The sequence below is a fragment of the Streptomyces sp. RK9 genome (genome assembly GCF_045070545.1).
GTDB lineage: Bacteria > Actinomycetota > Actinomycetes > Streptomycetales > Streptomycetaceae > Streptomyces > Streptomyces alboflavus.
Genome location: NZ_CP173703.1, coordinates 4,593,409 through 4,650,166, shown reverse-complemented (window position 1 = coordinate 4,650,166; position 56,758 = coordinate 4,593,409). Strand labels below are relative to the sequence as shown.

At 71.3% G+C, this 56,758-nt stretch carries 46 protein-coding genes, 5 pseudogenes and 1 riboswitch (2 of these 52 running past the window's edge); of the genes and pseudogenes, 25 read left to right on the top strand and 26 right to left on the bottom strand.

Annotation, left to right across the window (positions count from 1 at the left end; genetic code table 11):
* Window positions 1-683, bottom strand: partial view of a GMC oxidoreductase gene (locus AB6L24_RS19110; RefSeq protein WP_405656693.1) — the start only. The gene continues 934 nt to the left of window position 1, outside the view; 683 of the gene's 1,617 nt are visible here — the first part of the coding sequence; its start codon is at window positions 681-683; its stop codon lies off the left edge, out of view.
* A 109-nt stretch (window positions 684-792) separates the two neighbouring features.
* Window positions 793-1,215: a Rid family hydrolase gene (locus AB6L24_RS19105; RefSeq protein ID WP_405656690.1), complete on the bottom strand. Its 423-nt coding sequence runs from the start codon at window positions 1,213-1,215 to the stop codon at window positions 793-795.
* Between the two features lie 92 nt (window positions 1,216-1,307).
* Between AB6L24_RS19105 and AB6L24_RS19100 the strand changes: the two genes are divergently transcribed.
* The gene (locus AB6L24_RS19100) at window positions 1,308-1,820 is read left to right on the top strand and encodes a MarR family transcriptional regulator (RefSeq protein ID WP_341948883.1); all 513 of its coding nucleotides are present in this window, start codon (window positions 1,308-1,310) and stop codon (window positions 1,818-1,820) included.
* Window positions 1,821-1,824: 4 nt separating this feature from the next.
* Here AB6L24_RS19100 and AB6L24_RS19095 read toward each other — a convergent pair whose 3' ends face one another.
* Complete coding sequence (locus AB6L24_RS19095; protein WP_405656689.1) at window positions 1,825-2,238, bottom strand: hypothetical protein; 414 nt, start codon at window positions 2,236-2,238, stop codon at window positions 1,825-1,827.
* Window positions 2,239-2,447: 209 nt separating this feature from the next.
* On the opposite strand from AB6L24_RS19095, the gene AB6L24_RS19090 reads away from it, so the two are divergent.
* From AB6L24_RS19090 to AB6L24_RS19080, 3 genes are read left to right on the top strand one after another with little or no spacing between them, the layout of a single operon-like run.
* Entirely contained in the window at window positions 2,448-3,185 is a 738-nt protein-coding gene (locus AB6L24_RS19090) for a TetR/AcrR family transcriptional regulator (RefSeq protein WP_405656687.1), read from the top strand.
* A gap of 48 nt (window positions 3,186-3,233) precedes the next feature.
* Window positions 3,234-4,196, top strand: coding sequence for an ATP-binding cassette domain-containing protein (locus AB6L24_RS19085; RefSeq protein ID WP_405656686.1), 963 nt, complete (start codon window positions 3,234-3,236; stop codon window positions 4,194-4,196).
* Window positions 4,193-4,984, top strand: a complete 792-nt coding sequence (locus AB6L24_RS19080) for an ABC transporter permease (RefSeq protein WP_405656685.1) — start codon at window positions 4,193-4,195, stop codon at window positions 4,982-4,984. The genes AB6L24_RS19085 and AB6L24_RS19080 overlap by 4 nt, the downstream gene beginning before the upstream one ends.
* Here the strand turns inward: AB6L24_RS19080 and AB6L24_RS19075 are convergent.
* The 4 genes and pseudogenes from AB6L24_RS19075 to AB6L24_RS19060 form a co-directional block, all read right to left on the bottom strand.
* Window positions 4,905-8,175, bottom strand: a pseudogene (locus AB6L24_RS19075) (ATP-binding protein). The gene AB6L24_RS19080 and the pseudogene AB6L24_RS19075 overlap by 80 nt on opposite strands.
* A gap of 78 nt (window positions 8,176-8,253) precedes the next feature.
* Window positions 8,254-9,399, bottom strand: coding sequence for a bifunctional 2-methylcitrate synthase/citrate synthase (locus AB6L24_RS19070; protein ID WP_405656683.1), 1,146 nt, complete (start codon window positions 9,397-9,399; stop codon window positions 8,254-8,256).
* A gap of 48 nt (window positions 9,400-9,447) precedes the next feature.
* Window positions 9,448-10,353 carry a methylisocitrate lyase gene (gene prpB / locus AB6L24_RS19065; protein WP_405656682.1) on the bottom strand — a complete coding sequence of 302 codons (906 nt, stop codon included), beginning with the start codon at window positions 10,351-10,353 and terminating at the stop codon, window positions 9,448-9,450.
* Window positions 10,353-11,870, bottom strand: coding sequence for an MmgE/PrpD family protein (locus AB6L24_RS19060; RefSeq protein WP_405656680.1), 1,518 nt, complete (start codon window positions 11,868-11,870; stop codon window positions 10,353-10,355). The genes prpB and AB6L24_RS19060 overlap by 1 nt, the downstream gene beginning before the upstream one ends.
* Before the next feature lie 222 nt (window positions 11,871-12,092).
* Between AB6L24_RS19060 and AB6L24_RS19055 the strand changes: the two genes are divergently transcribed.
* Window positions 12,093-13,532 carry a short-chain fatty acyl-CoA regulator family protein gene (locus AB6L24_RS19055; protein WP_405656677.1) on the top strand — a complete coding sequence of 480 codons (1,440 nt, stop codon included), beginning with the start codon at window positions 12,093-12,095 and terminating at the stop codon, window positions 13,530-13,532.
* Window positions 13,533-13,536: 4 nt separating this feature from the next.
* Here AB6L24_RS19055 and AB6L24_RS19050 read toward each other — a convergent pair whose 3' ends face one another.
* Entirely contained in the window at window positions 13,537-14,955 is a 1,419-nt protein-coding gene (locus tag AB6L24_RS19050; RefSeq protein ID WP_405656676.1) for a short-chain fatty acyl-CoA regulator family protein, read from the bottom strand.
* A gap of 379 nt (window positions 14,956-15,334) precedes the next feature.
* Here AB6L24_RS19050 and aceA point away from each other — a divergent pair, with 379 nt between their 5' ends.
* From aceA to cpt, 4 genes are all read left to right on the top strand, one after another.
* Window positions 15,335-16,621, top strand: a complete 1,287-nt coding sequence (aceA, locus tag AB6L24_RS19045) for an isocitrate lyase (RefSeq protein WP_405656675.1) — start codon at window positions 15,335-15,337, stop codon at window positions 16,619-16,621.
* A gap of 110 nt (window positions 16,622-16,731) precedes the next feature.
* Window positions 16,732-16,950: riboswitch (cobalamin riboswitch) on the top strand.
* Window positions 16,951-17,110: 160 nt separating this feature from the next.
* Entirely contained in the window at window positions 17,111-19,429 is a 2,319-nt protein-coding gene (metE, locus tag AB6L24_RS19040; protein WP_405656674.1) for a 5-methyltetrahydropteroyltriglutamate--homocysteine S-methyltransferase, read from the top strand.
* 121 nt (window positions 19,430-19,550) lie between these two features.
* Window positions 19,551-20,021 (top strand): NUDIX hydrolase, encoded by a 471-nt coding sequence (locus AB6L24_RS19035; protein ID WP_405656673.1) that lies wholly within the window; start codon window positions 19,551-19,553, stop codon window positions 20,019-20,021.
* 52 nt (window positions 20,022-20,073) lie between these two features.
* Window positions 20,074-20,610: a chloramphenicol phosphotransferase CPT gene (cpt, locus tag AB6L24_RS19030; protein ID WP_405656670.1), complete on the top strand. Its 537-nt coding sequence runs from the start codon at window positions 20,074-20,076 to the stop codon at window positions 20,608-20,610.
* Here cpt and AB6L24_RS19025 read toward each other — a convergent pair.
* Window positions 20,600-21,646 carry a GlxA family transcriptional regulator gene (locus AB6L24_RS19025; protein ID WP_405656667.1) on the bottom strand — a complete coding sequence of 349 codons (1,047 nt, stop codon included), beginning with the start codon at window positions 21,644-21,646 and terminating at the stop codon, window positions 20,600-20,602. The two genes, cpt and AB6L24_RS19025, sit on opposite strands and share 11 nt — an antisense overlap.
* A 144-nt stretch (window positions 21,647-21,790) precedes the next feature.
* Here AB6L24_RS19025 and AB6L24_RS19020 point away from each other — a divergent pair, with 144 nt between their 5' ends.
* The 4 genes from AB6L24_RS19020 to AB6L24_RS19005 all read left to right on the top strand — a co-directional run bounded on the left by AB6L24_RS19020 (window position 21,791) and on the right by AB6L24_RS19005 (window position 26,007).
* A complete protein-coding gene (locus AB6L24_RS19020; protein ID WP_405656665.1) occupies window positions 21,791-22,633 on the top strand; it encodes a dienelactone hydrolase family protein in 843 nt (280 codons plus the stop codon).
* Window positions 22,634-22,717: 84 nt separating this feature from the next.
* A complete protein-coding gene (locus tag AB6L24_RS19015) occupies window positions 22,718-23,134 on the top strand; it encodes a DUF6463 family protein (protein ID WP_405656663.1) in 417 nt (138 codons plus the stop codon).
* A gap of 133 nt (window positions 23,135-23,267) precedes the next feature.
* On the top strand, window positions 23,268-24,902 hold the full coding sequence (locus AB6L24_RS19010) for a serine/threonine-protein kinase (RefSeq protein ID WP_405656661.1): 1,635 nt from the start codon (window positions 23,268-23,270) through the stop codon (window positions 24,900-24,902).
* A gap of 43 nt (window positions 24,903-24,945) precedes the next feature.
* Window positions 24,946-26,007 (top strand): alpha/beta hydrolase, encoded by a 1,062-nt coding sequence (locus AB6L24_RS19005; RefSeq protein ID WP_405656659.1) that lies wholly within the window; start codon window positions 24,946-24,948, stop codon window positions 26,005-26,007.
* Here AB6L24_RS19005 and AB6L24_RS19000 read toward each other — a convergent pair.
* Window positions 26,004-26,771 (bottom strand): hypothetical protein, encoded by a 768-nt coding sequence (locus AB6L24_RS19000; RefSeq protein WP_405656657.1) that lies wholly within the window; start codon window positions 26,769-26,771, stop codon window positions 26,004-26,006. The two genes, AB6L24_RS19005 and AB6L24_RS19000, sit on opposite strands and share 4 nt — an antisense overlap.
* A 313-nt stretch (window positions 26,772-27,084) precedes the next feature.
* Between AB6L24_RS19000 and AB6L24_RS18995 the strand changes: the two genes are divergently transcribed.
* The gene (locus tag AB6L24_RS18995) at window positions 27,085-27,696 is read left to right on the top strand and encodes a dihydrofolate reductase family protein (protein ID WP_380849021.1); all 612 of its coding nucleotides are present in this window, start codon (window positions 27,085-27,087) and stop codon (window positions 27,694-27,696) included.
* A gap of 25 nt (window positions 27,697-27,721) precedes the next feature.
* On the opposite strand, the gene AB6L24_RS18990 is transcribed toward AB6L24_RS18995, so the two are convergent.
* The 5 genes and pseudogenes from AB6L24_RS18990 to AB6L24_RS18970 all read right to left on the bottom strand — a co-directional run bounded on the left by AB6L24_RS18990 (window position 27,722) and on the right by AB6L24_RS18970 (window position 32,528).
* Window positions 27,722-28,990 carry an alpha/beta hydrolase gene (locus AB6L24_RS18990; protein WP_405656656.1) on the bottom strand — a complete coding sequence of 423 codons (1,269 nt, stop codon included), beginning with the start codon at window positions 28,988-28,990 and terminating at the stop codon, window positions 27,722-27,724.
* An 86-nt stretch (window positions 28,991-29,076) separates the two neighbouring features.
* Window positions 29,077-29,681: pseudogene (locus tag AB6L24_RS18985) on the bottom strand (DinB family protein).
* Between the two features lie 36 nt (window positions 29,682-29,717).
* Complete coding sequence (locus AB6L24_RS18980; RefSeq protein ID WP_405656654.1) at window positions 29,718-30,257, bottom strand: DUF1707 domain-containing protein; 540 nt, start codon at window positions 30,255-30,257, stop codon at window positions 29,718-29,720.
* A gap of 100 nt (window positions 30,258-30,357) precedes the next feature.
* Complete coding sequence (locus AB6L24_RS18975) at window positions 30,358-31,380, bottom strand: YncE family protein (protein ID WP_405656653.1); 1,023 nt, start codon at window positions 31,378-31,380, stop codon at window positions 30,358-30,360.
* An 80-nt stretch (window positions 31,381-31,460) separates the two neighbouring features.
* A complete protein-coding gene (locus AB6L24_RS18970; RefSeq protein ID WP_405657226.1) occupies window positions 31,461-32,528 on the bottom strand; it encodes an aldo/keto reductase in 1,068 nt (355 codons plus the stop codon).
* Between the two features lie 188 nt (window positions 32,529-32,716).
* Between AB6L24_RS18970 and AB6L24_RS18965 the strand changes: the two genes are divergently transcribed.
* Window positions 32,717-33,409, top strand: coding sequence for a M15 family metallopeptidase (locus tag AB6L24_RS18965; protein WP_405656652.1), 693 nt, complete (start codon window positions 32,717-32,719; stop codon window positions 33,407-33,409).
* 154 nt (window positions 33,410-33,563) lie between these two features.
* Here the strand turns inward: AB6L24_RS18965 and AB6L24_RS18960 are convergent, their stop codons facing one another.
* The 6 genes from AB6L24_RS18960 to AB6L24_RS18935 form a co-directional block, all read right to left on the bottom strand.
* Window positions 33,564-34,805 (bottom strand): glycosyltransferase, encoded by a 1,242-nt coding sequence (locus tag AB6L24_RS18960; protein WP_405656649.1) that lies wholly within the window; start codon window positions 34,803-34,805, stop codon window positions 33,564-33,566.
* Between the two features lie 42 nt (window positions 34,806-34,847).
* On the bottom strand, window positions 34,848-36,191 hold the full coding sequence (locus tag AB6L24_RS18955; RefSeq protein WP_405657225.1) for an ATP-binding protein: 1,344 nt from the start codon (window positions 36,189-36,191) through the stop codon (window positions 34,848-34,850).
* Window positions 36,191-36,889: a response regulator transcription factor gene (locus AB6L24_RS18950; RefSeq protein ID WP_405656647.1), complete on the bottom strand. Its 699-nt coding sequence runs from the start codon at window positions 36,887-36,889 to the stop codon at window positions 36,191-36,193. The genes AB6L24_RS18955 and AB6L24_RS18950 overlap by 1 nt, the downstream gene beginning before the upstream one ends.
* A gap of 46 nt (window positions 36,890-36,935) precedes the next feature.
* Window positions 36,936-38,462 carry an alpha/beta fold hydrolase gene (locus AB6L24_RS18945; RefSeq protein WP_405656646.1) on the bottom strand — a complete coding sequence of 509 codons (1,527 nt, stop codon included), beginning with the start codon at window positions 38,460-38,462 and terminating at the stop codon, window positions 36,936-36,938.
* A 128-nt stretch (window positions 38,463-38,590) separates the two neighbouring features.
* Complete coding sequence (locus AB6L24_RS18940; protein ID WP_405656645.1) at window positions 38,591-39,562, bottom strand: immunity 49 family protein; 972 nt, start codon at window positions 39,560-39,562, stop codon at window positions 38,591-38,593.
* Between the two features lie 107 nt (window positions 39,563-39,669).
* Window positions 39,670-40,452 (bottom strand): thioesterase family protein, encoded by a 783-nt coding sequence (locus AB6L24_RS18935; RefSeq protein WP_405656642.1) that lies wholly within the window; start codon window positions 40,450-40,452, stop codon window positions 39,670-39,672.
* A gap of 266 nt (window positions 40,453-40,718) precedes the next feature.
* On the opposite strand from AB6L24_RS18935, the gene AB6L24_RS18930 reads away from it, so the two are divergent.
* The gene (locus tag AB6L24_RS18930) at window positions 40,719-41,600 is read left to right on the top strand and encodes a barstar family protein (protein ID WP_405656641.1); all 882 of its coding nucleotides are present in this window, start codon (window positions 40,719-40,721) and stop codon (window positions 41,598-41,600) included.
* Between the two features lie 37 nt (window positions 41,601-41,637).
* On the opposite strand, the gene AB6L24_RS18925 is transcribed toward AB6L24_RS18930, so the two are convergent.
* Entirely contained in the window at window positions 41,638-42,372 is a 735-nt protein-coding gene (locus AB6L24_RS18925; protein ID WP_405656640.1) for a hypothetical protein, read from the bottom strand.
* 245 nt (window positions 42,373-42,617) lie between these two features.
* Entirely contained in the window at window positions 42,618-44,126 is a 1,509-nt protein-coding gene (locus AB6L24_RS18920; protein ID WP_405656639.1) for a DEAD/DEAH box helicase, read from the bottom strand.
* Between the two features lie 639 nt (window positions 44,127-44,765).
* Between AB6L24_RS18920 and AB6L24_RS18915 the strand changes: the two genes are divergently transcribed.
* The 8 genes and pseudogenes from AB6L24_RS18915 to AB6L24_RS18880 all read left to right on the top strand — a co-directional run.
* Window positions 44,766-44,915 (top strand): hypothetical protein, encoded by a 150-nt coding sequence (locus AB6L24_RS18915; protein ID WP_405656637.1) that lies wholly within the window; start codon window positions 44,766-44,768, stop codon window positions 44,913-44,915.
* Window positions 44,912-46,360, top strand: coding sequence for a type IV secretory system conjugative DNA transfer family protein (locus tag AB6L24_RS18910; RefSeq protein WP_405656634.1), 1,449 nt, complete (start codon window positions 44,912-44,914; stop codon window positions 46,358-46,360). The genes AB6L24_RS18915 and AB6L24_RS18910 overlap by 4 nt, the downstream gene beginning before the upstream one ends.
* 416 nt (window positions 46,361-46,776) lie before the next feature.
* Window positions 46,777-47,599: pseudogene (locus AB6L24_RS18905) on the top strand (IS5 family transposase).
* A 364-nt stretch (window positions 47,600-47,963) separates the two neighbouring features.
* A pseudogene (locus tag AB6L24_RS18900) lies at window positions 47,964-48,592 on the top strand (IS5 family transposase).
* A gap of 767 nt (window positions 48,593-49,359) precedes the next feature.
* The gene (locus AB6L24_RS18895) at window positions 49,360-51,543 is read left to right on the top strand and encodes a hypothetical protein (protein WP_405656633.1); all 2,184 of its coding nucleotides are present in this window, start codon (window positions 49,360-49,362) and stop codon (window positions 51,541-51,543) included.
* Between the two features lie 98 nt (window positions 51,544-51,641).
* On the top strand, window positions 51,642-52,187 hold the full coding sequence (locus tag AB6L24_RS18890) for a hypothetical protein (RefSeq protein ID WP_405656632.1): 546 nt from the start codon (window positions 51,642-51,644) through the stop codon (window positions 52,185-52,187).
* Window positions 52,188-52,198: 11 nt separating this feature from the next.
* Window positions 52,199-52,375: a hypothetical protein gene (locus tag AB6L24_RS18885; protein ID WP_405656630.1), complete on the top strand. Its 177-nt coding sequence runs from the start codon at window positions 52,199-52,201 to the stop codon at window positions 52,373-52,375.
* Between the two features lie 177 nt (window positions 52,376-52,552).
* A pseudogene (locus AB6L24_RS18880) lies at window positions 52,553-52,713 on the top strand (ATP-binding protein); the annotation flags it as partial.
* Window positions 52,714-53,242: 529 nt separating this feature from the next.
* Here AB6L24_RS18880 and AB6L24_RS18875 read toward each other — a convergent pair.
* Entirely contained in the window at window positions 53,243-54,418 is a 1,176-nt protein-coding gene (locus tag AB6L24_RS18875) for an MFS transporter (RefSeq protein ID WP_405656629.1), read from the bottom strand.
* Window positions 54,419-54,560: 142 nt separating this feature from the next.
* On the opposite strand from AB6L24_RS18875, the gene AB6L24_RS18870 reads away from it, so the two are divergent.
* Window positions 54,561-55,019, top strand: coding sequence for a winged helix-turn-helix transcriptional regulator (locus AB6L24_RS18870; RefSeq protein ID WP_405656627.1), 459 nt, complete (start codon window positions 54,561-54,563; stop codon window positions 55,017-55,019).
* 63 nt (window positions 55,020-55,082) lie between these two features.
* Here the strand turns inward: AB6L24_RS18870 and AB6L24_RS18865 are convergent, their stop codons facing one another.
* Complete coding sequence (locus AB6L24_RS18865) at window positions 55,083-55,727, bottom strand: hypothetical protein (RefSeq protein ID WP_405656626.1); 645 nt, start codon at window positions 55,725-55,727, stop codon at window positions 55,083-55,085.
* 165 nt (window positions 55,728-55,892) lie between these two features.
* Window positions 55,893-56,758 carry the 3' portion of an ATP-binding protein gene (locus AB6L24_RS18860; protein ID WP_405656624.1) on the bottom strand. It continues 382 nt past the right edge of the window, so 866 of the gene's 1,248 nt are visible here — the last part of the coding sequence; its start codon lies off the right edge, out of view; it ends in the stop codon at window positions 55,893-55,895.

Sequence of the window (56,758 nt, the reverse complement as noted above, 5' to 3'; positions counted from 1 at the left end):
TCGGGCACGAACACGAACGGGAAGCCGGAGCGCTGGGCGTGCTTGCGGCCGACGCGGGCGTACTTGTAGCACTCGGCCGTCTCGAACCAGGCCGGGTCGATGACGCTCACGCCGAGTCCCGCGTTGGCGCGCGGGTAGTACGTGCCGTACATCTCCCCCGCGTCGACCGAGGGCAGGACCGCGGCGAAGTTCTCGCGCTTCGGCGTGACCGCCATGCCGCCGTTGACCAGGGAACCGCCGCCCACGCCACGGCCCTGGTAGACGATGATGCCGCCGAACTCCTCGGCGTCCAGGATGCCGGTGTGGCGCGGGACGTCCCGGTCGATGGGGAAGCCGAGGAAGTTGCTCAGCGGCTGCTTGGTCCTGGTGCGCAGCCAGTAGGAACGGGCGTCCGGGCTCGTGGTGTTGGCGAAGACCTTGCCGTCGGACCCGGGGGTGTCCCAGGCCATGCCCATCTCCAGCATGTGCACGTCGACGCCCGCCTCGGCGAGCCGCAGGGCGGCCACGGCGCCGCCGTACCCCGTGCCGATCACCACGGCGGGGACACCGGCGCCGTCGACCGCCCGGGCCGCAGGGGCCTGCGCGGTGAGCGCCGCGGTACCCAAAATAGAACTCGTTCCAACAATGAATCTTCGACGTGACAGACCATCAGATGCCTTGCCACGTAAGGAGTTACCACTCATGTAATCTTCCTCACTCTTGGCTGAATCAGAACGAGTTCTACTGCTGGCCGCATGGGAAGTCACGACATACCTAAAAGTAACTTCTGTCCGATCTTGCGCGTTTCTTCGCTCAGTCGCCGCGCCCGACGACCGCGGTGACGCGGATCTCGACCCGCATCTTCGGCGCCGCGAGCACCGGCACGCCGATCTCGGTCCAGATCGGCGCACGGTCACCCATGCGCGCGCGGAACTGCTCGACCATCACGCGGGTGTGGGTATCGCCGACCTCCTCGGTCGATTCGGGTACGTGGTACGAGTTCACGGCTATGACGTCCCGCCAGGTGGCCCCGGCCTCGGCGAGGGTGCGCTCGACGTTCTCGAAGGCCTGGACGATCTCGTCCTCGAGGACCTCGGGGAACGTCCAGTCGTCGCCCCATCCGCCCTGACCTGAGGTCTCGACCCGGTCGCCGATGCGGACCGCCTGGTGGTAGTGCCTGGTGGCGAGCATCGTCTCGCCGTATCCGGGGGTCGCGAAGAACTCGGGCTCGCTCATGGTGATCCCTCTCGTTTCACTTCATCCTTGAAGTGAAAGTACCACGCATTCACTTCACGTGTGAAGTGAATACCGTTCGGTATCGTGCGCACATGACCACTCGCGCGAACCCGGACCCCGGCAAGGACGCCACCGACGGCGCCGCTGACGACGCGCTGTGGCTGTCCGCGCCGGAGAAGGAGGCCTGGACCGGCCTCATCTCCCTGGCCCTGCTGCTCCCGGGGCGCCTTGAATCGCCGCTGCAACAGGAGGCAGGCCTCACCCTGTTCGAGTACCTGACCCTCAGTCATGTCTCGGAGGCCCCCGAGCGCCGCCTCCGGATGAGCGAGCTGGCCTATCTCGCCAACGGCTCTCTGTCACGCCTGTCCAATGTCGTCAAGCGGTTCGAGAAGCGTGGCTGGATGGAGCGGTGGCCCGACCCCGACGACGGCCGCTACACCATCGCCGCATTGACAGACGCCGGGTACGACGTGGTCGTCGCCGCCGCACCCACCCATGTCCGGTCGGTACGCCGGCTGGTGCTCGACCAGCTCAGCGCCGCCGACCAGCAGGCGCTCGCCCGGATCGCCGAGAAGCTGCGCGTGCGCCCGGCCGACCTGGCGTAGGGCGTCACCGCGTCGCGGGCCGCGCGGAGCGGGCGCGGCGCAGGGCGAGGACGAGCGCGGCACCGGCCGCGACGATCAGAACCACGAAGCCGGGGTGAATGTCCTTCGACAGGCTCTGCGCGCCGTCGGGCCGCACCAGCCAGATCGTGAGCGGGATCGCGAAGGAGACGGCCAGGAGGGCGGCGGCGGCGCGGACCGCCCGGTCGCGGACGCGAGCGAAGGCGCCGACCAGAGCAATGACGACCGGCACGCCCGAGATCAGGGCGAACTGCCCCAGGACCATGATCGGGACCGCCCAGGCGGAGATGGTCACGGCCCGCGGAATGCGGTGGCCGGTCCCCGCGGGTACATCGGTGGGGGTGGTGGACACGGCGGAAGTGGCGGAAGCGGTGGAAGTGGGCGTGGTGGTGGCCGACATGGCGTTCCCCTTGTGTACGGGTGGCTGGGTGGGCGGAGTCGAAGCGCGTGCACCGTCCGAACCATGCCGCGCCGCCCGGCAATTAGTGGCTTTGCCGTTCGTTATAAGTTCTAACTGTCGTGAGTGACCCTCGTCAATAGTTCAGTGATAGCCTCTAACTAGTTCTTGAAGTCATCGCAGCGGTGTGGGGCGAAAGAGGTAGCTGGGCCATGGCGGACACGGGCACGAAGACCCCGCGCGAGCGGTACCGCACCCAGGTGCGGACCGAGATCAAGGCTCATGCCTGGGAGCAGATCGCCTCGGCGGGGGCGTCCGCGCTCTCCCTCAACGCCATCGCCAAGCAGATGGGGATGAGCGGGCCCGCGCTGTACCGGTACTACGCGAGCCGCGACGAGCTGATCACCGAACTCATCAAGGACGGCTACCGCAGCCTCGCCGACACCTTCCACACGGCCGCCGCCTCCGGAGCCGACCTCGCCGCGCTCGCGTACGCCCTGCGCGGCTGGGCGCTGGCCGACCCCCAGCGGTACTTCCTCCTCTACGGCACCCCCGTCCCCGGCTATCACGCGCCCGACGACACCACCGCCATCTCGTCCGAGATCATGGCGACGCTGCTCGACGCCTGCGCCGCGCTCCCCGCACCTCCGTCGCCGGATCCGGCGTCGACGCCGGAACAGCCCTCCGACCAGCCGTCGGAACATCCCGCGGACAGCCCGGCGGCCGCCTTCGCCGCCCACCTCGCGGACCACCGCCAGTGGGCGGGCGACCACCCCGCCCCGCCCGCGGTCCTCCACCGCGCGCTGGCCTTCTGGACCCGTCTCCACGGCGTCCTGTCCCTCGAACTCGCCGGGCACTTCACGGGGATGAGCTTCGACGCGGAGCAGTTCTACGCGGCCGAGCTCGACGGCCTGCTCGCCGACGGCAACGGGCTGCACGCCGCGCGCTGAAACCCTTCTGAAACCGCGCTGAATGCGGCCTGCCGCAGCCTCTGCGGCATGACGACAACGACATCCCGTCCCCTCGCCATCGCGGCCGAGGGGCTGCGCAAGGCGTACGGGGACAAGACGGTCCTCGACGGCATCGACCTGGCGGTGCCGACCGGCACCGTCTTCTCCCTGCTCGGCCCGAACGGCGCGGGCAAGACCACCGCCGTCAAGATCCTCTCCACCCTCGTCACCGCGGACGCCGGTGACCTGCGCGTCGGCGGCCACGACCTGGCCGTCGACCCGCAGGCGGTACGGGCCGCGATCGGCGTCACCGGGCAGTTCTCCGCCGTCGACGGGCTGATCACCGGCGAGGAGAACATGCTCCTCGTCGCCGACCTGCACCACCTCTCCCGCCGCGAGGGCCGCCGCACCACCGCCGCGCTCCTCGAACGCTTCGACCTGGTGGCGGCCGCGAAGAAGCCCGCCGTCACCTACTCCGGCGGCATGCGGCGCCGCCTCGACATCGCCATGACGCTGGTCGGGGACCCGCGGATCATCTTCCTCGACGAGCCGACCACCGGTCTCGACCCGCGCAGCCGCCACACCATGTGGGGCGTCATCCGCGAGCTGGTGGCCGGCGGCGTCACCGTCTTCCTCACCACCCAGTACCTGGAGGAGGCCGACGAACTCGCCGACCGCATCGCGGTGTTGCACGACGGCAGGATCGCCGCCGAGGGCAGCGCCGACGAGCTGAAGCGGCTCATCCCGGGCGGGCACGTGCGGCTGCGCTTCGCCGACCGGTCCGCGTACCGGTCCGCCGCCGTCGCCCTGCGTGAGGCCACCGCGGACGACGAGGCGCTGTCGCTGCGGATCCCCAGCGACGGCAGTCAGCGCGAGCTGCGCTCCCTCCTCGACTGGCTGGACTCCGCGGACATCGAGGCGGCCCAGCTGACCGTGCACACCCCCGACCTCGACGACGTGTTCTTCGCCCTGACCGGCGGCGCCGACAAGCCCGCGGAGGCGGTCCGATGACGTCCCCCTCCCCCGCCGTGCGCGACTCGTACACGATGCTGCGCCGCAACCTGCTGCACGCGCGGCGCTATCCCTCGCTCACCCTGAACGTGCTCCTGATGCCGATCGTCCTGCTGCTGCTCTTCGTCTACGTCTTCGGCGACGTGATGAGCGCGGGCATCGACGGCGGCGGCGCCGACCGCGCCGAGTACATCGCCTATCTCGTCCCGGGCATCCTGCTCATGACCATCGGCGGCGCCCCGGCCGGGACAGCGGTGTCCGTCGCCATGGATATGACCGAGGGCATCGTCGCCCGGTTCCGGACCATGGCGATCCACCGCGGCTCCGTGCTCATCGGGCACGTGGTCGGCAGTGTGCTGCGAGCGGTCATCAGTGTGGTCCTCGTGGGCGCGGTCGCCGTGGCCGTCGGCTTCCGGTCCACGGACGCCTCGGCCCTGGAGTGGCTGGCGGCGCTCGGGCTGCTCGCCCTGGTCGCCACGGCCTTCACCTGGATCGCCGTGGGGACGGGGCTCGCCAGCCCGAACGTGGAGGCGGCCAGCAACAACGCGCTGCCGCTGATGATCCTGCCGTTCCTGTCCAGCGCCTTCGTCCCGGTCGACGCGATGCCGGGCTGGTTCCAGCCGGTCGCCGAGTACCAGCCGTTCACGCCCGCCATCGAGACCCTGCGCGGGCTGCTGCTCGGCAGCGCCATCGGCAACGACTGGTGGATCACGATCTGCTGGTGCCTGGGCCTGGGGACGCTGGGCTACTTCTGGGCGACCTCGCTGTTCCACCGCGATCCTCGATGAGCGCGCGGGCCGCGTCCCGCAACTCGTCCCGCCCCAGGGCGGCGTACTCCGACACCGCGTCGGCGTATGCCGCCCTGTCGGCGTCCTCGGCGGCCCTCCGGGCGCGGGCCGCGGACATGGTCGGCCGGAACTCCCGCAGCACCCGCAGGCGTTCGGCCAGCGCGATCATCCGCACAGCCACGGGAGCGGCGCCCGTACCCGCACCCACGTCGGCGTCGGCATCAGGGCCGGCCCCGCCCGCCCTCAGCCCCGCCACGCCCAGCGCGTGCAGCACCGTCCCGTACACCGGCAGCTCCATGGGCGTGCGGGGCGGGCCGGCGAGCAGCCTCCGCAGTCGCTCGCGCATCCGGTCGAGGGGTTCCACGACAGGTTCGAGTCGATCGGCGTACGCGTGCGCCGTCACCGCGGCCGCCTGGATCTGCAGCGCCCACGGGTCGATCCAGGGATCGTCCTGGAACAGGGAACCGGCGTGGGCCAGCCGTTCCATGGCGCCGCGCCAGAGTTCGAGCCCGGTCTCCGTCAGCCCTCGACCGAGCGCGATCTCGGCGCGGACGCCGATGTCTGGGCTGTAGAAGGCGTCCTGCCGCGCGTTGCCGTCCGCCACCTGCCGCAGCCAGTGCTCCGCCTCGTCGAGGTCGCCGCGCTGCAGGCAGGCGAGGGCGAGGCCGGACCGGATGCCGATGTAGTCGTGCTCGTCGCCGAGCCGCGGCAGCGTCTCCAGGGCGACCTTCAGACAGCCGTACGCGGCCTCGCCCTGCCCCGTCTTCAGGCACAGCTCACTGATCCGGGAGTGGCTGACGACCCGCAGCGTCGGGTTGTCGATCGGCGCGAGGATCGCGAGCATCCGGCGCGCCGCGGCCAGTGCCCGGTCGATGTCGTGCTGGTACTCCCAGATGTACGTGGCGACGCCCTCCGCGATGCCCGCGACCAGCGGCCGCTCACTGGCGCAGAGCGCGCGCAGCACGGCGTAGTCGGGAGGGACCATCTCGGGGACCGCGCTCAGCACCACGGCGGTGGCGCGCAGCAGGGTGTCCGGCGGGGCCGGGGGCAGCCGCCGCAGGGTGACGAGCTGGCGTACGACGTGCGAGCCGTTGAAGAGGCTGCCCGCGCACAGCACCGCGGCGGCGCGGGCGACTTCGACGTACGCGGGCTCGGGGCGGTAGTGCGAAAGGGCCGGGCCGGTGTCGGCGGCGAGCGCGGCGAGGCGGGGGTAGTTGGAGTCGGTGGACCACAGGGCCGCGAGGACGGCGGTGACGGCCGCGATGGTGGGTCCTTCGGCGCGGGCCAGGGCGTGCCGCAGCGCCGCCACGAGGTTGTCCTGCTCGGCCTTGACGCGTTCCCAGGCGGGCAGGGGCTCGGCGCCGAGGAGCGCGTCGTGGTGGGCGACGCCGAAGTCCCGCGCCCAGGCGAGGAACCGGCCGACGGCTTCTTCCTCGCCGCCCGACACCACGTTTCCACCGTCCGCGCGCGCCGGCTCCCCGCCCGCCTCCGCCAGCCGCGCCGCCCCGAACTCCCGTACGGTCTCCAGCATCCGGAACCGCACCCCGACCGCCGTGTCCGCGACCGTGAGCAGCGACTGGTCCGCCAACTGCACCAGGAGCGGCAGCGCGTCCCCGCCGAGGACCTGGTCGGCCGCGTCACCGCTGAAGCCGCCGGGGAAGACGGACAGCGTGCGCAGCGCGGCCCTGGCGTCCCGCGCGAGCAGGTTCCAGCTCCACTCGACGACGGCGTGCAGGGTGCGGTGGCGCTCCGGCGCGTCCCGGGCCCCGCCGCGAAGCAGCGCGAACCGGTCGCCGAGGCGGCGGGCGATGTCCGGCACGGACAGGGCCCGGACCCGCGCCGCGGCCAGCTCCACGGCGAGCGGCAGCCCGTCGAGGTGGCGGCACAGCTCGGCCACCGCGTCGGGCGGGAGGAGCACGCCGGGCCTGGCAGCCCGGGCGCGTTGGGTGAACAGCTCGACGGAGGTGTCGAGGCCCAGCTCCGGCAGGGCGTACACCGCCTCCGACGCGAGGTCCAGCGGGGCCCTGCTGGTGGCGAGCACGGTGACGTCACGGGACGAGGAGACCAGGGCGCGCACGAGGTCGGCGGCGCCGCTGATGACGTGTTCGCAGTTGTCGAGAACAAGCAGGGCGGGCCCGGTGCCGAGCACGCCGAGGATGCCCGTCACGGGGTCGACCGGGGGGTGGCCGGGCACGGCGCCGTGCCGCCCGTCGCCCGCGCCGAGCGCGGCGGCCACCTCCGGGGCGACGTCGTGGTCCGCGGTGACGCCGGCGAGCGGCACGAAGTACACCACGCGCTGCTCGGCCCGGCGGCTGACGGCGTGCGCGAGGCGGGTCTTGCCGAGGCCGCCGGGGCCGACGACGGTGACGGCGCGGGAGGCGCGCAGGAGCCGTTCGGCCTCCGCGATGTCCACGTCCCTGCCGAGGAGTTGGTTCGGCTCGTGCGGCACGCCGTGCCTGACGACCGGTGCCTCGCCGCGCAGCAGCTCCTGGTGCACGGCCTTGAGTCCGGCGCCGGGCTCCGTGCCGAGGCCCTCGCGCAGTTCACGGCGGTACGCCTCGTAGCGTGTGAGCGCGGCGGCCGGGCCCGCCGTCGCCGCCGTGCCGCGCAGCAGCTCGGCGAGCACCTCCTCGTCGCGCGGCTGCGCGGCGGCGGCCGCGGCCAGCGGTCCGGCCGCCTCCGTGTGCCGTCCGAGGCGGGCGAGCGCGAGGGCCCGGGCGCGGACGAGCGCGTCGCGGACGGGGCGCGCGCTCGGCGCGCAGCGCGGCCACAGGGTCGTCGGTCGCGCCCCCGGCGTCCGGGGTGCCCGGCCAGAGCGCGAGCCCGGCGTCGGCGGCGGCCAGCGATCCTGCGTGGTCCCCGGCCCTGGCGCGGTCCGCGCTCGCGGTGGCGTACAGCGGCAGGGCGGAGCTGTCGACCTGGTCCTCGGTGAGGGTGAGCCGGTAGCCGGTCGGGGTGCTCGCGATGGTGTCGGCACCGAGCTGGGCCCGCGCCCTGGACACCAGGACCTGCACCGCCTTCCCGGGCCGCTCCGGCTGCTCGTCCGGCCACAGCCCCGCCACGAGCCGCTCGGTGCTGCGGCCGGCGCGCAGGTCGCCCGCGAGCAGCGCGAGGAGGCCGCGGATGCGGGGCGCGGTGACCTCCTGCCCGCGATGGGCGACCCGCGGCAGCAGGGTCAGGTCGGTGCTCATCCGTGCAGATTAACCAAGGGGGCGGCGGCCCGAGCGCGGCGGTGGGCACGGCTCCCCGGGTGGGGTTGTGCGCGGGGTTCAGGGGCGGGTGGGGACGGTCCGCCGGCCGGGGCCCGTGTAGGCGCCGAGGGGGCGGATCAGGGCGTTGTGGGCGAGCTGTTCGGTGATGTGGGCGGACCAGCCGGTGATGCGGCTCATCACGAACAGCGGCGTGAAGGTGGGGATGTCGAAGCCCATCAGGTGGTAGGCGAGACCGGCGGGGTAGTCGAGGTTGGGGTGGATGCCCTTGCGGGCGGCCATCGCGTCCCGCAGGGCCGTGTGCAGGGCGGCGAGGCGGGCCGCTTCCGGGGCGTCCGCGTGGGCGACGAGCCGGTCGGTGGCCTCCTGCATGATCGGTACGCGGGAGTCGCCGTGCTTGTAGACGCGGTGGCCGAACCCCATGATCTTGCGCTTCGTGGCCAGTGCCTCGTCCAGCCACTGCTCGGCCTTCTCCGGCTCGCCGATCTCGCCCAGCATGTGCATCACGGCTTCGTTGGCGCCGCCGTGCAGGGGGCCCTTGAGGGCGCCGATGGCGGCGGTGACAGCGCTGTAGAGGTCGGAGAGGGTGGACGTGACGACACGCGCGGTGAACGTCGAGGCGTTGAAGCTGTGTTCGGCGTACAGGACGAGGGAGATCTCGAAGCAGCGGACGACCTCCGGCTCGGGGACGCGACCGAAGCACATGTGGAAGAAGTTCTCGGCGTACCCGAGCGACGGGTCGGGCTGGATCGGGGTGAGGCCCCGGCGCCTGCGGTGGTCGGCGGCGACCACCGTCGGCAGCTTCGCGAGCAGCCCGAGGGACTTGCGGAGGTTGGCCGCCGGAGTGCCGTCGTCCTCGGCGGGGTCCTCGGCGCCGAAGAAGCTGACGGCCGTGCGCAGGACGTCCATGGGGTGGCAGGTCTCGGGCAGGCGGGCCAGGAGTTCCGCGGTGGTGCGGTCCAGGGGGCGCAGGGCGCGTTCGCGGGCACGGAACGTGCCCAGCTGGTCGGCGTCGGGCAGCTCGCCGTGCCACAGCAGATGGGCGACCTCCTCGAAGGAGCAGCGGGCGGCCAGGTCCTGGACCGGGTAGCCGCGGTAGGTGAGGGAGTTGGTCTCCTCGATGACGGTGGAGATCGCGGTGGTGTCGGCGACGACTCCGGCGAGGCCGCGGTGGACGGCGGGCTGTGCGGGTGTGGCGGTGGTCATGTGGGGCTCCTCGGACAGAGGGCGGGGCGGGCGGCGGGTGAGCGGACGTCAGGCGCCCGGCGGGAGGCGGAAGTCGAAGACGGCCGAGTCGAAGGCCGCGTACTCCTCGTAGCCGAGGACTTCGTAGAGCCGCGACCGGGTCTGCATGCGCGGGACGAGCGACTCCTGGGTGCCCTCGGCGGCGAGGGTGGCGAGGCCCTCCTCGACGGCTCCCATCGCGAGCCGGAAGAAGGTGACCGGGTACAGGGCGATGTTGTAGCCGAGGTTCTCCAGGGCGGCCGTGGTCAGGAGCGGGCCCTTGCCGAACTCCGTCATGTTGGCGAGCAGCGGTACGTCGACGGCCTTGCGGAACGCCTCGAACTCGGCCTCGGCCAGGAGTGCTTCGGGGAAGACGGCGTCCGCGCCCGCGTCGACGTACGCCTTTGCCCGGTCGATCGCTGCGGCCAGGCCCTCCACGCCGCGCGCGTCGGTGCGGGCCATGAGCAGGAAGCCGGGGTCGCGCCGGGCGTCGGCGGCCGCGCGGACCCGCTGCGCCATGTCGGCGGTCGGTACGAGCGTCTTGCCGTCGAGGTGTCCGCAGCGCTTGACGGGGATCTGGTCCTCCAGATGCATCCCGGCGATCCCCGCGTCCTCGAAGAGCTGTGTGCTGCGGGCGGCGTTGAGGGGCGCGCCGAAGCCGGTGTCGGCGTCGATGAGGACCGGCAGATCGGTGACGCGGGTGACCTGCTGGGCGCGGGCGGCGATCTCGGTGGCGGTGGTGAGGCCGATGTCGGGCAGGCACAGCTCGGCGGCGAGGACACCGCCGGAGAGGTAGGCGGCCTCGAAGCCGTGCTCCTGGATGAGCTTGGCCGCGTACGGGTTGACGGCTCCCGGCATCCGCACGAGCCGTCCGGAGGCGAGCTGCGCGCGCAGGTCCTTGCGGCGTTCGGCGGGGGTGGTGCGGGTGTGCAGCATCAGAACAGGCCCTTCGGGAGCGCGCTGTCGTACGCGGTGACGGCGGCGGCGTCGACCGCGGGGAAGAGGCCGGCGAGGCCCGCCGTGTCCAGCTCGGCCAGTCGGCCCGCCGCGTCCAGGAAGGCGTCACGCGCGCCCGGCGTGACGACGCCGTCGGTGAGGGTGTCGAACTTGGCGGTGTAGCCGTCGCGGCCGTAGGGGCGGGCCCCGGCCGGATGGGCGTCGGCGACGGCGAGTTCGTCCTCGACGACGGTGCCGTCGTCGAGGGTGATGACCGCGCGGCCGCCGAAGGCACGGCGTCCGGGGTCGGGGTCGTGGTAGCGGCGGGTCCACTCCGGCTCCTCCACGGTGGTGATCCTCCGCCACAGCTCGACGGTGTCCGGGCGGCGGGCCCGGTCGGGGGCGTAGGAGCGTTCGTGGTGCCAGGTGCCGTCCTGGAGGGCGACGGCGAAGATGTACGGCACCGAGTGGTCGAGGGTCTCGCGGCTGGCCGTGGGGTCGTACTTCTGCGGGTCGTTCGCGCCCGAGCCGATCACGTGGTGGGTGTGGTGGCTGGTGTGCAGGACGACGGAGCGGACGCGGTCGAGCGGGCCGGTCCGCTCACGCATGCGCCGCGCGAGGTCGATGATCGCCTGCGCCTGGTACTCGGCCGAGTGCTCCTTGGTGTAGGTGTCGAGGATCGCGCGGCGCGCCTCGCCGGGACCGGGCAGCGAGACGGTGTACGCGGCCTCGGGCCCGTCGAGCATCCAGGCGAGGAAGCCGTCCTCGCCCTCGTAGATCGGCGCGGGCGCGTCCTCTCCGCGCATCGCCCGGTCCACGGCCTCGATCGCCGCCTTCCCGGCGAAGGCGGGGGCGAACGCCTTCCAGCTGGAGATCTCGCCCTTCCGGGACTGCCGGGTCGCGGTCGTGGTGTGCACCGCCTGCCCGACGGCCTGATGCACGGTCGGCGTGGGCAGCCGCAGCATCGCGCCGAGCCCGCAGACCGTGGCCGCGCTCAGGTGCGCCACGTGGTCGATGCGGTGCGCGTGCAGGCAGATGCCCTTGACCAGCGCGACATGGATCTCGTACGCGGCGACGATGCCGCGCAGCAGATCGGCGCCGGAGCGGCCGGTGTGCTGGGCGACGGCGAGCAGCGGCGGGATGTTGTCGCCGGGGTGGGAGTAGTCGGCCGCCAAGTACGTGTCGTGGAGGTCGAGTTCGCGAACGGCCGTGCCGTTGGCCCAGGCCGCCCACGCGGGTGGCACGCGGGTGGGGCTGCCGAAGACGGTGGCGCCGGGGGCGGTCGCCGGGTGTGCGGTGGCCTGGGCGCGGGCGACGGCGACCGGTCGGCGCAGCAGTGCGGCCAGGGCGACCGAGGCGTTGTCGATCACCCGGTTGACGGCCATGGCGGCGGCCTCCGGGTCCAGGTCGGCGGCCTCCTGGGTGCCGGTGGCGACGGCGGCGAGTTTCCAGGCGAGCTGCTCCTCGCGGGGCAGCCGGTCGGCGCTGGGGTGGACGCGTACCTGATGGTCGATCACGGGGCTCCTCGCGGTGTGCGGCCGAGCGGAACCGCCCGGGTCCGGGGGTTCGCGCCTTCCGTGCCGATCATTCCCGTCCCAGGGCGCGCGGGCGACGGCTCCAACCTGCGAAATCCGTACCGCCGTTCGCTGTGAAACTGCGAATTCTGCGAAAGATGCGGATGGTAACTTCGCAACAACGGACCGCTCGGGCACCGCCCGCGGGGAAGGAGCGCGGCACGCATGGCACGGCCTCCCGCACGGAAGATCTACGCGCACGCCAAGCTGCGGAGGCTGCGCGCCGAGCGCGGCATGAACCAGGTCGAACTGGCCCGTTCGCTCGGCATCTCCACGAGCTATCTGAATCAGATCGAGCACAGCCAGCGCCCGCTGACCGCGCCGGTCCTGCTGCGCATCGCCGACGTCCTCGGCGTGGAACCGGAGTTCTTCTCGGAGGCGGCGGAGGAACGGCTCGCCACCGACCTCCGGGCCGCCCTCAGCGACGAGGCCACCGGCGTCACCGCCACCCCGGAGGAGGCCGTCGAGGTGGCCCGCGACCACCCCGAGGTGGCCCGCGCCCTGGTGGCCCTGCACCACCGCTACCGGGACGCGGCCGAGCAGGTCGCCGCGCTCGCCTCGGCCGACGCGCCGGGCGTCGCCCTGCCCCCGGCCGAACCGCACGACGAGGTCCGCGACTTCTTCTACGCCCACCACAACCATTTCGAACCGCTCGACAGCGCGGCGGAACGCGCGGCCCGGGACTGGGGTCTCGAACCGTCCCGCCCGGCCACCGACGTCCTGGAGCGGCGCCTGGCCGACCACCATCACGTCACGGTGGTGCGAGCGGCACCCGAACGCGCGGCGGACGCCCGCCGCTTCGACCCGACGAGCCGCCTCCTGCTCCTCTCCCCCTGGCTCACCGAGGGCCAGCGCGCGTTCCAACTCGCCACCCAGATTGCCCTGTTGGAGCACCGCCCGCTGCTCGACACACTGGTCGACGCGGCCGGGCCGACGTCCGCGCAGGCCGCGGCGCTGACCCGCATCGGCCTCGCGAACTACTTCGCCGGTGCCCTGCTGATGCCGTACGCGGCCTTCCTCGCCGCCGCGGAGGAGCTGCGCTACGACATCGAGCTGCTCCAGGCGCGCTTCGGCGTCGGCTTCGAGACGGTCTGCCACCGCCTCAGCGCCCTCCAGCGCTCCGGGCGGCGCGGGGTGCCCTTCTCGTTCCTGCGCGTGGACCGCGCGGGCAACGTCTCCAAGCGCCAGTCCGCCACCGACTTCCACTTCTCCCGGCTCGGCGGCACCTGCCCGCTGTGGACGGTGTACGAGGCGTTCTCGGCGCCCGGCCGGATCCTCACCCAGGCCGCCGAGATGCCCGACGGCAAGCGCTACTTCTGGGTGGCGCGCACGGTCACCCGGGGCGGCGCCGGACACCACGCGCCGCGCGCCGAGTTCGCCGTCGCCCTCGGCTGCGAGCTGCGCCACGCGCACCGCCTGGTCTACGCGGAGGGCGTCGCCCTGGACGACCCGCGCGCGGCGACCCCGATCGGCCTGGGCTGCCGCCTGTGCGAGCGCCGCGACTGCGCCCAGCGGGCCCGGCCCCCGGCCGGCGGGCGCCTCGCGGTCGATCCGGACCGCCGGACGTATGTGCCCTATCCGGTCGTGACGTCGGGCGACGCCTGACCCGTCAGGCCCTGCCCTGCCGCTCCCCCACCACCGGGTAGGGCACGAAGGTGCTGCTGTTCTCGTCGATCGCGAGGCTGCGGTCCAGCGGGGGCACGGCCCGTTGGGGGCAGTCGGTGCGTTCGCAGAGGCGGCAGCCCATGCCGATGGGGACGGCGGCCGAGGTGTTGTCGAGGTCGAGGCCGTCGGAGTAGACGACCCGGGAGGCGTGGCGGATCTCGCAGCCGAGGCCGATGGCGAAGGTCTTGCCGGGCTCGCCCCAGCCGCCGCGGTGCCGGGTGAGCGCGCGGGCGGTCCACAGGTAGCGCTGACCGTCGGGCATGGCCGCGACCTGGACGTGGATGCGGCCGGGCGCGGCGAACGCCTCGTACACGTTCCACAGCGGGCAGGTGCCGCCCGCGCGGGAGAAGTGGAAGGCGGTGGCGGACTGGCGCTTGGACATGTTGCCCGCGCGGTCGACCCGGACGAAGGAGAACGGGACGCCGCGCAGCCGGGGCCGCTGGAGGGTGCTGAGGCGGTGGCAGATCGTCTCGTAGCCGAGGCCGAAGTGGTCGCAGAGCCGCTCGATGTCGTAGCGGAACTCCTCGGCCGCGGCGTGGAAGCGACGGTAGGGCAGGATCAGGGCGGCGGCGAAGTAGTTGGCGATGCCGATGCGGGCCAGCGGCCAGGCCGCGGAGTCCGGCGCGAAGTCCTCCGAGGCGAGGGCGGAGACCTGGTCGGTGTGTTCCAGGAGCGCGAGCTGGGTGGCCATGCGGAACGCCTGCTGGCCGGGGCGGAGGCGGCCGGAGAGGTGCAGGACGCGGGCCGCGGGGTCGTAGTGGTGCAGGAGCTCGTCGGAGTCCGCGGCGAGGCGCACGCCGTGGTGGTCGGCGAGGCGCTTGGAGAGGACGCGGACGACCTCGCCGGGGCGGATGCCTATCTCCGCCGCGAACTGCTCGGCGGCCAGGTCGATGTCGTGGAGGTAGTTCTGGCGCCGGTAGAAGAACTCGCGGATCTCCTCGTGGGCGGAGCGCGGCTGCGCCACCGGGCCGGGACCCCGCCCCTCCGCGGCTTCGGCAAGCTGCTCGGTGAGGCGCTGGTTGCGGCGGCCGAGGTCGACCAGGAGCGTGGCCACGGCGGGCATGCGGGAGGCGAGGTCGGAGAGGTCGGTCGCGGACACCTGGCCGGTGGAGACCTCTCCGGTGAGGGCGTCCCGCAGGTCGGCCACCAGCCTGCTGGTGTCGCGCTCGGAGAAGAAGCCCGGGTCGACGCCGAACGCCTCGGTCAGGCGCAGCAGTACGGGCACCGTGAGCGGGCGGGAGTCGTGCTCCATCTGGTTCAGATAGCTCGGCGAGATGGCGAGGGTCCTGGCCAGGTCGGCCTGGCTCATGCGGCGTTCCTCGCGCAGGCGTCGCAGCCGCGCTCCCGCGTACGTCTTGCTCACTCGTGGCTCCCGTCCGACTCACTCATCCGAGGCTCCCTTCCTGTCGGGCACGCCCGCGATCGTAGTCACGCAGACTCGCCCCGCCAGCATTAACAGAGTTGGCAGAACCGCTGCGGAAGATTCGCAGAAGTTGGCACGCCTCCTCGCTTGCTGGCACTGAGTGCCGATGCCACAGTCGAACCGCGGCCCGCCGGACTCCGTCGGGCGGAGCGGAACCGGGGCGCGAACTCAAGCCCTGACGTCGGAGATCCCGGCCCTTCCGCCCGACTCGGCAGCATTGCTCACCTGTCCACGCACGGATCCGGTGGGCCGCACCCCAGATTGTTCAGGCACTCAGTGCCAGATGTTCGCACAGTTCACGAATCTCCGGGAGACGGTCATGGCACAGGCAGGGACGACGACGGCGACGGCCGAGGAGCTCGCGCGGCGGTGGGCGACCGACCCGCGGTGGCAGGGGATCGAGCGCACGTACAGCGCCGCGGACGTCGTGCGGCTGTCCGGCAGCGTCCGCGAGGAGCACACCCTGGCCCGGCGCGGCGCCGAACGGCTGTGGCGCCAACTGCACGAGCTGGACTACGTGCACGCCCTCGGCGCGCTGACCGGCGGCCAGGCGGTGCAGCAGGTCAAGGCGGGGCTGCAGGCGATCTACCTGTCCGGCTGGCAGGTGGCCGCCGACGCCAACCAGGCCGGGCACACCTACCCCGACCAGTCGCTCTACCCGGCCAACTCCGTGCCGCAGGTGGTCCGCCGCATCAACAACGCGCTGCTGCGCGCCGACCAGATCGCCACCAGCGAGGGCGACTCCGCCGTGGACTGGCTGGCCCCGATCGTGGCCGACGCCGAGGCCGGGTTCGGCGGCCCCCTGAACGCCTTCGAGCTGACCAAGGCGATGATCGCGGCGGGCGCGGCCGGCATCCACTACGAGGACCAGCTCGCCTCCGAGAAGAAGTGCGGCCACCTCGGCGGCAAGGTCCTCGTCCCCACCGCCCAGCACGTCCGCACCCTCAACGCGGCCCGCCTCGCCGCCGACATCGCCGATGTGCCGACCCTGATCGTGGCCCGCACCGACGCGCTCGCCGCCAACCTCCTCACCAGCGACGTCGACGAGCGCGACGCCGAGTTCGTGACCGGCGAGCGCACCGCCGAGGGCTTCTACCGGGTCCGGAACGGCATGGCCCCCGTCATCGCGCGCGGCCTCGCCTACGCCCCGTACGCCGACCTCATCTGGGTCGAGACCGGCACCCCCGACCTCGCCCAGGCCCGCGAGTTCGCGGAGGCCCTCCACGCCGAGCACCCCGACCAGATGCTGGCCTACAACTGCTCGCCCTCCTTCAACTGGAAGGCCGCGCTCGACGACGACCAGATCGCCAAGTTCCAGCGCGAACTGGGCGCCATGGGCTACAAGTTCCAGTTCATCACCCTGGCCGGTTTCCACTCCCTCAACCACGGCATGTTCGACCTCGCCCGCGGCTACGCCGACCACGGCATGACCGCGTACGTCGACCTGCAGGAGAAGGAGTTCGCCGCGCAGGAGCACGGCTTCACCGCCGTCAAGCACCAGCGCGAGGTCGGCACCGGCTACTTCGACCTGGTGTCCACCGCGGTCAACCCGGCCTCCTCCACCACCGCGCTCTCCGGCTCCACCGAAGAAGAGCAGTTCCACTAGGACGTGCCGAGGTCGGGGCCGTGCGGGCGTGCGCCCAAACGACCCCGACCCGTGTCTCATCTCACGTTCCGGAATGTGAACACCGCTGCCCAGGAGCGCGTCCACCCTCTAATCTGACGCGTGCAGCTGGTTCGCCCTGTCCGCCAGGCAGGCGCGTCGTAAGAGGGAACCCGGTGGGAATCCGGGACTGCCCCGCAGCGGTGAGTGGGAACGACCACCGTCATGAGCACTGGATCCGGCCGCGGATCCGGGAAGCGACGGTCAGTAGGTGTCCGCCTCGGCGGACGTGCCCGCGAGTCCGAAGACCTGCCCGTTGCCCGTACGTGACCGATCGCGTGCGGATATCCCGGTGACCTCGTGGGCGGGTCGGCGTGCATACAGGCGGAGCACCGTGCCAGTGGCGTGTGTGCGGTCCGTCCTGTTCGTCATCCCTTCGCGTCCGTGTCCCGTCCCGGGATTCTCAGGAGTCATCTCGCGAAGGAGATTTCCGTGACAGCGAAGTCCGCAGCCGCGGCAGCACGGGCCACCGTGTACGGCTACCCCCGTCAGGGCGCAGGCCGTGAACTCAAGAAGGCGATCGAGGGGTACTGGAAGGGCCGCGTCACCGCACAAGCCCTGAAGGAGACCGCGACGGAGCTGCGCCGCTCCACCTGGCAGCGCCTCGCGGCGGCCGGTGTCCACGAGGTGCCGACCGGCGACTTCTCGTACTACGACCACGTCCTGGACACGAGTGTCATGGTCGGCGCCGTTCCTCAGCGGCACCGCTCCGCCGTCGACGCCGACGCCCTCGACGGCTACTTCGCCATGGCCCGCGGCACCCAGGACGTGGCGCCGCTCGAGATGACCAAGTGGTTCGACACCAACTACCACTACCTCGTGCCGGAGCTCGGCCCCGACACCGTCTTCAGCGCCGACTCCACCAAGCAGGTCGCCGAGCTGAAGGAGGCCCTCGCGCTCGGCCTCGCCGCCCGTCCGGTCCTGGTCGGCCCCGTCACGTATCTGCTGCTCGCCAAGCCCGCCCCGGGCGTCGCCGCGGACTTCGAGCCGCTGACCCTCCTGGACCGGCTCCTTCCGGTGTACGCGGAGGTCATCGCCGACCTGCGCGCGGCCGGCGCCGCATGGGTGCAGCTCGACGAGCCCGCCCTCGTCCAGGACCGCACCCCGGCCGACCTCAACGCCGCCGAGCGCGCCTACCGCGACCTCGGCGCCCTCACCGACCGGCCGAAGCTGCTCGTCGCCTCCTACTTCGACCGGCTCGGCGACGCCCTGCCGGTCCTGGCGAAGGCCCCGATCGACGGGCTCGCCCTCGACTTCACGGACGCGGCCGCCGCCAACCTCGACGCGCTCGCCTCAGTGGGCGGCCTGCCCGGCAAGCGCCTCGTCGCCGGTGTCGTCAACGGCCGCAACATCTGGATCAACGACCTGGAGAAGTCCCTGGCCACCCTGGGGACGCTCCTGGGCCTCGCCGACCGGGTCGACGTCGCCGCCTCCTGCTCCCTCCTGCACGTCCCGATCGACGCCGCCGCCGAGCGCGACATCGACCCGCAGATCCTGCGCTGGCTCGCGTTCGCCCAGCAGAAGACCGGCGAGATCGTCACCCTGGCCAAGGGCCTCGCGCAGGGTACGGACACCATCGCCGCCGAACTCGCCGCCAACCGGGCCGACCTGGCCTCGCGCGCCGGTTCTGCGATCACCCACGACCCGGCCGTCCGGGCCAGGGCCGCGGCCGTCACCGACGCCGACGGCCGTCGCTCGCAGCCGTACACCGCGCGGGCGACCGCCCAGCGCGCCCACCTCGGCCTGCCGCTGCTTCCCACGACCACCATCGGCTCGTTCCCGCAGACCACGGAGTTGCGCGCGGCCCGCGCCGACCTGCGCGCGGGGCGCATCGACACCGCCGGGTACGAGCAGCGCATCGAGAACGAGATCCGCGAGGTCATCTCCTTCCAGGAGAAGACCGGCATCGACGTCCTGGTGCACGGCGAGCCCGAACGCAACGACATGGTGCAGTACTTCGCCGAGCAGCTCACCGGCTACCTGGCCACACAGCACGGCTGGGTCCAGTCGTACGGCACCCGCTATGTCCGCCCGCCGGTCCTGGCCGGCGACATCTCCCGGCCCGAGCCGATGACGGTGCGCTGGACGTCGTACGCCAACTCCCTGACGGAGCGCCCGGTCAAGGGCATGCTCACCGGGCCCGTGACCATGCTCGCCTGGTCCTTCGTCCGCGACGACCAGCCGCTCGGCGACACCGCCCGCCAGGTCGCCCTCGCCCTGCGCGACGAGGTGAACGACCTGGAGGCGGCGGGCACTTCGGTCATCCAGGTCGACGAGCCCGCGCTGCGCGAGACGCTGCCGCTGCGGTCCGCCGACCGCCCGGCCTATCTGGACTGGGCCACCGAGTCCTTCCGCCTCACCACCAGCGGGGTGCGGCCCGACACCCAGATCCACACCCACATGTGCTACGCCGAGTTCGGCGACATCGTCCAGGCCATCGACGACCTCGACGCGGACGTCATCAGCCTGGAGGCGGCCCGCTCGCACATGCAGGTGGCCAGGGAACTGGCCGAGCACGGCTACCCGCGCGAGGCGGGCCCCGGTGTCTACGACATCCACTCCCCGCGCGTGCCGGGCACGGACGAGGCCGCGGCCCTGCTCCGCAAGGGACTTGAGGCCATCCCCGCCGAGCGCCTGTGGGTCAACCCGGACTGCGGCCTGAAGACCCGCGGCTGGCCCGAGACCCGTGCCTCACTGGAGAACCTGGTCGCGGCGGCGCGCACGGTCCGGGGTGAACTGCCCAAGTCCTGACCTCCATCCGGGCGGCGGGGCCGGAGCACCCACAGATGTCCGGCCCCGCCCCCTCGCGCCGCCGAGGGCCGATCTCAGGCAGAGTACGGACGTCGTATCGGCGTCCAGCAGGAGGAATCGGATGAGTTTCCGGCTCGCGGCGTACGCCGTGTGCGTCGAGGACGGCCGGGTGCTTCTCGCCCGGCACGTGTCGCCGAGCGGGGTGTCCAACTGGACGCTCCCGGGCGGCAGGGTCGAGCACGCGGAGGACCCGTTCGACGCGGTGATCCGGGAAGTCGCCGAGGAGACGGGCTGCGACGCGGTGGTCGAACGCCTCCTGGGTGTGGACTCACGGGTGATCCCCGCCTCGGACCGCGCGCCCGGCCTGCCCGACCACCAGAACGTCGGCGTCTTCTACCGCTGCCGCGTCACCGGCGGCCACCTCCGCCCCGAGCCGGACGGCGAGATCGCCGAGTCACGCTGGACCCCGATCCCCGAGGTCGCCCGCCTCCGGCGGTCGTCGCTGGTCGACGTCGGTCTCGCGCTGGCACGGACGGAGCCGCCGACCGGGCATGTGGCGCCGGTCGCGGTGGGGGGCCTCGTCCAGCACTGACCGCCGGTGGAATTCGTTTGGTGCGGTGTCGACGTGTGCCTACTGTGGCGCCGTGAAAACCCAGGTGATCGTTCTCAATGGTGGTTCCAGCTCGGGGAAGTCCGGGATCGTGCGGTGTCTGCAGGCCGTCCTGCCGGAGCCGTGGCTGGCCTTCGGGGTCGACACGTTCGTCGACGCGCTGCCCGCGGCGATGCGGGCGTCGGACGCGGGGATCGAGTTCGGCCCGGACGGTGAAGTCGTCCTCGGGCCGGAGTTCCGGGCTCTGGAGGGGGCCTGGATCGCGGGGCTCGCCGCGATGGCCGGTGCGGGGGCGCGGATCATCGTCGACGAGGTGTTCCTCAGCGGTGCCGAGTCGCAGCGGCGGTGGCAGGAGGCGCTGGGCGAGCTGCCCGTGCTCTGGGTCGGCGTGCGGTGCGACGGCGCGATCGCCGCGGACCGTGAGGTCGCGCGTGGGGACCGCGTCGTCGGGATGGCAGCGTCGCAGGCCGACGCGGTCCACCGGGGCATGGTGTACGACGTGGAGGTGGACACCGGGCACGCCGAGTCGATGGCGTGCGCGCGGGCCATCGCGGCGCGGGTCAAGCCCTAGGCGCGGGTTCGCTTCGGGTGGGCGCGTGCCGTGTTCCGGTGGGCGCCGGGGGCTCCGGCGTTTCGTGGCGGCGGAAGGCCGCACGGTACGTGCTCGGCTGCCGGCCCGTGTGGCGGGCGAAGACCTGGGCGAAGGCGCCGGGGTCGCGGTACCCGACGTCGGCGGCGACGCTCGCGACGGTGCGGTCGGTCGTCTCCAGGAGGTGTCGGGCCCGGCGGACCCGCGCGCTGTGCAGATAGGACAGCGGGGTCTCGCCGGCCTCGTCGCCGAAGCGCCGGAGCAGGGTCCTGGTGCTGACGCCGAACTCCTTGGCGAGGGCGGCCAGGTCGTAGCGCTCCCCGAGGTTCTGGTCGAGCCACCGCTTCACGCCGAGCGAGAAGCTTCGGCCCACGGCGGGCAGGAGCCCCACGTCCACGTACGCGGACTGCGTGGCACGGGCGTCGTCGAGCAGGGCGATGCGCGCCGTGCTGCGGGCCACGCGGGGGCCGTCGTGCTCGCGGACGAAGCGGAGCGCGAAGTCGTACATCGCGCTGAAGGCCGCGGTGGTCGTCACGCCGCGGTCGGTCACCACCAACTGCTCGGAGCGGACGTCCACATCGGCGTAGCGCCGCGCGAACCGGTCCGCGTACAGCCATGAGGTCGTCGCCGCACGCCCCGCGAGCAGCCCGGCCTCGGCGAGGAGGAAGGCGCCTACGCAGATCGACACGACCGCGGTCCCTGCGGCGGCCTGCGCGCGGACAGCCGCGACTTCGGGCTTCAGGTCCGCGAGGGCGGTGTCGAGGTCGAGCGCCGGTGAGATCTCGAAGCCCGGGACGATCAGCACGTCCGCGGGGCGCATCGCCGAGACGCCGATGCCCGTGCCGCCGGACACAGTCACCCTTCGGCGGGGCGAGACGACGGACGTCTCGTACGACGGCTCCCCCGCTCCGCGCGCGGCGGCCACATGCCCGGCCATGGTGAGGAGGTCGAGGACGCCGAAGACCTCCGACCCGAAGCAGCCGGGGTAGGCCAGCACACTCACACGCAGCGGAACCATGCGGCGACTGCCTCCCACGTTTCGGTACTTCGGCCCTTCGGCCGACCTGGGCGCGGGCCGGCCACGCCCCTTGGCGAGATCACCGTGAAGCATGGCGATCTCGCCGCTTCTCGCCACGGGCAGCATCTCGCCATCCTGTGCCTCATGACAACCGTGCGAGGGCAGCGCGACGACCTCCTGGGGGACTTCTCCCGCAGGACCGTCAGCGTCGATGACATCAGCAGGACCGTGTACGTGTGCGGGTCGGGACCGGCCGTCGTCCTGATGCCGGAGATGCCGGGCATCAGCCCCGACCTCGCGCGGTTCGCCCGCTGGACGCGCGACGCGGGCTTCTCCGTCTACATGCCGTCCCTGTTCGGCACCGACGGCGCCTACCCGCTCGTCGACGCGGGCGAGGCCGTCGTGCGCCGTGCCTGTGTCAGCGCCGAGTTCCGGGCGTTCGCCGGTGGCGGGACCAGCCCCGTCGTCTCGTGGCTGCGCGGTCTCGCCCGCATCGCGCACGCCGAGCGCGGCGGGCCCGGAGTCGGCGCCGTGGGCCTGTGCTTCACCGGTAACTTCGCCCTCACCATGGCCCTGGAACCGGCGGTCGTCGCACCGGTGGTGAACCATCCGTCGCTGCCGCTCGACGACCCCGGCGGCCTGGAGATCGGCTCCGAGGACGCCGCAGCCGTGGCCGAACGCGTCGAGCGCGACGGTCTGAAGGTCCTCGCGTACCGCTTCACCAACGACAAGTGGTGCACGGGTCAACGCTTCGCGGCGTACCGTGCGCTGCTCGGTGACGCGTTCGACGGCCGTGTGCTGCCCGACGAGGCGGCGAACACCGACCCTCCGCCCTTCTTCCGTGACAGCGTCGGCTGCGCCCACAGTGTCGTCACCGCGCATCTGGTCGACGAGGAGGGCCACCCGACCGTGCGGGCCCGCGACGAGATCATCGCGTTCCTCGCCGAACGGCTCGGGACACGGGGCGACCCGGACGCCCGCCGCTGAGGCGATCCCGTGGCCCGCTGTGTCTGACTCGACAGGGGCGGAAGCCGCCCCCGGGCAGCTCCACCACGAGAATGGAGAGTTCGGATGATCAAGTGGGCAGGTTGGCTCATCGCGATATTCGGAGCCGCGCACACGCTGCTCGCCCTGACCGTGGAGGAAGCGGGCAGCCACGCCGGGGACTGGTTCGGCGGGGAGCTGTGGGGCGACGACCTCTCCGCGATGAGCTCGGCGAACAGCGCGTACTGGCTGAGCTGGAACAGCTTCGGACCACCGCTGGTCCTCATCGGTCTGACGGTCCTGTGGCTGGACCGCCGGGGCATCGTGCCGCCGGCGTTCATCGCGTGGGTCCTGGGGGTCTGGGCCGTGGGCGACATCGTGGTCCTCGGGACCTCGCCCTCGCCGGTCATCCTGCTCGCGAGCGTGCTGCTGCTCGTCGGGGCGCGCCGTGCCGCGCGCCTCGGCGGCCCCGCGCCCGCCGCCGACACGACTCGGGCTCCGTAGGCGCCAGGAGGGGCGGACCGCTCCCGGTCCCCCTCCACCCACCCCCGTACGCCCCCGTTTGCCGTCCGTTTAAGCTTCTGTCGCTGGTCAGCACCCATCCGCTGGCCAGTTGGTGACGGGGGGAAGAGCGCCGATGAATCATCCGGCCGAGGTGTTCAAGCCGTTGCAGGCGGACGATCCACCGCTGGTGGGCGGCTACCGGCTCGCGGCCCGGCTGGGCGCGGGCGGTATGGGGCGGGTGTATCTGTCGCACACGCGGGGCGGCCGCGCGGTGGCGATCAAGGTGGTGCGGCCCGAGCTCGCCGACAACCCGGAGTTCCGGCGGCGGTTCCGCCGGGAGGTGGAGGCCGCCCGGCGGGTCCGTGGCGCTTACACCGCCGAGCTGATCGACGCCGACGCGGACGGCGTACCGCCCTGGCTGGCCACGCTGTACGTGCCCGGGCCCTCCCTCGCGGACGCCGTCGCGCGGCGCGGTCCGCTGCCGGTGTCCGCGGTGCTGTGGCTGGTGGCGGGAGTGGCCGAGGCGCTCCAGGCCATCCACGGCGCGGGCATCGTGCACCGGGACCTGAAGCCGTCGAACGTGCTGCTCGCCGCCGACGGGCCGCGTGTCATCGACTTCGGTATCTCGCTGGCCTCCGACATCACCTCGCACACGGTCACGGGCTCCGCCGTCGGCACGCCCCAGTTCATGGCTCCGGAGCAGGCGTCCGGAGGTGAGGTCACGGCGGCGACGGATGTCTTCGCGCTGGGGCAGACGGCGGCGTTCGCGGCGCTCGGAGAGCCGCTCTACGGGGACGGCCCTTCCGTCAGCGTGCTGTACCGGATCGTGCACTCCGAGCCCGACCTGTCCCTGCTGCCCGCGCAGTTGCGTCCGCTGATCGCCCGGTGCCTGGTCGCCGATCCCGCGCGGCGGGCCACGCCCGCGGAGATCGTCCACTGGTGCCGGCAGCGGCTCGGCCAGGACCCGGGCCCCGGGCCGGAGATCTGGCGGGAGGTCATGGGACCGGAGGTGAGGGTTCCGGCGCCGGTGCCCGACCCCACTCCGGTGTTCACGACGCCGCTGGTCGCGAGGACCCGGCCGGAGGGGCCGGACGACCGGAGAGTGCGCAGGAGACGTACCACGCTGATCACCGCCGCGGCCATGACGGCGGGGGCGCTGGTGCTCGGCGGTGTGACGTGGACGGTCGTGGAGGCGCGGGACGGGTCCTGGGACCGCAAGGCCGCCGGGTCGTCGACGGCCGAAGCCGGGGCGTCCGGCCGGTCGGACGGGTCCTCGTCGCGGTCGGGCTCCGGGGCGGAGCCGGGCGGGGCGGGGTCGGACGGGTCGGAGCCGGGGGCCGACGGGGACAAGCCGGAGGGGAAGGGGTCCTCGTCGAACACGCCCGAGCCGCCGCGGGGCATCCCGTACCCGCTCCAGTGGCTCGACGAGAAGAACTCGCTGAGCATCAAGGAGCCGGTCAGGCGCAAGGACCGCAAGGGCGACATCCGTTTCGACTGCGACGACACCAACTGCTCGATCGAGAGCGACACCAGCTTCATCACCATGCTGTACAGCAAGCCGGGCGCCACCCAGGAGTCCTGCCGCATCGCCCTCAGCGGCGCCGACAGCCGCCGTCTCCCCCTGGCCGCCGTGGCGGCGGGCAGCGAGATCTGCGTCAAGCACCCCTCCGGGGACATCGCGCTGCTGGTGGTCCAGGTGAAGTCGACGGCGCTGCCGAAGAGCGGGATCAGCTTCCTGACCGCCGACATGACGGTGTGGCGGGCGTAGTGGCGCCCCCGCAGGCCCCCCCTACCCCACCGTGGAGTGATTCATGAGTGACCGTCACACGCCCGCGCGACCGGGCCGGGTCCCGACGCCGCCGCCCGCGGCGCCCCCGTTCGACCCCGAACTGGGCCCCGTCCTCGACGCCTTGGGCCGGGCGTCCTGGGAGTCGATCACCCCGGGCAACCTGCCGGCCCGGCAGGAGCGGGACGCCACGGCCCGGCCCCGGCCGACGGTCGAGGACCTGCGCGGCGACGGCCGGTTCGAGGTGACGGAGCTGAGTGTGCCGGGGCCGCCGGGCGCGCCGGACGTCACGCTGGTGAGCGCGCGACCGGCGGGGGCCGTCGGGCCGCTGCCGCTCCTCTACTACCTGCACGGCGGCGCCATGGTCATGGGCAACGCGTGGTCCGTGCTGCCGCGGATCCTCGACGAGTGGGTGCTCCCGCTGAACCTGGCCGTCATCTCGGTCGAGTACCGCCTCGCGCCGCGCGCGCAGTACCCGGCGCCGCTGGAGGACTGCTACGCCGGGCTCGTCTGGGCGACGGAGCACGCGGCCGACCTCGGCGTCGACGCGGACCGCGTCGTCATCGGCGGCAAGAGCGCGGGCGGCGGGCTCGCCGCGGCACTCGCCCTCCTGTCCCGCGACCGGGGCGGCCCCAGAGCCCTCGGGCAACTGCTCCTGTGCCCGATGCTCGACGACCGCGACACCACGTTCTCCTGCCGCCAGATGACGGGCACCGGACTGTGGGACCTCACCTCGAACGCCACCGCGTGGCAGGCGCTCCTCGGCGACCGCTACGGCTCCGCGGACCTGCCGCCGTACGCCGCCCCCGCCCGCGCCACGGACCTCTCCGGCCTGCCCCCGGCATACATCGACGTCGGCTCGGCGGAGATGTTCCGGGACCAGGACGTGGCGTACGCGAACGCGATCTGGCAGGCCGGTGGCCAGGCCGAACTGCATGTGTGGTCCGGCGCGTACCACGGCTTCGACGGCATCGCGCCGCGTGCGGCCGTCACGCGGGACGCACGTGACGCCCGCACGCGCTGGCTGCGACGCCTCCTGACGCAGTCCGGCCACGTGCCCGGCCAGGTCCGGCCAGATCCGGTCTAGGAGAGGAACCCGCGGGTGATGTGCGTACCCGCCCCGTCGTTCTCGGCCCGATAGTTGGCCTCGCCGACACAGTCGCTGTACTCGTAGTTCGCCCTGGACGTGCCGCTCAGGCCGCCCGCGTCGGTGCTGGTGGGCCCGCCGAAGACGACGTCCGACCTGGGCATCTCGGCGCAGCTGGGGATCCCCGCGTAGTACTCGACGAACCCGCCCTGGGAGCCCTTGAGGTTCCCGCTGCCGGACGGCAGGGAGTAGGTGCCCAGGTGCGTGGAGACGCCGGTGACCGTGTTCCTGGCCGTGCCGGTCCATGTGTCGGTCCCGGTCCGCTGCACCTTGATGTCGTACCGGTGCCCGTACACGCCGTCGAAGTCCACCGCGCAGGTCACGCCGGGCCCGCCGTCCGCACCCTCGTGGCAGTTGGGGTCGGAGGTGGTCGCCCCCTCGGTGAAGGTCGAGAAGCGGGCGGAGAGCCGCTCCTTGCCGCCGCTGTTCGGTCTGGGCTGCAGCCCGGTGTAGCCCATGCCGTTGGCGAAGTCGTACTGCTGGGCGAAGTAGATCCCCGCCTTGTGCGCGGTGGCGGGCCGCACGGTGATGGGGAAGTTGATGTTGGTCAGGCCGGAGGACGGGGTGCCGGGCAGGGACCAGCTGACGGAGACGTTCCCGCCGCCGACGTCGGCGGTGGAGGCGGAGGCGGTGTGGGGGGAGAGCAGGAGCAGGCCCGCGGCGGCGCCTGCTGCGGCACTGAGGCGGAGGGTCCGGACTGGCATGTGCTGTTCCTCTCGGTGGGGGTGTCGAGGAAGAGGTGGCCACCGACGTGCGCGGCTTGACAGGGTTTCGCGGCTCGGTGACGCCCTCCACTTGTACTCAGCGGCGCACCCCGACGACATGGACTCGTACGAGGGCGGGCTTGGACTCTTGGCGGCGCCGAGCACACAACACGCCGCGCCGACACCGATGAGTGTCTGCGCTCCACGGAGTCTCAGGAGTGGGACGATCGCGTCTCCCTGTCGAGGTCGACGCGACGCCCCGTCCGCGGAGATGCCGAATCGGCCGTTGAGGCCGAAGAGAGTGTGGTGTGCAATGAAGCTGGTCGTGCAGGAGTTCCTGTCGCTCGACGGGGTTTCGCAGGGGCCGGGGGCTCCGGACGAGGACACCAGTGACGGGTTCACGCGGGGCGGCTGGTTCGTGCCGCACATGGACGAGGAGTTCGTGGACCTCGCCGGGACGTGGCTCGCCGAGGCGGACGCGCTGCTGTTCGGCCGTCGCACGTACGAGAACTTCGCGCGGGACTGGCCGACGATGACCGACCATCCCTTCGCGCCCATCATGAACGGCCTGCCGAAGTACGTGGCCGCGCACAGCCCGACCAAGGCCGACTGGGACCCGACCACCATCCTGTCCGGGGAGATCCCCGCCCAGGTCGCCGAGCTGAAGCGGCAACCGGGGCGGGAACTTCAGATCCACGGCAGTGCCCTGCTGGCCCAGTCCCTGCTCGCCGCCGGTCTTGTCGACACGTTGCGGCTCGTCATCGCGCCGGTCGTGGTGGGCCAGGGCCGACGGCTGTTCCCGGACGGCGGCACGCCGGCCGGACTGCGGCTCGTCGACCACCGGACGACCCCGGGTGGCCTTTCCGTGCACACCTTCGACGCGGTGGGGCTTCCGGAGTACGGGCACTACGGAGCCGGGGCGTAGGCCCCTGGGGGCGGGCGGGACGGGGTCAATTGCCGGACGTCCAGCCGATCGTGATCTCGGGGTAGTCGGCGTCCGGTGCGTCCAGGGACGGTGAGGTCGTGGCGCGGCCGCGCAGCCAGTGGTCGAAGAACGCGCGTACGTACGCACCCGTCACCGCCTGCGAGCGGCGTCCCTCGGCCGTGCCGAAGAACCTGGCGTGGCGTTCGGGGGTCCATGCCTGGTCGAGCCGGAGCCCGACGCCGAGGGCGGCGAGGTCGTTGAAGCTGTAGTGGCGGGCGCCGGCGAGGACCATGCGGCGGCCCCAGGCCGTGTGGTGGGCCATGAAGTCGGTCCAGGTCGGCAGCTCCATCGGCTCGGTGAAGAGCAGGAAGGGCTGCCCCAGTCCCGTCTTCACCGCGTCCGTCTGGAGGGCGCCGTCCAGGCAGGCGCCCGCTGTGAAGCGCGGGTCGGTGCGCAGTGCCTCGGCGGCCGCGGAGCCGCCGAGGGAGTGCCCGAACACCCCGAAGCCGGTGTGGTGCGGCGTCCGTGAGAACTCCGCGGGCAGCCGCGTCGCGCGCTGTCCGGTCAGGACGTCGAGCACGAAGCTCAGGTCGGCTGCGCGGACGTCGGAGTACTTGCGCAGGAGTGCCTGGTCGCCGGTGGCGGGGTTCTGGGGGATGATCCGGCCGTCGGGGAACTGGGTGGGGCCGTCGTAGGTGTGGTTGACGCCGATGACGACGTAGCCGTGGCTCGCCAGGTCCTGGGCGAAGGCCGTGCCGGTGGCGGCGGGGTCCTGGCGGCCCGGGCCGAAGAACACCACGGGGGCCCGGTGCAGGCGCGGGTGCGCGGGTGCGTCCTGCCAGGCGCCGGTGCGCACCGTCCCCAGGGAGCCCTCGGGGAGTTCGAAGCGCCGCTCGACGACCGGTTCGAGGCCGGGCGTGAGGTACCGGGCGCGTTCGAGACCGCGGTGCCCGGCGGCCGCGTACCAGACCTGGACCATCAGCTCGCGCGGTGTCGGGGTGGGCGCGAAGGGGTCCTCGCGGCGGTCGTCGACGAGGTGGAAGGTGCGGGTGCCGACCGGGTGCGGGCCGGTGGCCGCGGGCAGGGGGACGGACGTGTCGCTCGGGGACGCGAAGGCCGCTCCCGCTCCGAGCCCACCGCCGAGCGCCGCCGTCACCCCGATCACCGATGCGCGGAGTATCCAGCGGCGCGAGGGCTTTCCAACAGGCCCGGCGGGCACGGAGCCGTCCGGTGCGGAGCCGCCCTGCGCGGAGCCGTCGGCCGAAGCCCCGTCGGGCGGAGGCTGGTTCGTCATGGAGAGGTCTCCTCGGTAGCGCCCGTGCGCGGATCGGCCGCGCGGAAGGGCTGGGACGAACATCATCTCCCGGGCCCCGCGCCCCCTCAGAGGCCGATCGCCCCGTCGATCCGCTCCCGCAGCAGGTCGGCGTGGCCGTTGTGGCGCGCGTACTCCTCGACCATGTGGATGAGGACCCAGCGCAGGGACACGGTGCCGCGCCAGGAGTCCGTGCCCTCCACACGTCGAGATGGGGCGCGTCGGTCACGAAGCGTTCGGCGAAGGCGACTTCGGCGCGCCACGCTTCCCAGGCCGCCGCGGCGCGGGCGGGGTCGGGCAGCGCTCCGGTGAAGTCGGCGTCGGGCTCGTCCGGTGAGGAGAACAGGGGCGGCGCGTCGGCCGCGGCGAGCACCCGCCGGAACCAGCGGCGCTCCACGTCGGCGAGGTGCCGCACCAGGCCGAGCAGGGAGAGCGTGGAGGGGGTGACCGACCGCTGCGCCAACTCCGCTCCGAGGCCCGCGCACTTGAGCGCCAGCGTCGCGCGCTGCGCCGCGAGGACCCCGACGAGCAGCGCGCGCTCGTCGCCGGTGGCGGGCCCGCTGAACCGGTCCGCGCCGGAACCGGTCGTCGGCGACGCGCCCTCGGCGGCCGGGGTGACGTCGAACAGCTCGGCCCGTCGCCGGGTGACGCGCCCCTGGGGAAGATCTGTCATCCGTACATCATCATGCGTACGTCCCCCGATCTCACCTCACTTGCGCCGCTCCACGATCTTCGCGTGCAGGAGCTTCCCGACCAGCTCGATGCGGAGCCGGGGCTCGGCAGCGGTCTTCTTGGGACGGAGCTTCAGCTTGGAGTAGGTGAGATTGAGCCCGTCGGTGTCCATCGTGAAGTCCGGTGAGCCGACGAAGACCAGCTTGCCGTGCGTCATGTCCGTCTCGATGCGCAGGACGTCCGAGGTGATCACGGCGTGGGTGAAGTCGAGGGTGACGCGGCACTCCTGCGTGCGCAGTTCGATGCGCGCGGGCACCGTCCAGCGGCCCTCCCGGACGAACTTGCCGCCGTGCTGCTCGACCACGAGCACGTCCTTGGCCTGGACGGCGGGCGCGCCCGGCAGGTCGGTGGTGAGCTCGGCCAGCTCGCTGAGCGTCTTGGCCGACAGCGCGCGCTCCAGGCGCATGTCGAGTTCCTCGGCGTCGAGCCGGCCGTCTCCGGCGGCGACCCGGAGCGTGTCCACGACGCGGTCGCGATCCTCGTGCGATGCCCTGAGGTCGGGCAGGTCATTCGACATGTCGCCACGTTAGCGGCAGCGCGGGGCAGCGGCCAGCCACGCCGGACCCACGGGCGTCGAGCGGGCGTTCGCGACGTGTCGAGCGGGTGGGGCGGCAGGGCTAGGCAGGGGCGGGCAGCAGTACCGAGGAGTCCGGTTCCAGCTGGGTGGCGAAGCCGCCGACGACGGTGAGCCGGTCCAGGTCGACGACGGCGACCCGGTTGTTGCCGAGCTGGGAGACGTACGCGCGTGGCTCGGTGGGGTGGAAGGACACGGCGGCCGGGGTTCCGTCGAGCTGGAGGGAGCGGATCGGGCGCAGGTCGGTGCTGAACACGGTGAGGGTGTCGGCGGCGATGTCCGTCGCCAACAGCCGTTCGTCGTCGAGGGTGTAGACCCGCAGCGGGTCGCCGCCCACCGTGCGGCTGCGGCGCACCTTCATGGTGCGCGCGTCCACGGCGACCAGGGACCGGCTCTTGCGGGCGCCGACGAACAGGGTCTTCTCGTCCCGGCTCAGACAGCTGCTCTCGGGCAGTTGGCCGGGGGTCACCAGGAGCGGGGGGACGGCGGCGTCGTGCGGGCGCAGGAGGCTCACCGTGTGCGACAACAGGCCGGTGACGTAGGCGCGTTCGCCGTCGCGTGTGAGCGAGAAGAGATGGGTCTTCACGCCGTGCGTGGGCACCGCTCTGGTCGGGGCCGTGTCGGTGGCCGGGGCGTCGAAGCCGAGCAGGACGGCCTTCTCCTCGCTCAGGGCGTACAGCCGGTCGTGGGCGTCGATGCCCATGCCGTGGATCCGGTTGAACGGCCGGGTGTCGATGGTCCGGGCGAGAGTCCGCTCGGCCAGGTCGACGACGAGGACGGCAGCGCCGCCCGCACCGACGGTGGAGGCCATGCGGACGCCGTAGTGCCCGACGTAGGCGAAGCGACGGCGGGAGTCGACGACCATCTCATGTGGATAGTCGGGCAGTTGGACGCTGTGCAGGCGCCGCCCGGAGGCGACGTCGTAGAAGCTCACCGCGTGGCTGCTCTTCTCCACGACCGCGAGGACGTCGCCGTCCCGCGCCCGGGTGGCGCTCGCGGCGGGCGCGGCGAGCCCGGTCGCCAACGTCCCGGCCCCCGCGGCCTTGATCACCGTACGACGCGTCACCACAGTCGATCACCCCGATCTCTCGTCCGGATCTCTCGCCCCGGTCTCCTGGTGTGGTCTCTTGACGTGATCCGGCGCCCTCAATCCCCACCGAGGCCTCGGACCGCCGCCCTCGCCCCGGCCGCGCGGCGCCGCAGCGACGGCGTGGTGAGCGACGGCGGGGTCCACGCGCCGTCCGGAGGATAGACGTCGGTTCCGGGCGGCACGATCGCGTCGATGCGGTCGAGAGCGGCGTCGTCCAGGGCCACGGAGGCACCCTTGAGCGTGGCGCGCAGCTGCTCCATCGTGCGCGGGCCGATGATCACCGAGGTGACGGCGGGATGCGCGAGCGGGAAGGCGGTCGCCAACTCCGGCAGTGTGCAGCCCACTTCGTCGGCCACGGCCACAAGCTGCTCGACGACGTCCAGCTTCGCGGCGGTGCGCGGCGCCGACGGGTCGAAGCGGTCGGGGTTCAGGGTGGGGCGTCCGCTGCTCAGGTCGAGCGCCCGGCCCTTGCGGTAGCGGCCGGTCAGGAAGCCCGAGGCCAGCGGGCTCCAGGTCAGCACCCCCATGCCGAGCCGCTGCGCCACGGGCAGGACCTGCTTCTCGATCCCCCGGGCGAGGATCGAGTAGGGCGGCTGCTCGGTGCGGAACCGCTGCAGGCCCCGGCGGTCGGCGACGTGGTACGCCTCGACGATCTCGTCCGCCGGGAACGTCGAGCAGCCGAACGCCCTGATCTTGCCCTGGCGCACCAGGTCGGTCAGCGCGGAGAGCGTCTCCTCGATGTCGGTCGTGTGGTCCGGCCGGTGCACCTGGTACAGGTCGATCCAGTCCGTGCCGAGCCGCCGCAGGCTGTTCTCCACCTCCCGGACGATCCAACGCCGGGAGTTGCCGCCCTGGTTGGGCCCCTCCCCCATCGGGAAGTGGACCTTGGTCGCGAGGACCACGTCGTCGCGGCGGCCCTTGAGGGCCTTGCCGACGATCGTCTCCGACTCCCCGGCCGAGTACATGTCGGCGGTGTCGACGAAGTTGATGCCCTCGTCCAGCGCGGCGTGCACGATCCGGGCGCAGTCGTCGTGGTCGGTGTTGCCGACGGCGCCGAACATCATCGTGCCGAGGCAGTAGGGGCTGACCTGGATCCCGGTACCGCCCAGTACGCGGTGGCGCATGCGACTCTCCTTGGCCTCGTGGTCGTCGATGTCCCCGCGCCCCTCGGCCTTCATGGCCCCCGTGGTCCTCGCGAGTGCCGTGACTCTACGAGCTGGAGTGCGCTCCAGGGCAAGTGCGTACGTCGGCGGACGACGGCATGCCGGGGCCGCCCTCACGACGGGACCGCGCCGCAGGAGATGATCGCGCCATGAGCGAGATCATCCTGATGTCCGATCCGAAGGTCACCTCGACTCCCGTACGGGAATGCGGTGAGCCGCTGGTGGATGTGCGGGGCGAGGCCGCCCTGCTGGTCGACGACCGCCTCAAGGACCCGGCCGACGCCTTCGCGTATCTGCGGCAAGGCGTCGTCGACCGGCTCCTTGAGGCCCAGACGCTGCTCCCCGACGGGCTGCGGCTGCTGTTCGTCGAGGGCTACCGGCCGCTGTCGTTGCAGCGCGCGTACTTCGAGGAGTACGGCGACGAGCTGCGGGCGCTCCACCCGGACTGGCCGGCCGAGCGGATCCACGCGGCGGCGAGCCGCTACGTCTCCCCGCCCGCCATCGCGCCGCACAGCGCGGGCGCCGCCGTCGACCTGACGCTGGCCGATGCCGACGGGCGCGAACGGGACCTGGGCACCCGGATGAACGCCTCCCCGGAGGAGAGCGCGGGCGCCTGCTACACGGGGGCCGACAACATCAGCGCCGAGGCACGCGAGAACCGCCGGATCCTCGGGGCCGCGCTGAGCGCCGCGGGCCTGGTGAACTACCCCACCGAGTGGTGGCACTGGTCGCTCGGCGACCGCTACTGGGCCCTGGCCACGGGCGCCGAGCACGCCTCCTACGGGCCGCGGGAGCTGGCCGGTGCCTCAGCTTCGCCGCAGCACGGGCGGCAGAGGCGCTGATCACGGGCAGCACAGGGCTGGTTGAGCGCTGAGCGCTTCGCTGGAAGTGCCGCGCTGCGCCGTCGTTCTGCCGCGGCGCCGTCGTGGCTGGTCGCGCAGTTCCCCGCGCCCCTTCGGGGCGCTTCCCCACCGCAGCGAACTTCACCCGAGCCGCTCAGTCGAGCCGGTCGAGGGCCGCGACGACCTGCCGGACGCCGTCCTCGCGCGCGAGGACGGCGGCGAGGTCGCGGGCGCGCGTCCGCAGGGCAGGGCTGTGGACGGCGGCGGTGAGGGCGTCGGCGAGGCGGGGCGCGGTCAGGCGCTGGTAGCGCAGGGGGCGCGGCGCCACGCCGAGTGTGTGCAGGCGGGCGGCCCAGAAGTGCTGGTCGAGCTGGACGGGCACGGGGACGGCGGGTGTTCCGGCGCGCAGTCCCGCCGCCGTCGTGCCCGCGCCCGCGTGGTGGATCACGGCGGCGGTCCTGGGGAACAGCCAGGCGTGCGGCACCTCCGACACGGTGATCAGGTCGTCGTTCTCGGCGTGCAGGCCGCTCCACCCGGCCTGGATGATCCCGCGTACCTTGGCGCGGCGCATGGCGTCGGCGAGCAGGGTGCTCAGCCGCTCGGCGTCGGCGGTGACGAAGCTGCCGAACCCCGCGAAGACCGGCGGCGGGCCCGCGTCGAGGAAGTCCGCGAGCCGCGCGTCGGGCCGCCAGTCGGGCGGGGTGTGCGGCCACCAGTAGCCGCACACCTCGTGCCCCGCGGGCCAGTCCCCCGGCCGGGGCACGACCGTCGGACTGTAGCCGTGCAGGACGGTGCGCCCGCGGGGCAGCCCCAGCGGACCGCCGAACCTCCGCCGCGGCAGGCCGAGTTCACGCCGCAGCGCGCCGACGGCGGGCGCGAAGATCCGGTCCGTCGCGGCCCACAGGGCCAGCGCGGCCAGGCGGTTGCCGTGCGATCCGAACGAGCGGGCCCCGGTCATCATCGGCGGGAAGGCGCCGGTGGGGTGGATCGGCTGGAGGTACGCCCCGACGCTCGGCACCCGCAGCGCCTCACCGAGCGCCGCGCACATCGGGTCGGTGACCGTCGAACTCAGGACGACGTCGGCGCCCTCGCGGACGGCGTCCGCGACACCGACGGTCAGCCGGGGCATGAACGCCCGTGCCATGCGCGAGATGCGCGCCAGCTCCACGGGCGGGCTCGCCGCCTTCGCCAGACCCTGGCCGACCTGGGAGGCCAGCTCCTGCCGCGGGTCGACGGGCAGGGGCCGAAAGCCCAGGCCGTGGACCGTCACCGCCTCTTCGAAACGCTCATGCGTGGCGAGGACGACCTCGTGGCCCGCGGCACGCAGCCGCACGCCGAGCCCGGTGTACGGGGCGACATCGCCCCAGCTCCCTGCTGTCACGATCAGTACGCGCACGACGGCAGCATGTCAGAGACACGCGGTCCTGGTCAGGACGCCTCACGCGGGTGGCAGCGAGCCGTCGTCGCCCCCGGTCCGCGGCGGCAGCCGGAAGCCGACCTCCGCGCCGCCCCCGGCCGCCTCGGCGGCGAAGACCGTGCCGTGCTCCGCCTCGACGAGATCGTGGACGATCGCCAGCCCGAGACCGGATCCGGGCGTGGCCTGGGTGCCGGGCCCCCGGTAGAAGCGGTCGAAGACGGCCTGTCGCTCGTCCGGCGGGATGCCGGGGCCCTGGTCGCGGACGGACAGTTGGCATCCGTCGACGTGCAGAGTGATGGGGGTGTCCGGCGGGCTGAACTTGACGGCGTTGTTCAGGAGGTTGTCGACGCAGCGCTGCAGGGCGCGGGTCCGGGCGTGCACCGGGGTGGGCCGGCTGAGAGAAGTGGTCGTGACGGTGATGGCGCGCCCGGTGCGCCGGCTGTGGCGGTGTGCGCTGTCCTCGGCCAGGGTGGGCAGGTCGACGCTCGTGGGCTCGTCCTCGGTGTAGCGGTCGGTGGCGAGTTCGACCAGTTCGCGGACGAGGTCGTCGAGGGCGACGGCCTCGGTGACCAGGGTGGCGAGGATCTTCTCCTCGTCCTTGGGGTCGAGCCGACCCCGGGCGCGCTGCAGGAGTTCGGCGCTGCCGCGCACCGAGGTGAGGGGGGTGCGCAGTTCGTGGCTGGCGTTGTGGACCAGTTCCTGCTGCTGGCTGCGGGAGCGGCGCAGTGCGCTCAGCATGGTGTCGAAGCTGTGGGTGAGCTGGCCGATCTCGTCCTTGCCCGCGGGCGGCAGCGGCGTGGACAGGTCCTGGGTGCCGGTGATGCGCCGGGTCGTGCGGACCAGGCGCCGCACCGGGCGCAGGATCCGGCCGACGGCGAGCCAGCCCAGCAGGGCGGAGAGGCCGGTGGCGGCGGCCGTGGTGAGGGAGATGCGCCACATGAAGTCGCGTTCGAGGCGCACGGCGTCGCGGTAGCTCTGGCCGACCATGACCGCGCCGCCGTCGGGCAGGGGCCGGGTGAGGATCCCGTACTCGGTGCCGGAGACCACGACGTCCTGGCGGCTGCTGCCCTCGCCCGTGCGGGCCACGCGGCGGTCCCCGGCCGAGACGGGCAGCTCCGTCCGCCCCGGTGCCAGCGGCCGGACGGCGCCCTGCGGGGACAGGACCTGCTCGATCATGTCGTTCCGCTCGGGCGGGGTGCGGTCCGCGGCGAGGAGGGTGACGACCGTGTCGGTGCGGTCCTCCAGGCCGCGTTCGAGTTCGTCGCCGACGACGTCGCTGACGTTGCGGAAGGACGCGAAGGCGGTGACAGCGATGGCGAGCGCGGCGGCCGCGACGACCAGCACGGTGATCTTGGTGCGCAGCATCACGCGGGCCTGATGGTGTAGCCGACGTTGCGCACGGTGTGGATCAGGCGCTCGCCGCCGCCCTGTTCGGTCTTGCGGCGCAGATAGCCGATGTACACGTCGAGGGAGCGCGACGAGCTGTCGAGGTCGTAGCCCCAGATGCGCTCGTAGATCTGGGTGCGGGTGAGGACCGCTCCCTGGTGCCGCAGCAGCAGTTCCAGTACGTCGAACTCGGTCTTGGTGAGGTCCAGGGACGCACCACCGCGCTCGGCCCGCCGTGCGGCGGGGTCCAGGGTGAGGTCGGCGGCCCGCAGGAGGCCCGCGTCCGCGGGCGGGTCGGTGCGGCGCAGCAAGGCACGTATGCGGGCCAGGAGTTCCTCCGTCGCGAAGGGCTTGGCCAGGTAGTCGTCGGCCCCGGCATCCAGGCCCGCGACGCGGTCGCCGATCTGGTGGCGGGCGGTGAGCACGAGGATGGGCAGGCGCTCGCCGCGCCTGCGGAGCATCCGGCACAGTTCGAGGCCGTCGAGGCCCGGCATGACCACGTCCACCATGGCGAGATCCGGCCGCCGCTCCTCCAGGACGCTCAGGGCACCGAACCCGTCGGCGGCCACGAGGACGTGGTAGCCCTCGAAACGGAGGAGCTGCTCCAGGGTGCTGCGCACCCCCGGGTCGTCCTCGACGACCAGCACGGTGCGGTGGGACTCGACAACGTTCGTCATGGGGACATCTTCGCTGGTGGTGGACGTGGTCACGGCAGTGGCCCCGTCAGCGGCGCACGGGGGCGACGGCGATCGGCGGGAGGCCCTTCAGACACGAGGTGTCGCCGGAAGTGCCCGTCCGGATGAAGCGCGCGGTGACTCCTGTGACGCAGCCGCTCTGTTCGAGGTCGGGCACGTGCCCGACGTTGCGGACCGAGTGGAACTCGCTGTTCGTGAACTGCCGCGCGGCGATACGGCCGTTGGCGTCGGGGGTGTTGGCGTCGAGGTCGCCTGAGATCACGAGGACCGGTACGTCGGGCATCCCGGGGTGCGTGGGCTGCGGGCTCGCGGTGTTCTTCTTGGGCCAGCCGATGCACACGTCACCGCCGTCCGTCGGGCCCTCGGTGAACCCCTTGGCGCTGAACGCCCCGTGCTCTCCGGGCCTGGTCGCCGCGAGCGCCGCGCGGTACTGGCGCCACCGCTCGGCCTGCGACGCCTTCGTGGACCACGCCTTGCGGTAGTCGTTGCAGACCACCGCCACGTACGGTGCCTGGTCCTCCTTGCCGACCGCCGACGCCTCGTCCTTGATCAGGCGCCGCAGCGGCGCGGGGTCGTCGTGGACGAAGCGGTCCAGGGCGTGCGGCATGCTGCCGAGCAGCGACGGCTCGCCCGGCACCGCTCCCGCTCCGCTGCTGGCGGCCTCGAAGAGCAGATTGGCGAGTTGCCCCTCGGTGAAGCGCAGCTTGCGCCGGTCCCCGGCCGCCTCGAACGGCACGTCCATGGGCCGCTCGCGCAGCCGCGACGCCGTGGTGCGCAGGTCCCGCACGGCCTTCTTGCCGTCGCAGGCCGCGGGGACGGAGCGGTCGCAGATCCGTTGCAGGGCCAGCGACACGGCCTGCGCGCTGGGGCGGACGAGCGGGTCGAACCCGAGGGGGTACGCCCCGGACAACACGATGGACCGCACGTGCTCGCGGTGCCGGCTCGCGTACACCGGCATCAGGTACGTGCCGTAGGACAGCCCGTACAGCGTCAGCTTCTGCACGCCGAGCCGGGCCCGGACGGCGTCGATGTCGTCGGCGGTGGCCGCCGTGGTGTACCCCTCGGCCTTGGGGCCGAGGTTCCGGGCGCAGCGGGTGACGGCGTCGCGCTGCTGCTGCCGGGTGCCGTAGCGGTACTCGACGTCGGTCACCCCGCACGGGATGCGCTCGGACCTGCCGGTGCCGCGCGGGTCGACGAGCAGCACGTCGTGGTCCTTCAGGACCTTGTTGAGGCCCATGGCGAACTCGGGGGCCCGGTCGACGGCCACCTCGCCGGGACCTCCCGGGTTCACGGCCACGGTGCCCTTGGCGGCACCGGGACCCCAGTGCCGTACGACCGCGTAGCTCACGTCGACCGTGCCGAGCTGCGGCTTCCCGGCGACGAGGGGACGGGTGATCGTTCCGCAGTCCACCCGGTGGTCGTCCACGGTGGGGCACCACGTCGGGCCGCTCGCCCGCTCGGTCGGCGCGGCCGCCGCCGTGGGTGTCACCGTGGCGAGCACCGCCATCATGCTCACAGCCAGCACTGTCCGCCGCACCGTGTTCTGGTAGGTCATCGTTGCTCCTCTCCTGTGATCACCACAGTGGCCGGGCGACTTCAGAGGGACGGCAAAGCAATGACAAGAACAGGTAAGAACACGCGGGCGGCTGGACGGTGTACGGGCGCGTGGGGCGTCCGCGCGGGCTACTTCGCTGCCCACTTCCCCAGGTTGTTCACCGCGCCGTCCCGCTCCCGCCGCAGGGCGTCCGGGGAACCCACCAGGTCGCCCGGCAGATATCTGGACCGCACGCGCAGCTCCCACCCGTGCGCCTGGACCGCGAGGGCGGCCAGGGCAAGGGGGCCGAGCGGCAGCAGGGTCCTGGGGGCCGGGTCGGCGCCGACGCTCTCCCGATGCTCGGTGAGCCGGGCCGCGAGGGCTTCCTCGAAGGCGTCCTGGTCGTCGTCGAGGAGGACGCGCAGGAGCCGGTGGTCGGACGGAAGAGCGCCGACTCCGTCCAACTGCCGGGCGGCCTCGGCGCGCACGTCGGTGTCCGGCTTGCACAGCGGCACGGTGGGCCAGTCGCGCGGGAGGTGCCCCTTGGCCTCGGTGAGGTAGCCGCACAGCGCGCCCATCGCGGCGAGGTCCGCCGGTTCCGACCGCGAGGGCAGCGTCGAGTACGGCACCCCGTCACGGATCGCGGGCGCGTAGTCGTTCCGCAACAGCAGCCCGATCACCCGCTGCCAGTCCCACACAAGCCCGCTGACCACGCACACGCCGAACGTGTCGAGCCACGTCCGGGCCGATGGCCCCTGCCCGGTCCCGCTGCCGTACGCGACGACGTCACCGAACCCGATGTCGTCACTGCTGAGTTGCTCACCGATGAGCGGAAGAACGACCTCCTGGTCACCGCCGGGGAAACAGCCGACGCTCAACTCCCCCAGGAAACATTCGGCGGCGGTCCGCAGCGCCGTACGCGCGTTCTCGTCGAGCACGCCGCCCGCCACGGTGCGGGCCGCGACGTGATCGAGGAGTTCGTCCCCCGTCTCGCGCATCTTCCTGGGCGCCGGATCGTCGTACCGCATCCACCGCCACCGCTCCCGGGTGCGCCCGGTGATGTCGTCGAGTGCCTGGGAGAGGCGCTCCTCCCCCAGCTCATGGCGTGTCACGTCCCGCACGGCCCTCGTCCCCTCCCATGATCTTCAACTCGGACGCGGCACGCTATCAGCGGGCTCTGACATCGCCCTCGGGCCGGCCCCGGTGACCGTCGCCCGCCTGGACGGACCTACAGGGGGCGGACGGTGAGCATCTGCTGTGCGGTGCCGACCGGGCCGTCGAGGTCGTGCAGGACGGTGCTGGTGATGCCCTGCCCGGTGGGGCCGAAGGTGACGGTGGTGTCGAGGCCGGTCCAGCGGCCTCGGGGCTGGCGGTGCAGATGGATGGTCAGGTCGACGTTCGGATACATCCAGGCGGTGGGCGGCTGACGCACGGCGATGCCGTTGGCGGTGTCGACGAGCGCGAGGAAGGACGCGAGCGGGCTGATGGTCTGCCCTGCGACGAGGTCGAGGTCGGTGGAGATCCACGCGGTGGTGCGGCCCGGCTGCGGGGGCGCGAGGGGGCGTACGTCCACGGAGGCGATGTATCCGCCGGGCCACACGGAGCCCATCTCCCAGGGCGTGAGCGCGTCGGGCGGCGTGAGGCGGTCGCCGGCACCGCCCTCGACGGCGGTGGTGTCGAGGGCGGCGAGCAGCCAGGCCCGGCCCCGGACCGCGGGGCGGCCACCTATGAGGACGACGGCTTCGACGAGTTCGATGGTGCGGCCGGGCCGGACGGTCTCGACGCGGATCTCGCACTCGTCCAGGGCGGGCCGCCCGAGGATGTCGAAGCTGATCCGCGACATCAGGAGACCCTGGTCCGGACGGTCGGCCAGGTGCCGGTCGATGGCGTGCACGATGAGGCCGCCGAGCGGGCTGAAGTGCTGCTCGTCCTCGCTCCAGGCACCACCGGCGTGAGCGGTGGGCTTGTAGCGGTGCGCGTCGATGGGCTCGTAGTAGCTGCCGGTGTTCAACGGTGCTGGCCTCTCGGCTGGACGGATCGGGAGCTGTACAGATCGGGGCTGCACGGATCAGGGCTGCACGGATCAGGGCTGCACGGATCAGGGCGCAAATACGTGCAGGATACAAAAGGGTGCCGGGGTGCGGTTGTTGAGCGGGTGCGCGGGCGCTTCCCGACGGGACCCGCCTGCCCGTGAGCCATCCGCACCGCCGCTGCCACGGGGCACCATGCCCCCGGCCCGCCACGCAACGCAAAGCCCCGTCTCCGTAGGCTGGCTCCATGCCGACCGAGAACAGCTCCGCGACCGCCTTCCGCCACGTGCGGGAGTGCTCTGACGTGTACGACCTCCTGGAGCAGATCCGCCTGCGGCCCGGCATGTGGCTGCGGGGCACCTCGCTGCAGCACCTCGACTCGCTCCTCACCGGCTACGGCGCGGCACTCGCCGTACACGCCCAGACCGAGCCCTTCGCCTTCTGGCCGGAGACGGACTTCACCGACTGGCTCCACGAGCACTACGGCGAAGACAGCTCCCTCACCTGGGCCGCGGAGATCGAACGCCGCACGCCGCCCGACTCCACACCCCTCGAAGAGTTCTTCCGGCTCCTGGACGCCTTCAAGAACGACCCGGCGCGGCGCCCCACCCCGGACGAGGTGAGGGCCCGGCGCCCCGATCTCCCGTACATGAGCGGCACGTTCGTGACGCTCTTCTGGTGCCGCGAACTCCTCGACCAGGCCGTCCAGCGCCTTGAGGGCCACGGCTTCCGCGTCGTCCGGATCGCGGCGAGCGGCTGGACGACGGCGCAGGACATGCACCAAGGCCTGGCCGCGGCCCTGGAGTTCCCCTCCCACTACGGACGCAACCTGGCCGCGCTCAACGACTGGCTCGGCGACGTTGCCCTCTCCGGCACGTACGACGACTCCCCCGCGGGCGCCGGACTCGTCCTGTCCTTCACGGGCTACGACCGCTTCGCCGCCGCGTGCCCCGAGGACGCCCACAGCGTGCTCGACATCATCGCCGCCCTCGCCCGCCGTGCGGCGGTGGGGCGGCGCCGCTTCTTCGCCCTGGTCCAGAGCGACGACCCCGACATCCGGTTCGAACCGGTCGGCGCCATGCCCGTCCTGTGGAACGGCGACGAGTGGCTCGACTCCCTCCGCCGTTGACGGCCCGGCCCCACCCCGAACGGCCAGACAGAACCCCCTAGTTGTCCCGCAGCCTGACCTGCGCGCGCCCCGACTCCGGGTCACGCTCGAACACCACGTACCGGCTGAGGACGGCGAGGGCGACGATGCAGCCACTCATCTCCAGCCCCTCCTCGACGAGCGTCCCGAGCATGAGCACAAGGCTGTGCCCGTTCTCCAGCGCCCAGCCGTTGAACGCCTCCGTCAGCAGTGCCCCGCCCAGATACACCCCGAGTGCGGCGAGGATCCCGTTCCGCAGGTCACGTGGGAGCTTGCGCGCCCACAGCACGGCGATCACCGTGCCCGTCACCGCGAGCAGCGCGCCGGGCAGCACCCAGGCGTGCGTGGGCAGCGACCCCCCGGCCCACTCCTTCCACGACTTGCCGACCTCGCCGAGGCGTTCGTGCAACGAGACCGACTCGTCGATGCTGAGCAGCGCGGTCGCGGCGGCGAGGCCCAGCCAGGACAACCGCCCGGGGCGCGCGTCGCGCCCGCTGAGCAGCGCGGCGATCAGCGCCACGCCCGTCACGGCAAGGATCAGCGTGCTGTTCCACCACGTCGCCAGGTTGGCCTCGACGTCGACGTTCACCAGCTTGCGGATGGTCGGTATGGAGTCGTAGTGGTTGTAGGCACGCGTCCCGAGGTCAGCGAGGAGTAACGCCGCGGTGGCGCCCGCGGCGAACCACAGGACGCGGCGGGCCGGGGGTCTCGCGCCCTTGTCCGCAAGTTGGTCAGGAATTTGAAGATCGGTCATGTGTACGGAGGCTAGCCGCTTGATCAGCGGACGAAGCGGTCGGGGCACCCCGCATGATGCCCTTTCGGACACATCCCGTACGCCCGCGCGTACGCGGTGAACTCGGCCCGGACGGCGCCTCGGTGGCCCAGACGTCGTCCTGGTGGCCAGGACACGTCCGCGACGTCACCGTCGACGGTCGCCGCCGCCCCCGCACGGAGGCCGACGAGCGCGTGCTGCCGGCAGGCTTGCCGGGGCGGGGCCGGTCAGCCGCCGCGGCGCACCCGGGCCGCCTTGCGGGCCTCGGCGAGCTTGCGGGCCTCGCCGGACTTGCCGGACTTGCGGCCGCCCTTGCCTCCGGTGCCGCCGGTGCCGCGCGAGGCGTCCTTGCTGGTGCCGAGGCCGCGGAAGGGGAGGTTGGTGTTCTTGGGGCGGGGCGCGGCGGGCCCGCCGTCGAGCGGGGTGCCGGAGGGGGCCTTGGCGCCGGTGATCCGGCTCAGCGCGGCCTCGCCCGAGCGGACCTTGGTGGTCGTGGCCTCGATGCCCGCCTCGGCCATCAGCTTGCTCATGTCGCGGCGCTGGCCCGAGAGGACCAGGGTGACGACGCTGCCGCGCTCGCCGGCCCGGGCGGTGCGGCCCGCGCGGTGCACGTAATCCTTGGGGTCGGTGGGCGGGTCGACGTTGACGACGAGGTCGAGGTCGTCGATGTGCAGGCCGCGGGCCGCGACGTTGGTCGCCACGAGGACGGTGATCTGGCCGTTCTTGAACTGCGCGAGGGTCCGGGTGCGCTGCGGCTGGGATTTGCCGCTGTGCAGGGCCGCCGCGTGCACGCCGCTGGCCCGCAGGTGCCGGGTGAGCTGGTCGACGCCGTGCTTGGTGTCGAGGAACAGCAGGACGCGGCCGTCGCGGGCGGCGATCTCCGTGGTGACGGCGTACCGGTCGGGGCCGTGCACGACCAGGACATGATGGTCCATCGTCGTGACGGCGCCCGCGGCCGGGTCGACCGAGTGCACGGTGGGGTCGTGCAGGTAGCTGCGGACCAGGTGGTCGACGTCGCGGTCCAGCGTGGCCGAGAACAGCATCCGCTGGCCGTCGGGGTGCACCTGGTCGAGCGCCTCGGTGACCTGCGGCAGGAAGCCCATGTCGCACATCTGGTCGGCCTCGTCGAGCACGGTGATCCGCACCCGGCCCAGGCGGCACGCCTTGCGCTCGATGAGGTCGTGCAGGCGGCCGGGGGTGGCGACGACGACCTCGGCCCCCTCACGCAGCGCGGCCGCCTGCCGGCCGATCGACATGCCGCCGACGACCGTGGCCATCCGCAGCCGCAACGCCTCCGCGTACGGTGTGAGCGCCTCGGTGACCTGCTGGGCCAGCTCCCGCGTCGGCACAAGGACCAGCGCGAGCGGCTGCTTGGCATCCGCGCGCCGCCCGGCCGTCCGCACGAGCAGGGGCAGCCCGAAGGCGAGCGTCTTGCCCGACCCGGTACGCCCGCGCCCCAGCACATCGCGGCCCGCGAGGGCGTTCGGCAGCGTCGCCGCCTGGATGGGGAAGGGCTCGGTCACACCGAACTCGCCGAGCGTGCGCTGCACCGCGGGGGGCAGGTCGAGCTCGGCGAAGGAGGCCACCGGGGGTGCGGCCGGGGTGGCGGGTGCGACGGCTTCCGGCCCGGCGGGGTCGGTGTGCGGGGTGTCGGGGTGGTCCTGGTGGTCAGCAGGAGCCTGCTGGTCAGCGCGGTCCGGGTGGTCGGCGTGGTCCGAGTGGTCCGAGTCGTTCATGACGAGCCTTCCGTATGGGGGACGTACCGAGGAAGGCCCGGCAGGAATCAGGAGTCTCAGGGGTCGAGGAGTGCGCAGCCACCGGCGGAGACAGCGGCCCGGCCTGGCGGAATGCGCCAGTCCTCATCACCGTACAAACGGTTGAGGATAACACAAAGTGACTGGTCGGCCCGTCGCTGTGGCGCCGCCCCTCCCGGTTCAGGGAGCCGCGCCCCGTGTGCTCAGGATCGTTCCTGCGCTGAACCTCGGGAGCCGACCGGTCGCGCCGCCGTACAGGCTCGTGCCCCCGCGGCAGACCTTCGCGGCCAGGGCAGGTTACGGCGGCCGACCCAAGCGAAACGACGGGCGAGGTGCCCGACAGGAAGCGGTAGTCGGTCCGGGCAGCGCGGTGACTCGGCGCGTTATTGCCGTTCGATGACTTGCACAGAGAGAAGGTGCCGTGCGAGCAGAACCTTAAACGGTGGCCATCACCTTCGACTCCACCGGAAAACCCGAGATGTCCGTGTAATTCGCCCGCCGAGTCCCGCTCGGTCCCGCTCTGATCCGGCACGGTGAGGCAACTGCCTCACCGCCAGCGGTGACGACCCCGAGGACACCGTCAAACGGCTGGGACTACCGGCCTGGACCGCCGAGCACATCATGCGCCTGCGCCGCGGCGTCACCCTGTGGAAGGTCGGCGAAGTCATCTACCCCGGCGTGCAGCACCTCCTGACCGAGGCCGAGACGCACCTGTGCTTCTCCAGCGGTTCCATGTCGGACCTCGCCCCCAGCACTCCGGATCACGAATGACCACTCACCTTCTGACCGCCCTCGAATTCGGCTACTCGCTCGGCGTCTCCCAGCGTCCGAAGGGCGTCCCACTGTGGTCCCGAGCGGACAAGGCATGCCGGGTCATCGGGCCCATGGGCAGCGGCAAGACCCTGCGGCCGTTCGCTCCGATGATCCGGAGCTGGCCCGGCCCGGTACTTGCCACGTCCACGAAGCCCGACCTGGTCGAACTCACGCTGGACGCTCGGCAACACGGCGACCGCCCGGTCCTGGTGTTCGACCCCCAGAACATCGCCCCGTCTCTTCCCCGTCTCCGCTGGTCCCCGCTCACAGAGGCCTCCGACACTGAGGTGGCGATGATGCGGGCGAAGGCCCTCGTCCCGGGTTCTCGCGCCCCCGGTGCAGCCGCACAGTCCTCCGAGGGCAGCGCCTTCTACAAGGGCCAGGCGGCCAAGGTGCTCGCCGCGTTGCTGCACGCCGCCGCGCTCGACGGAGCACGCCTCGACCAGTTCCTGAAGTGGGCCCGCAAGATCTCCGGTCCGGCGCCGCTGGGCATCCTCGCTGCCCATCCCGGCGCCGGACCGGGATGGGCGGACGTCCTGCGCACCGCCACGGCCGGGGACGAGCGAACCGTAGGCAACACGGCCGTCACGCTCGAAGCCGCGCTCGAACCACTGATGCACCAGTCAGTGATCAACGCCCTCCAGGGTGACGGTGAGGCTCCCACCAGCGTTCGCGATGTCCTCGACGCCGGCGGGACCATCTACCTCCTGGGAAAGGACTCAGAAGTCAACTCGATCGCGCCCCTGACTACGGCGGTGACCGAGGACCTCCTGGACGCGGCAGAAGCACACGCCATCGCCTCCCCCGCGGGGCGGCTCGACCCGCCTCTCCTGGCCGCTCTCGACGAGGCACCGAACATCGCTCCGATCCCCTCCCTCCGCCAGCGCGTCGCCGACGGACGAGGGCGTGGCATCACTGTGATCTACGGCCTCCAGGGCTGGGCCTCCGCCCGGGCCCGCTTCGGCGAGGACGCGGCCAACGAACTGGCCAGCTTCACCAATCACGTCGTGGTGTTCGGCGGCGCGAAGGACCCGACTTTCCTCAGGGACATGTCCGACCTGTGCGGCCAAGTCGAGCGCGTCCGCAAAACCCGCACCACCACGAGCGGCAACGGCAGCGGCGAGTCGACCGCAACACACACCGCCCTCGAAGCCGTGCTGCGCAGCGACGAGATCAAGGCCCTCGCCGAGGGACACGCACTCCTCTTGGCCGACAACCTCCCCGCTGTGATCACTCGGCTCGACGGAATGTGGACCTGGGACTCCTGGCCCGAGATCGAAGATCACGTCCAACGGCTCCGCAAGGCGAACGAAGGAGAGCGGGCGCGTCAGGAAGCCGAGAAGCGCTCCCGGGCTGAGGCGCACGCTGCCGAATGGGCCGAGCGCCAGAGGGCTGCCGCATGAGCCCGAACCCGCTCAGCCACTTCCCGCCCTTCCCGGATCCACCCGCGCCGATCGCCGACAACCTCGCGGAGCGGGCTACGGCCGAGTCCGTCGTGGACAGCCCTCCCCCGTGGGACATCGGTGCGCTCCCTACCGAACTGCTCGCCCCGCTTCCAGCTTGGCTCGACGACAACTGCCGCGTAGGCAAGCACGACGCTCGCCCAGCGCGCTTCGCCCTCTCCGCCTGGCCCCGCCGGCCCGATCTCGCAGCGGAACAGCCTTCGGCCACCTGCCTTACCGAGGAGTTGGCCTGATGCGTCCCTGAAGCTCACCTCACCGTCACGGCAGATGAAAATCACGTCCTATGGACCTGGTGCATGGCTGGCAGAGACGTTAAGACGCCGTTACTGATGGCGTGATCACTCCTTGTGCCGTGCATGACGGATCTGGTGGAGCGGTTGGTACCGGACGAGTTGTGGACGCTGTTTCGGCGGGTGGTGCCGCAGACAGAGGTCATACGTCCCCAGAGTGGCGGCAAGCGGAGGGCCGGTGACCGCGAGTGCCTGGCGGCGATCATCTTCGTGGCCACCTCGGGCTGCACCTGGCGGCAGCTGCCACCGGTGTTCGGGCCGGCCTGGCCCACCGTCTACCGCCGCTTCGCCCAGTGGAGCCGGGACCGGGTCTGGGCCAGGCTGCACCGCGTCATCCTCGACGAACTCGGCTCCCGGGGCGAGCTGGACTGGTCGCGGTGCGCGATCGACTCCGTCAGCGTCCGGGCAGCAAGGGGGCCACTGACCGGACCGAATCCGACCGACCGACCGCGGCAAGCCGGGATCGAAAATACACCTGATCACCGACCGAAACGGCGTGCCGCTGTCCCTGGGCATCTCCGGCGCCAACATGCACGACAGCCTCGGCCTGGAGCCGCTCGTGCGCAGGATCCCGCCCATCCGCTCCCGCCGCGGCCCGCGCCGCCGACGCCCGGCCAAGCTCCACGCCGACAAGGGCTACGACTACGACCACCTCCGGAAATGGCTTCGTAAGCGTCGCATCCGCCACCGCATCACCCGCAAAGGCATCGAGTCGTCCACGCGGCTCGGCCGAGCCCGCTGGGTCGTCGAGAGGGCGATCTCCTGGCTGGTCGGATGCCGACGTCTGCACCGCCGTTACGAGCGCAAGGCCGAGCACTTCCTTGCCTTCGTCGGCATAGCCGCGGCCCTCATCAGCTATCGCCGACTCACCAACTCAAACAACGTCTAAGGACCAGTGAACCGGCGTGCCCGAGCACATACCGGGCCAATGTCCCGACTGCCAGCGGAAGGCACACGCCGACGCAGAGAAAGCAATAGCTGCCGACAAAGACCGGCAGGCCGCCGAGGCTCGAGCCGTCCGAGGACCACTCGCTGTCTGGGGCTGCGTAATCGTCCTTCTGGTCCTCGCCTCGCCATCGCCAGTGTCGCCCCATACCTCGCCTGGAAATTTCAGTGACCCCTCCAGCAGCCGCCCGTCTCACCCTCGCTTCCAACAACCCAACAGCAGGATGGCTGGATTGAACTCACAGCAAAGGAAGAAGGAAGGCTAAGACGCCATTTCGTTTGGCGGGATCTTGCGACCGTCTGAGTTGGTGACTGCTTCACTTGTTGAGCAGATGGTTCCGGACGGTTTGTGGGAGCTGTTCGAGCGAGTGGTGCCGCCAGCGCCGGAACACCCGCAGGGCGGTGGTCGGCGTCGGCTCGGGGACCGGGGCGCGATCGACTCCGTCAGCGTCCGCGCCCTCAAAGGGGGCCACTGACGGGACCGAATCCGACCGATCGCAGCAAGAGCGGATCGAAAATTCATCTCATCGTCGACCGCCACGGACTGCCCCTGCCGATCGGCATTTCGGCGGCCAATCTTCACGACAGCCAGGCACTGATTCCACTGGTCCAAGGCATCCCACCCATTCGCTCCCGCCGCGGACCTCGACGCCGCAAGCCCGCCACGCTCCACGGAGACAAGGGCTACGACTACCGGCACCCGCGACGATGGCTCGCTGCCCGTCGCATCAGACACCGTCTCGCTCGCAAGGGTGTTGAGTCCTCACGCCGACTGGGGCGACATCGCTGGGTCGTAGAACGCACCGTCTCCTGGCTCTCAGGATGCCGTCGCCTTCACCACCGCTACGAACGAAAGCCCGAACACTTCCTCGCCTTCACCGCCATCACGGCAACCCTCATACGCCACCTCCGCATCACCAAATGCGATGACGCCTAAGCGCGGTCACGTTGGTGTCGAAATTCCTGCCGCCGCACTTGTCAAGTAGTTGCGCGGAATCGGCGTGTCTCTGCAAGCGGAGCACACGATGCAATACATACGCAAAGAGTTCGGATTAACTTGCCGCATTTCACCTTCGACTCGCGCACATCAAGCCAGATAGCGAGAAGACGAAAGAAGCTGGTCAGGGAGGTACAGGGTTGCCATCGATGTCGCCACCAGGGGATTCTCTCGCCGTTCGCAATACCAACTTGGGCTGATATTTGATCAACCGCACCTGCAAACCCTTTTCCGCTTCTAATTCTTCTGCTTCACTCGCGCACCAACCAGCACCCTCCCCGTATCGGAGGAACGAGATGCGCCGAAGACCCCTCTTAGGCTCGCTCCTTGCGCTCGCCATGCTCCTCGGCATGGGCGCGCTAACGGCAGCAAAACCATCGGACGACGGTAAAGTTCGCGACGCCTACACATTTGACGTCGGTACCCAAAAGCCCTCTGTTCCGATGACGCCCGAGAACCGCACGGAAGTTTCGCGGTATGCCCACCGGAGCCTTCCCAGCAACGCAGAGCTGAATTCCCAGAACCAACGATCCGCGCCAGGTATGGACACCTGCCAGAATGCGCCGGGTGCCGATGGAAAGGGTGGTGTAATCCTTAGCCGCCTGACGTGGTGCATGAGGCACGATGACGCCAAAGTCGACCACAAGCAATGCGACAGCTTAGGGGCCTGCAAGATTGTCGGGAGCCTCAAATTCAGGGTGACCTTCATGGGCACAGCGAAGTCAGGGCCGGCAGAGACGGACCGCAAGACAGACATATGGATTCGGCTCGACAAGTGGGACCCCAGTGGCGATGCGCCATGGGAGGCGAAACTCAAGTACGAGGGCGGCTGCACAGACAAGACGCCCGGCGCCCCTAAATGTGTCATCACCAACGACGGCCGAAACGACACCCTCAGAGAATGGGCACGGCCCAACAACTCAGATGAGTGGATCACGTTCTCCTCACCTGAGGGTTCCCTGACTGGTGACAGGATCGCGAAATTCACGTTTGACATCAAGTCAACGCTGCAAACTCCGACGGATGGCCCTCAACCTCGCGTCTGGGAAGGCAGCAAGTTCCGGTGCGACTGGGCAACCTACCTTCAATCTGGAAGAGGCTGCGTCTTCGATGACGGTAAACCGGCGACGTACAGGTTCGACTCCAGGCCGGGATGGGTGGAGCAATCGAACCACGTATGGGAGGCCCAGAACAAGCCCGAGGAGACAGTGCCGTCCTCGGCGTACAAGAAGAGCATCCCCGGGGCACCAAAGAGCGACGTCCCGCTCACGCGAATGTACAACCCAGGGGACAACACGAAGAATCGTAACAAGTCTCGTAGCCAGTGCAGGAAGTACTTCGGCAGGGGCTACGCTAAAGCTCTTGACCATGATAGAGAATGCGACGAGTATCCGTACGCCTCAACATATGAGGGGTCAGTCACGGGCGTGCAGAAATTTCAGCCCAATGACGGATACAAGCACTACTCCGTAAAGGCAATAGACGCAAAACACAACGGAGATGCGGGAACAGATCTCAAGGCTTTCTATAAGGTCAACCGCATGTTGGACAAAGACCCGTTCTATGTCCACCTGGTGACTCCATCAGGGGGAGACTACAACGGACCTGACAGGCCGGCAGGGGCTGCGGCCCCGGTGCAGTACCACCAGTGCCCGTCCGCGGGCATGGTCGAGGCCAAGCAGACAGAGTCGAAGGCGTATCCGGAGGACTTGTTCAACAAGTACGCCGCCACCACACGCGACGGCTGGACAGGAGGCGACTCCACCTACAGTGTCACCCTCCCCGACGGCCGCCGTCTGTGGCTCTTCTCCGACACCTTCATGGGCCCGCTGAACTCGAACGGAACACGGCCGACCAGTGCTCCACTGATCAACAGCTCATTCGTCGCCCAGGTCGGCGACAACCTCACCACCATCACCGGGGGCACCGACAGTAAACCGGAAGCCATCATGCCTGCCTCGGCCGAGAAACACTGGTACTGGCTCGGTGACGGACTCGTCGCCAATGTCGGCGGGCAGAAGCGACTGCAGGTCGTTTTCCACGAGTGGCACAAGTTCGGCCCCGGCGGGTGGGACTTCAAGATCAAGCGATCGATGGTCGCGACCTTTGATCTGAACGACCTCAAGGAGCCGGAGTCGATTGAGCCGCTCCCCTCCGGCGCGGGCATCCAATGGGGGTCAGCCGTCATGTCCGCCGAGCAGAGCGACGACGGATACACCTATATCTACGGCACCAACGATGCGCCCATCAATAAGGGCATGAGGGTGGCCCGCGTCAAAGGAACCAACATCGCCGACGCGGACAAGTGGCAGTACCTCAACAGCGCCAGGAATCAGTGGATGTACGGCGAGACCGAAGGAGACAACACCACCATCGGCATAGCCAACGAATACAGCATCACACCCCACAAGGGCAGCTTCGTCCTCGTCAGCCAGGACAGCACAGAAGCCTTCAGCGGAAAGATCCGCATGTGGACCGGCTGCGACCCATACGGGCCGTTCGGTTCCTGGGAAGGCCACGACGAGGTGTACCGGATGCCCGAAGGCGGCCCCGTACCCTTCGGAGACTGCGTCGCTGGTCAGGAGGATGGCAGGTGCTTCTCGTACAACGCACATGTCCACCCGTCGCTGGCAACCGGAGACCGCTGGACGCTCTCGTACAACGTGAACAATTTCGACACCAACGTCACTCCTGATGGCGCCCACTACCGCGACCCCACCATCTACAGACCACGGTTCGTGTCTTTCAAGTTGGTGTCTACCAACGTCAGAAGGGCGGACGCTAAACTCCGCTACTCGACAGTGCCCAAGCAAGCGGCTGCGCCGTGTCGACCGGAACATCGGCCCCGAGCGGGAGTGTTCGCCATGACGCGTGGACAGCCCTGCTCGTAGCTCTCCCAAACCGTGAAGTGCGGTGTCTGCTCCGCCAGCCGAGCAGGACAGACACCGCGCTTCACTCTGTTCACACCAACGCCCAGAGGAGCAGACGAGTGTCGATCGAGGAGTCGTGGGAGAAGATCGAATGCTGGCTCACCTCATACGCGTCACAAGAAGAGCCGCTGCCAGGCCCCTGCACCCGTGCAGACCTGGACCGGCTGTATGCACACGTCGGGGCGAGACTTCCTGAAGACGTCGAGCGGTCGCTGCTACGGCACAACGGGTCCGGGCTGACAGATGTCCTTCCCCCTTCGTATGGCCTTCACAGTGTGGAGGCCATCGCCAAGAAGCATGCCGACTGGATGCAGTACAAGGACAACGGCGACAGCCCGCTTCTCGTTCCCATCGGGTCAATCGGTGTCCTCCAACTCATGGTCGACACTCGGACAGGACACCTTGAGAACTGGGATCTTGAACAAGGCTATATCCCAGAGGAAGGTCCGGTGTGGGAGTCATTGTCCGCAGCGCTCGAATCCATCGGTAACGTCCTCGCTTCCCCTCGCCCCTGGTTCGCGAGAGGACCATATGATGACGAGTGGGCAGCGACCGACATGGACCCTGACTTCCCCGGCATGCTCGTCTGGGCCCAAGACCGTTGAAGAGCGGGTGCATGTCGGTGGTTGAGGCATGGGCGAAGATCGAGCGATGGATCGCCCAGCCCGCTCTGGTAAAAGATCATCTGTCAGAGCGGGCAGCAGGCGCGAGCGCCGACCCAACCGGCCGCCTCATGCACCATCACCGCCTCGCCCGCGACTACAAAGGCACCCGCACCGCTCCGAAGCCATGATCGGCCTGATGGCGCGCCGTCTCCCCGGCCAGGCTGTCAAAGCCCAGGGACAGCCAACGATGACGCCGAACCCGAAAAAGTACCTGTACTCCAGTCCTGACTCCGCCAGCGCCGGCCACCGCCCTGCGGGTGTTCCGGCGCTGGCGGCACCACTCGCTCGAACAGCTCCCACAAACCGTATTTAGCGAATGGGGACAGGTGTTCGGCGACGAGGTCCTCGCCGCCGCCATCCTCGACCACCTCCTGCACCACTGCGGAGTGATCTCCATCAACGGCCCAAGTACCGCCTCAAGAACCGGCTCGCCGCCATCGAGCGCGAGCGAGACGACGCAGCCTGAACCCTTGTCAGACCCTGCGCTTAGAGTTCGGCGAGATGGGGCCGGTTCCGAGGCCGCCAGCACTGAAGAACGGCAGCCTCCCTGGTCTGCGCGGGGGTGGTTACGGCCCAACCGGCGTCCAGGCATGTTGAGGGCCACGAATGCAGCCTGCCAGCCCGGCCCCATCGCTGATCACCAGCACTGCCTCCACGCAGAGACTGGTGCGGATAACGCCGTACTCCGCGGAGCACTCAAAGGAGTACGCGGACAGTCAGTTTCGCGCGGGGGCCGTCCGCGGACCACCTCCGCTCGCGCGGGGAGCACCCTTATCCGCAATGGTTTCGTCCCGGGCCTCAGCGCCCTCGACTCCACGGCACAGATCATCGCGTGGGCCATCATCTTCGGCTACTCCCAGCAGCTGTTCACCAAGTTCGTCGACAACCGGGGGCAGGCGGTGCTCGACGCCGTGCACGGCCCGAACGGCCCGGCGCCGACGGCGGCCGCCAGCCCGGAGACCAAACCCTGACCAGGGCCCCCTGGGGCCGACCGCTCAGCCCTGGGCGCCGCGCCGAGTCACCGCCCACAGGGCGAGGGCGGTGGCGCTGATTGCCGCACCCAGGAGGCAAACCGCTCCCCACCCAGCAGCCGCATAGACAGCAGTCGAGCCGACCGCCCCCGTCGCGCTGCCGATGGAGTAGAAGACCATGTAGCCGCCGATCAGGCGGCCCCCGGCGTCGGGGCGGAGGCCGTAGATCAGGCTCTGGTTGGTGACGTGGACGGCCTGGACGGCGAGGTCGAGGACGATCGCGCCGATGGCCAGGGCCCACAGGGACTGGCGGGTGAAGGCCAGGGGGAGCCAGGAGGCGACGAGGAGGGCCAGGGCCACGCCGGTGGTGCGCTGGGCGAAGCCGCGGTCGTGCAGGCGCCCGGCCGGGGCGGCGGCGAGGGCGCCCGCCGCGCCGACGAGCCCGAAGGCCCCGATCGCGGTGTGTGTGAGGGACTGGGGAGGCTCGCTCAGCGGCAGGGCGACGCAGCTCCACAGGGTGCTGAAGGCGGCGAAGACGAGGAGGGCGAGCAGGGCGCGGTCCCGGAACACGCGTTCCCGGGTGAAGAGAGTGATCGTCGAGGTGAGCAGTTGGCCGTAGGTGAGCTCAGGGCGGGGCGCGGTCCGGCGCGGCAGCTCGTGATGGAGGGCCAGGGTGAGGGCGAGGGTGAGCACCGCCGACGCGAGGTAGACCGCTCGCCAGCTCGCCAGGTCGGCGAGGAGCCCGGATGCGGTGCGGGCGAGGAGGATGCCGATGACCACGCCGCTCGTCACCAGGCCGACGACGCGCCCGCGTTGGGCCGGTCCGGCGAGGGACGCGGCGAAGACCACCAGGGACTGGGTCACGACCGCGAGGAAGCCCATCAAGGTCATGCCGATCAGGAGGACGGACGCCGTCCCCGAGAGGCCGACAGCGGTCAGCGCCAGGGCGAGCAGGACGAGTTGGACGGTGATGAGGCGCTTGCGGTCGACCAGGTCACCCAGCGGCACGATGAAGAACAGCCCCAGGCCGTAGCCGATCTGCGTCAGCGTGACGATGGCTCCGACGGCGCCCTCGCTGATCCCGAAGTCCTGGCTCAGGGTGGCCAGGAGCGGCTGGGCGAAGTAGACGTTGGCGACCGCCACCGCCCCGGCGAGGGCGAGGAGCAGGGTGGTGCGGCGGGACAGCGCAGGCGCTTGCACGGGCGCCTCGGCTGCCCGGGGTGTTTCGTCGCAGGTGGTCACGGGATCCCTTTCCGGTCGATGGTTGCATGTTGCTACCAGATGGGAAACGTAGCCCTAGCTGGTAGCATGTTGCAACCATCAACATCGGACGGAGGCCGCCGTGGTCAGACGGACCCGCTTGGACGAGAGCGACTGCCCGGTCGCGCGGTCGGTCGACGCGATCGGCGACTGGTGGTCACTGCTGATCGTGCGGGACGCGTTCGACGGCAGTCGCCGCTTCGGGGAGTTCCAGCGCAGCCTGGGCGTGGCGAAGAACATCCTGTCCACCCGCCTGCGCAGCCTCGTCGCGGGCGGCATCCTCGACGTCGTACCGGCATCCGACGGCAGCGCCTACCACGAGTACGTCCTCACCCCCAAGGGGCAGGACCTCTTCCCCGTCATCGTGGCGCTGCGGCAGTGGGGCGAGGGTCACTTCTTCGAGTCCGGCGAACCGCACTCGGAGCTGGTGGACCGCCGCAACGGGCGCCCGCTGCGCGCTCTGGAGGCCTGTGCGGCCGACGGGCGGCGGCTCGCACCCGAGGACACCGTGGTGAAGAAGGTGGGCGGGGCGGCGACTTGAGCGACGCGCCCTGCTGACCCGTCACGGCCCAGGGGCCGACCTCTACGCCTTCCCGCTGTGGAGCTACTGATTTCCGAAATACCCGGGCCCGTTGAAGGAGGACGTGTTGTCGGGACGCGAAGGATATGCGGGACGGGTGAGTTCCACGAAGGTGACGTCCAGGATGCGCTTCCGGGTCTCCTCCGCCACGACGAGCAGCTCGGCGATCTCGACGAGTCGTGGATCGGAACTTGGCGTCTCCGGACGCCGTGCCACATCGATCACTTTGTACGTGGCCTTGGTGAGCGCGGCGTAGGTGGGGAGGTTGTCGAGTTCCGCGTCATCCCGTGACGCCATGCCTGCTCCGGAGGGAATCAGCGAGTGCGTGGTGATGGCCTCGGCGATCGCTGCGTACAGGCCGCTCCTGTAGCCCTCGGTCGCAGTGATGAAGTGCTCCAGGTCGATCTCCGACCCTCTCGCGAGATCATTGCGCGCCCGGGCGACCGTGAGGAGCAGGTTGCCGCTGTCGGTTCGGATCTTCCCCACGATTCGGTTCCGTTCCTCGATCCTCCTGGTCGCCTCCTCCCACTTGCGGATCTCGGCCGCCTCTCTGGCCGCGGCTTCGACCCCGTTCTCATGGGCGGCCTTTCCGACCCACGCGACGCCGAAGGCGGCTCCGGCAGCGAGGACCGAGGGGAAAGCGACGGCGAACCAAGCCGCACCACTCATCACATCTCCCCCTTCGGCCGCATCGGACCGGAACTCGGGATTTCGGACCGGAACTGGCGATGGGCGCCTCTCCCCCTGCATACCCGTCCAGCTGTCGAAAGTGTGGGGAATCCTCGGTGGGAAATGCTCGCGCCCCCGCCGGAAAGTGCGCCACGCCGGGGCTTCTCACGTGGGCGCGGGGTCGGACGACAACGGCAGAACCACCCGGAGTCGCGCCCCCGTCGCCGTCGCGACGACCCCCAGCGTCCCGTCGTGCGCCTGGGCGATGTCCCGTGCGATGGGCAGGCCGAGGCCCGAGCCGCCCGTGTCCCGGGTGCGGGCGTGGTCGAGGCGGGTGAAGCGGTCGAAGACGGTGGTGTGGTGGTGGGGCGGGATGCCGGGGCCGTCGTCGGTGACGTCCAGGGCCGCTTGGCCGGCGTGAGTGGTGAGGGTGACGTCGACCGTCGTGGTGGCGTGGCGGACGGCGTTGTCCACGAGGTTGGCGATCAGGCGGCGGAGGCGGTCCGGGGAGCCGTCGACGACGAGGTCGGGGGTCAGGTCGAGGCGGACGCGGACGTGCGGGCGGGGGCGTCGGCGGGTGGCTTCCTCCGCGACGAGTTGGGCGAGGTCGACGATGGTGGTGCGCTGGGGTTCGCGGGCGTCGAGGCGGGCCAGCAGGAGGAGGTCGGCGGTGAGGGACTGGAGGCGTTCGACGTCGTCCAGGGCGTCGGCGGCGAGCTGCTTGTCCTCGGGCGCGGCCAGTTCGAGGCGGGTGCGCAGGACGGCCATGGGGCTGCGCAGTTCGTGCGCGGCGTCGGCCACGAACTGGCGGTGCGCGTCGACGGCGCCCCGCAGCCGGTCCAGGGTCGCGTTGACGGTGCGGGCCAGGGCCGCGATCTCGTCCCGGGTGCCGGGTTGCGGGACGCGTTCGTGCAGGTCGTGGGCGGTGATGTCGGCGAGCTTCGCCCGGATCGCGGACACCGGGCGCAGCACCCGGCCGACGGAGAGCCAGGTGAAGAGCGCCACGAGGGCCAGAAGCGCGGGAACGCCGG

Excerpts from the sequence above, each read along its gene's own strand:
- AB6L24_RS19105 (WP_405656690.1), bottom strand. The coding sequence starts at position 1,215 with ATGAGCGAGCCCGAGTTCTTCGCGACCCCCGGATACGGCGAGACGATG.
- AB6L24_RS19100 (WP_341948883.1), top strand. The coding sequence starts at position 1,308 with ATGACCACTCGCGCGAACCCGGACCCCGGCAAGGACGCCACCGACGGC.
- AB6L24_RS19095 (WP_405656689.1), bottom strand. The coding sequence starts at position 2,238 with ATGTCGGCCACCACCACGCCCACTTCCACCGCTTCCGCCACTTCCGCC.
- AB6L24_RS19090 (WP_405656687.1), top strand. The coding sequence starts at position 2,448 with ATGGCGGACACGGGCACGAAGACCCCGCGCGAGCGGTACCGCACCCAG.
- AB6L24_RS19085 (WP_405656686.1), top strand. The coding sequence starts at position 3,234 with ATGACGACAACGACATCCCGTCCCCTCGCCATCGCGGCCGAGGGGCTG.
- AB6L24_RS19080 (WP_405656685.1), top strand. The coding sequence starts at position 4,193 with ATGACGTCCCCCTCCCCCGCCGTGCGCGACTCGTACACGATGCTGCGC.
- AB6L24_RS19070 (WP_405656683.1), bottom strand. The coding sequence starts at position 9,399 with ATGACCACCGCCACACCCGCACAGCCCGCCGTCCACCGCGGCCTCGCC.
- prpB (WP_405656682.1), bottom strand. The coding sequence starts at position 10,353 with ATGCTGCACACCCGCACCACCCCCGCCGAACGCCGCAAGGACCTGCGC.
- AB6L24_RS19055 (WP_405656677.1), top strand. The coding sequence starts at position 12,093 with ATGGCACGGCCTCCCGCACGGAAGATCTACGCGCACGCCAAGCTGCGG.
- aceA (WP_405656675.1), top strand. The coding sequence starts at position 15,335 with ATGGCACAGGCAGGGACGACGACGGCGACGGCCGAGGAGCTCGCGCGG.
- AB6L24_RS19035 (WP_405656673.1), top strand. The coding sequence starts at position 19,551 with ATGAGTTTCCGGCTCGCGGCGTACGCCGTGTGCGTCGAGGACGGCCGG.
- AB6L24_RS19025 (WP_405656667.1), bottom strand. The coding sequence starts at position 21,646 with ATGGTTCCGCTGCGTGTGAGTGTGCTGGCCTACCCCGGCTGCTTCGGG.
- AB6L24_RS19020 (WP_405656665.1), top strand. The coding sequence starts at position 21,791 with ATGACAACCGTGCGAGGGCAGCGCGACGACCTCCTGGGGGACTTCTCC.
- AB6L24_RS19015 (WP_405656663.1), top strand. The coding sequence starts at position 22,718 with ATGATCAAGTGGGCAGGTTGGCTCATCGCGATATTCGGAGCCGCGCAC.
- AB6L24_RS19010 (WP_405656661.1), top strand. The coding sequence starts at position 23,268 with ATGAATCATCCGGCCGAGGTGTTCAAGCCGTTGCAGGCGGACGATCCA.
- AB6L24_RS19005 (WP_405656659.1), top strand. The coding sequence starts at position 24,946 with ATGAGTGACCGTCACACGCCCGCGCGACCGGGCCGGGTCCCGACGCCG.
- AB6L24_RS19000 (WP_405656657.1), bottom strand. The coding sequence starts at position 26,771 with ATGCCAGTCCGGACCCTCCGCCTCAGTGCCGCAGCAGGCGCCGCCGCG.
- AB6L24_RS18995 (WP_380849021.1), top strand. The coding sequence starts at position 27,085 with ATGAAGCTGGTCGTGCAGGAGTTCCTGTCGCTCGACGGGGTTTCGCAG.
- AB6L24_RS18990 (WP_405656656.1), bottom strand. The coding sequence starts at position 28,990 with ATGACGAACCAGCCTCCGCCCGACGGGGCTTCGGCCGACGGCTCCGCG.
- AB6L24_RS18980 (WP_405656654.1), bottom strand. The coding sequence starts at position 30,257 with ATGTCGAATGACCTGCCCGACCTCAGGGCATCGCACGAGGATCGCGAC.
- AB6L24_RS18970 (WP_405657226.1), bottom strand. The coding sequence starts at position 32,528 with ATGCGCCACCGCGTACTGGGCGGTACCGGGATCCAGGTCAGCCCCTAC.
- AB6L24_RS18965 (WP_405656652.1), top strand. The coding sequence starts at position 32,717 with ATGAGCGAGATCATCCTGATGTCCGATCCGAAGGTCACCTCGACTCCC.
- AB6L24_RS18955 (WP_405657225.1), bottom strand. The coding sequence starts at position 36,191 with ATGCTGCGCACCAAGATCACCGTGCTGGTCGTCGCGGCCGCCGCGCTC.
- AB6L24_RS18950 (WP_405656647.1), bottom strand. The coding sequence starts at position 36,889 with ATGACGAACGTTGTCGAGTCCCACCGCACCGTGCTGGTCGTCGAGGAC.
- AB6L24_RS18945 (WP_405656646.1), bottom strand. The coding sequence starts at position 38,462 with ATGACCTACCAGAACACGGTGCGGCGGACAGTGCTGGCTGTGAGCATG.
- AB6L24_RS18930 (WP_405656641.1), top strand. The coding sequence starts at position 40,719 with ATGCCGACCGAGAACAGCTCCGCGACCGCCTTCCGCCACGTGCGGGAG.
- AB6L24_RS18925 (WP_405656640.1), bottom strand. The coding sequence starts at position 42,372 with ATGACCGATCTTCAAATTCCTGACCAACTTGCGGACAAGGGCGCGAGA.
- AB6L24_RS18920 (WP_405656639.1), bottom strand. The coding sequence starts at position 44,126 with ATGAACGACTCGGACCACTCGGACCACGCCGACCACCCGGACCGCGCT.
- AB6L24_RS18915 (WP_405656637.1), top strand. The coding sequence starts at position 44,766 with ATGCGCCTGCGCCGCGGCGTCACCCTGTGGAAGGTCGGCGAAGTCATC.
- AB6L24_RS18910 (WP_405656634.1), top strand. The coding sequence starts at position 44,912 with ATGACCACTCACCTTCTGACCGCCCTCGAATTCGGCTACTCGCTCGGC.
- AB6L24_RS18895 (WP_405656633.1), top strand. The coding sequence starts at position 49,360 with ATGGGCACAGCGAAGTCAGGGCCGGCAGAGACGGACCGCAAGACAGAC.
- AB6L24_RS18885 (WP_405656630.1), top strand. The coding sequence starts at position 52,199 with ATGTCGGTGGTTGAGGCATGGGCGAAGATCGAGCGATGGATCGCCCAG.
- AB6L24_RS18865 (WP_405656626.1), bottom strand. The coding sequence starts at position 55,727 with ATGAGTGGTGCGGCTTGGTTCGCCGTCGCTTTCCCCTCGGTCCTCGCT.